Genomic DNA, 56,565 nt, shown 5'->3' with positions numbered 1-56,565 from the left:
GGCGGCGGAGGCGGTGCCGCGCCGGTCGCGGGCGGCTACGCGCGCGTGCGCGCTGCGCTCAACAACGTCGGCGGCGGTCACGTGCGGCTCGAGGAGTTCGCCGGCGCATGCGGCGGCGGTGCCGCGGCTGCCTGCGCGTCGCCCGGGGTCATCCGCTTCACGCCGGGCCTCGCCTCGTGGTCGGACGGTCGCCTGCACTGGGCGATGGCGCACGAGCTCGCCCACACCTACCAGTTCAACGTCTGGGGCCCGCTCGTCGCATCGTCGGGGTACGCGTCGCTGTTCGGCGGCAACATCGAGCTGCTCGCCAACTGCATGGCCGCCCAGCGCGGCTACGGCAGCGGCAACGTCTCGTGCTCGGGTGCGCAGCTGCAGTGGGCGGGATCGATCTGGGGCGGCGTCGTCCCGGGGTGAAGCGCGCGTCGGGCGGGCGTGGGAGCATTCACCGAAGGCCCGAGTCGGCACCCGTGGTGCCATCTCGAACCTTTTGAGGGGATGACGGGAATCGTCCCTACCGCTCTCCACGCATCGCTACGCGCTGCGCGGAGCCTCGGCGGCAGGGGCCCACCCGCAAGCGGCTTCGGTTCCGACGGCATGCGCACAAAGGTCCTGCTGCACCGCCTATGGCGGCACATCAGGACCTTGAGGGGATGACGGGAATCGAACCCGCGCTATCAGCTTGGGAAGCTGAAGTTCTGCCATTGAACTACATCCCCCTGCACCCGGAGGTGCCCGGCCAGCATAACAAAGCAGCGCGAGGTGCGGCATCCGGAGCCTCTAGGCTGGTCGCGTGCTGCTCTCCGACCGTGACATCAAGCTCGAGCTTGAATCCGGCCGTATCGGCCTGGATCCGTACGAGCCCGGAATGGTCCAGCCGTCGAGTGTCGACGTGCGCCTGGACCGGTACTTCCGGCTGTTCGACAACCACAAGTACCCGTTCATCGACCCGGCGGAAGACCAGCCCGAACTGACGCATCTCATCGAGACGACACCCGACGAGGCGTTCATCCTGCACCCGGGGGAATTCGTGCTCGGGTCGACGTTCGAGCAGGTGTCCCTGCCCGACGACGTCGCAGCGCGGCTCGAGGGCAAGTCCTCGCTCGGGCGGCTCGGCCTGCTGACGCACTCCACGGCGGGGTTCATCGACCCCGGATTCTCGGGGCACGTCACCCTCGAGCTGTCCAACGTCGCGACGCTGCCGATCAAGCTGTGGCCCGGCATGAAGATCGGGCAGCTGTGCTTCTTCCGCCTGTCGTCGCCGACCGAGAACCCCTACGGCACGGGGCCGTACAGCAACCGCTACCAGGGGCAGCGCGGCCCCACGGCATCCCGATCGTTCTTCAACTTCCACCGCTCGGACGTCGCCACGACCGACGCCGGATCCCGCGGCGCCTGATCGGTCACACTCTGGGCAGGCGCGGCCCGCATCGATAGCGTGGGTCGCGTGACGAGCCAGCCCGCGCCCCTATCCGGTCCGACCGAAGAGACGGCGCGCCGGTTCCGCCCGGCGCCGTGGGTCATCTGGCCCGCCGCCGTCATCGTGGTCGTCTTCAGCGCGTTCGCGATCATCTTTCCGGATGCCGCCGAGTCGGCCTTCGGCGCGATCCAGACCACCGTCGTGAACACGTTCAGCTGGTACTACGTGCTGATCACGGCGTTCTTCGTCGCCTTCGCGCTCTTCCTCGGCTTCAGCCGGTTCGGCGACATCAAACTCGGACGTGACGATGACGAACCCGAGTTCTCTATGCTCGCGTGGTTCTCGCTGCTGTTCGCGGCCGGCATGGGCATCGGCCTCGTCTTCTACGGCGTGAGCGAGCCGCTCAGCCACTTCGTCGATCCGAAGCCGGGGGTCGAGGGAACCCCCGCGCAGCTCGCACAGTCGGCGCTGACGCAGACCTACCTGCACTGGGGTGTGCAGGCGTGGGCCATCTACGTCGTCGTCGGACTCGCCCTCGCGTACGCGATCCACCGCCGCGGACGCCCCCTGTCGATCCGCTACGCGCTCGAGCCGATCCTCGGCGCCAAGGTCAAGGGCGGGTGGGGCCACCTCATCGACACGGTCGCCCTCGTCGGCACGCTGTTCGGCGTCGCGACATCGCTCGGCCTCGGTGTGCTGCAGATCGGCGCGGGCCTCAATGCCGCGGGCCTCATCGACGAGCCCGACCTCATCGTGCAGATCGCGATCATCACGGTCATCACGGCGGCGGTGCTGTTCTCGGTGCTGTCGGGCGTCGCGCGCGGCATGAAATGGCTGTCGTCCTTCAACCTCGTGCTGGCCGGGCTCGTGCTGCTGTTCGTGCTCTTCGCCGGCGAGACGACGTACCTTCTGCGCGAATGGGTGCAGTCGATCGGGGCGTACATCCAGAACTTCGTCGGGCTCAGCTTCTCGGTGAGCGCCTTCCAAGGGGCCGCGGGTCAGGAGTGGCAGGCGACGTGGACGGCGTTCTACTGGGGGTGGTGGATCTCGTGGGCGCCGTTCGTCGGCGTCTTCATCGCGCGGGTCAGCCGCGGCCGCACGGTGCGTCAGTTCGTCCTGGGCGTCCTGCTCGTGCCGACCCTCGTCGGCATCCTGTGGTTCGCGGTCCTCGGCGGATCGGCGATCAAGGTCGAGATGGACAACCCGGGCTCGCTCACGACCGACGGTGCGGTCGACGTCGAGGCGGCGCTGTTCGAACTGTTCACGTTCCTGCCGGGTACTCCGCTGCTCACGATCGGCGCCATCATCCTGATCGCGATCTTCTTCGTGACCTCGGCGGATTCCGGTGCACTCGTCATGGGCATGATCGCGACCGGCGGCAATCCCGAGCCCTCGCGCCCCGTGCGCACGTTCTTCACGCTCGCCACGGCCGTGCTCGCGCTCGCGCTGCTCATCGCGGGCGGGCTCCTCGCCCTGCAGACGGCGGCGATCCTCATCGCGCTGCCGTTCAGCGTCGTCATGCTGCTGATCTGCTGGGCGACGATCGTCGCCTTCCAACGGGAGAGACGGTTCTACGAGCGCACGCGGCGGCGCCTGTTCGTCGAGCAGATCGGCGCGCACTACGGCCTCGAGGTCGAAGAGCCCAACGAAAGCGGCGTGCGACTGCCGGCGTGGCTGCGGCCGCGCGGGCGAGGCGGGGCGGACTGACGGCCCGCGCTGCCGTCTCCCGGCGACGCACGGCCAGGAAACGACAGCGGATGCCGCGGCTACGTCGCCGGCGCCTCGCGGCCGCGCACGAACCCGGCGTCGAAGCCGCGCTCGTAGGCGTGGTGACTTCGCAGGAACCCGGCGAGGCCGAGCAGATCGCCGCCGCCCTCGCGCAGCTGCGCGGCGCGCGTCCGGGGCGCCCGCCCGGACCCGGGTTCGGGCAAGGTCCGTTCGGCTCGAGGCGCAGCATCCGGAACATGCCGGGCACCGCGGCGGCCATCACGCCGGCCGCGGGCACGGACCGATGGGGCGGTTCGCGGCCCGCTTCCGGCTGCTCGAAGCGCTCGCGGCGACGGGCGAGCCCCTGTCGGTGAGCGAGCTCGCCGAGCGCATCGGCGTCGACCAGCCGCGCGCAAGCCGGCTCGTGCAGGCCGCCGTGGCCGAGGGCCATGTGCGTCGCGAGGCGAATCCCGACGATGCGCGGCGCACCGACATCGTGCTGACGGATGCGGGGCGCTCCCTCATCGCACAGGCGAGCAGTGCGCGCGTGGACGCCGCCGAGACCGCCCTCGCCGACTTCACGCCCGACGAGCGTGCACAGCTCGCGGCGCTGCTGTCCAAGCTCGCGGCGGCCTGGCCGCGCTGACGCGGCGGCGTTCGCTACTCGATGACGGCCTGCTTCGCCCTGACCGGCAGCATGAGCAGCAGGCCCGCCAGCAGCACGAGCACGATGCCGAGGATGCCCAGACGCGTGTCGCCGGAGATGCCGACGAAGAGCGCGAACAGGCCGGGGGCGAGGAAGGATACGGCGCGCCCCGTCGTCGCATAGAGGCCGAAGATCTCGCCCTCGCGGCCGACGGGGGTGATGCGGGCGAGGAACGAGCGGCTCGCGGACTGGATCGGCCCGACGAAGGCGCACAGCACGAGCCCGGCGATCCAGAAGCCGATCTGCGCCGTGCCGATGAAGAGCACGACGCTGCCGGCGACGACGAGTCCGACGAGCGAGACCATGATGACGACCTTCGGGCCGAAGCGGTCGTCGAAGCGGCCGGCCAGGATCGTGAAGATGCCGGCGACGACGTTGGCGGCGACGGCGAAGTAGAGCACCTGCGACGACGAGAAGCCGAAGACCTGGGCCGCGATGATCGCGCCGAAGGTGAAGACGCCGGCCAGGCCGTCGCGGAAGACGGCGCTCGCGAGCAGGAACATCAGCACCTGGCGGTTGCCGTGCCAGAGCTTGGTGATCGTCCCCCACAGCACGGCGTAGGAGCGGAAGAAGCCGACGCGCACCTGGCGCTCGCGAACGGGGACCTCGGGCACCCGCAGCAGCACGGGGATCGCGAAGACCCCGAACCACACCGCCGACGCGACGATCGCCAGGCGGATGTTCATGCCGTTCTCGGTCGTGATGCCGAGGGGGCCGGGGCTGTCGACGAGGCCGATGAAGAGCACGAGCAGAAGCACGAGCAGCGCGATGCCGCCGACATAGCCCATGCCCCAGCCGAAGCCCGAGACGCGGCCCATGTTCTGCTTCGTCGACACCTGCACGAGCATGGCGTTGTAGTTGACGCCGGCGAACTCGAAGAAGACGTTGCCGATCGCGAGGAGCGTCGCCCCGAGCACGAGGAACGCCGGCGACCCCTCGACGAAGAACATCGCGGCCATCGCGGCGACGACGAGCATCGTGTTGACTCCGAGCCACAGTTTGCGCCGGCCCGTGCCGTCGGAGCGCTGGCCCATGACCGGGGCGAGCGCCGCGATCAGGATGCCGGCGATCATGAGCGCGATCCCCACGAGCGAGGCGTTGTCGGCGAGGGCGCGCACGAGCGCGGGATCCTTGGCGTCGCCGCCCGCCGCGTCGAGGACGGACTGCTCGACGAAGAGGGTCGAGGCGAGGTAGGTCGAGAAGACGAAGGTCGTGACGACGGCGTTGAAGGCGGCCGAGCCCCAGTCCCACAGCGCCCAGGCCAGCACGCCGCGCTTGCGCGTGGCGTCGGCCGCGCCGATCGTCGCCGCGGCGACCTCGGATTCGGGAGCGGGCTGATCCGGAAGCGACATGCCCGTCACGCTACCGCCCTCTACCCGCGAGACTGCATCCGCACGGCGAGACCGAGGGTAATACCCGCAGTCTCGACCTGTCGTTGCAGTCTCGCGGTCTAGCGGGGTTGAGTCGAGGGGTGTCAAGTTTGAGTTGACAGTCACGGTGGGGCGGCAGTAGGGTTGAGTCAGTTAGGCTCAACCTCGCTCGGATGGGCCGACCACCAACTTCACCGACCAATGACCTCGGGTGGCTGCTGCCACCCAGACAGAAGGAGAAACGCACATGGCACGAGCTGTGGGAATCGACCTCGGCACGACGAACTCCGTCGTCAGCGTCCTCGAGGGCGGCGAGCCGAAGGTCATCGCGAACGCCGAGGGCTTCCGCACGACGCCCTCCGTCGTCGCCTACACCAAGGACGGCGAGGTGCTCGTCGGCGAGACCGCGAAGCGCCAGGCCGTCACCAACGTCGACCGCACGGTCGCCTCGGTCAAGCGCCACATGGGCACCGACTGGGGCTTCGATGTCGACGGCAAGAAGTGGACGCCGCAGGAGATCTCTGCGCGCATCCTCCAGAAGCTCAAGCGCGACGCCGAGGAGTACCTCGGCGACACGGTGACGGATGCCGTCATCACGGTGCCGGCGTACTTCAACGACGCCGAGCGTCAGGCGACGAAGGAAGCCGGCGAGATCGCGGGCCTCAACGTGCTGCGCATCATCAACGAGCCGACCGCCGCCGCGCTGGCCTACGGGCTCGACCGCGGCAAGGAGGACGAGCTCATCCTCGTCTTCGACCTCGGTGGCGGAACGTTCGACGTCTCGCTGCTCGAAGTGGGCAAGGACGACGACTTCTCGACGATCCAGGTCCGCTCGACCTCGGGCGACAACCGCCTCGGCGGCGACGACTGGGACCAGCGCCTCGTCGACTACCTCATCAAGCAGTTCAAGGACACGACGGGCGTCGACGTCTCGGGCGACAAGATCGCGCTGCAGCGTCTGAAGGAAGCGGCGGAGCAGGCGAAGAAGGAGCTGTCGAGCTCGACGTCCACGAGCATCAACCTGCCGTACCTGTCGCTCACCGACAGCGGCCCGGTGTCGCTGAGCGAGACGATCACGCGCGCCAAGTTCGAGGACCTCACGAAGGACCTGCTCGACCGCACCAAGAAGCCCTTCGAGGACGTCATCCGCGAAGCCGGCATCAAGGTCTCCGAGATCGATCACATCGTCCTCGTGGGCGGATCGACGCGTATGCCCGCCGTCGCGGAGCTGGTCAAGAAGGAGACGGGTAAGGACGCCAACAAGGGCGTCAACCCCGATGAGGTCGTCGCCGTGGGCGCCGCGCTCCAGGCCGGTGTCCTCAAGGGTGAGCGCAAGGACGTCCTGCTCATCGACGTGACACCCCTGAGCCTCGGCATCGAGACCAAGGGCGGCATCATGACCAAGCTCATCGAGCGCAACACGGCCATCCCGACCAAGCGCAGCGAGACCTTCACGACCGCCGACGACAACCAGCCATCGGTCGCGATCCAGGTCTTCCAGGGCGAGCGCGAGTTCACCCGCGACAACAAGCCGCTGGGCACGTTCGAGCTGACCGGCATCGCGCCGGCTCCGCGCGGCGTGCCGCAGGTCGAGGTCACCTTCGACATCGACGCGAACGGCATCGTGCACGTGTCGGCCAAGGACAAGGGCACCGGCAAGGAGCAGTCGATGACGATCACGGGCGGCTCGTCGCTGCCCAAGGACGACATCGAGCGCATGGTGCGCGAGGCCGAGGAGCACGCCGCCGAGGACAAGAAGCGCCGCGAGGGCGCCGAGACCCGCAACCAGGCCGAGACCCTCGCCTACCAGATCGAGAAGCTCATCTCGGAGAACGAGGACAAGATCCCCGCCGACGTGAAGGAATCGGTCCAGGCCGACGTCAACGAGCTGAAGTCCGCCATCGCGGGCGACGACGACGACAAGGTCAAGGAAGCGTTCGACAAGCTCAGCCAGAGCCAGACGAAGCTCGGTGAGGCGATCTACTCGCAGGACCAGGCCGCTGCGGCCGACGGCGCCGCCGAAGAGGCGGCTGAGGAGACGAGCGGTGCCGAAGAGGATGTCATCGACGCCGAAGTGGTCGACGACGAAGAAGACAAGAAGTAGGGGACATGACGGATAAGGACTTCGACAACGACGAGGTCCGTCCGGACGGCGGGGGGTCGGAGGCACACGTCTCCGACCCCGCGTCGCACCAGGACGACCTGACGGTCGATGACATCCTCGGCGCGGACCAGACCGACGATGCGCTCACGGGCGACGACGCGGTGGACCTCCCGCCCGAGGCGGCGGGCTACCTCGCCGACCTGAAGCGGCTGACGGCGGAGTACGCCAACTACCGCCGTCGTACCGAGGATCAGCGTCAGCTCGAGATCGAGCGGGCCAGGGGTGAGGCGGCCAAGAGCCTGCTGCCCGTGCTCGACGATCTCGACCGGGCCGAGAAGCACGGCGATCTCGAAGAGGGCTCGGCCTTCACCGTGATCACCGAGAAGGTGCGCGGCGCGGTGGCCAAGCTCGGCGTGACCGCCTACGGTGCGGCCGGCGACGTCTTCGACCCGCAGCAGCACGAGGCGATCTTCCAGGTTCCGACGCCGGGTCAGACCGCGCCGACGATCGTCGATGTCGCCGAGGTGGGCTACCGCCTGGGCGATGTCGAGCTGCGTCCTGCGAAGGTCGTGGTCGCCGTCCCGGCGGACCCCTCGACGAGCTCAGGGACCTGAGTTCAGATGGCCAGTCAGGACTGGTTCGACAAGGACTTCTATCAGGTCCTCGGGGTTTCCAAAGACGTCTCCGACGCCGACCTGAAGAAGACGTACCGCAAGCTCGCGCGCAAGTATCACCCCGATTCCAATCAGGGGGATGCCGCGGCCGAAGCGAAGTTCAAAGAGGTCAGCGAAGCGTATGCGGTGCTGTCCGACACGGCCCAGCGCGAAGAGTACGACCAGATCCGCGCCATGGGCTCGGGCGCCCGCTTCACGGCGGGCGGCCAGGGCGCCGGCGGGTTCGAAGACGTGTTCTCGCAGTTCGGACAGGGTCGCGGCGGTGGCAGGTACGCCTCCGCGGCCGACTTCGATGACATCTTCTCGATGTTCGGGCAGCAGGGCGCTGGTTTCGGCTCGGGACGTTTCGGGCAGTCGACGGGCGGGTACCGCGGCTACGGCGGCCCTTCGAAGGGGGCCGATGTCACGGCCCGCACGACGATCGACTTCCTCACCGCGACGAAGGGCGAGACCATCTCGCTGCAGGGCGAAGACGGCAAGCCGTTCAAGGTGAGGATCCCCGCGGGGGTCTCCGACGGGCAGAAGATCCGGCTCCGCGGACGCGGACGCCCCTCGCCCGACGGCGGCGAGAGCGGCGACATCGTCGTGCAGGTCGCCGTGCGAGCGCACCCCGTCTTCGAGCGCGACGGACTCAATCTGCGCGTCAAGGTGCCGGTGACGTTCACCGAGGCGGCTCTCGGCGCGACGATCGAGGTGCCGACGCTCGGCGGCGATCCCGTCAAGCTGCGCGTCGCCCCGGGAACGCCCTCGGGTCGCGTGCTGCGGGTGAAAGGTCGCGGCGTCGAGACCTCGAAGGGCAAGGGCGACCTGCTCGCCGAAGTCCAGGTCGCCGTGCCGGCGCACCTCGACGATGCCGCCCGCGAGGCGCTCGAGCGGTTCCAGTCGCTCGAACCGAAGGAGAACCCGCGCGCGGACATGATGGCGAAGGCGCGCGGTTGACATGAGTCACGATGAGATCGACGCCGAGGCACCGATCTTCGCGATCGCGGTGGCCGCCGAGCTGTCGGGCATGCACCCGCAGACGCTCCGGCAGTACGACCGGCTCGGCCTCGTCGTCGCCGCGCGCACGCAGGGTGGTTCGCGGCGGTACTCGCTGCGACACGTCGAGCAGCTGCGCGAAGTGGCTCGCATGTCGGCAGAGGGCATCGGACTCCCCGCGATCATGCGGATCCTCGATCTCGAGAGTCGCGTGCGCGAGCTCCACACGCGCGTGCGCGACCTCGAGGATCGCGTGCGCGCGGCAGCCGAGTCCCGGCCCGGTGCACGCGTCTTCGCGGCCGGGACGACCGGCGCCGTCGTGTCGCTGCGCCGAGGCACACGCGCCCGGCGCGCGACCGACATCGTCGTCTGGCGGCCGCGGCACCCCGGCCCCGCTTCCGCAGACGACGCCGAAGACTGACCCGCATGAGCGACTATCTCCCCGGGGAGACCGCCGCGACGCACCGCTGGTCGGACGCGATGTACTGGCCGCTCACGGTGTCGGCCCTCGTCTTCCTCGTGACGTTCACGATCCACGTCATCGGGGACGTCCGCGGCACGGCGGCGCTGGTCACGACGACGATCATCGGCGTGACGTGGTTCGTCTTCATCGTCGACTTCCTCGCGCGGCTCATGCTGTCGCGCCCGCGCGGGGCGTGGTTGCGTGCGCACCTCGCATCGCTGGCCATGGCGATCATGCCGCCGCTGCGTCCCGTCCGCCTGCTCGACACCTTCACGCGGCTCGCGGCCTTCCGCCACTCCGCCGGTGCGACGCTGCGCGCTCGCCTGCTCATCTACGGCGGCGGGTCGGCGCTGCTGCTCGTCTGGTACATCTCGCTCGTCGTGCTGCAGGTCGAGCGGCATGCGCCGGGCGCATCGATCACGACCTTCGGCGACGCGGTCTGGTGGGCGTTCTGCACCATCACCACGGTGGGATACGGCGACTATGCGCCCGTGACCGTTCCCGGCCGGATCGCGGCGGTCGTGCTCATGGGCGGCGGCGTCGTGCTCGTCGGGCTGATCGTCGCGACGATCTCGTCGGCGGTCGTCGAACGGGCGACGCGCGCGAAGACCACGCACGACAGCCACCTGCCGCATCCGCATCTGCATCACCGTGATGCTCATCGCAGCGACGGTGGCAGCACCGCGTGACGGATGCCGCATGACCGATCACGGCGCCGTGGTCGGAGCCGGAAAACGCACGGATTCGCTCAGGGCGTACGGATGGGACTTCATCCGTGTCGGTGGCAGGTCGTAGCCTGTAGTGCGCTATCGGGGGCTCGCCTGCGGCATCCGCTCGCCCCGTCGCATCGTTCCGCTCTCTCACATCCGGAGAACACGTGCTCGGCAGACTCCTCATCCGCTACCTGAAGCGATACCGCTGGCTGCTGCTCGGCGTGCTCGTCTTCCAGTTCGCCGGGGCGATGGCCTCGCTCTTCCTGCCGCGCCTCAACGCGAACATCATCGACGAGGGCGTCGCGAGAGGCGACACCGCCTACATCTGGTCGACCGGGACGCTCATGCTCGCGATCTCGCTCGGGCAGATCGTCGCCTCGATCATCGCGACGTACTTCGCCGCGCGTGCGGCGATGGCGACGGGCCGAGACATCCGCCGCGACGTCTACGAGAAGGTGAGCGGCTTCTCGGAACGCGAGGTGTCGCGGTTCGGGCCCGGCTCGCTCATCACCCGCAACACGAACGACGTGCAGCAGGTGCAGATGCTCGCGATGATGGGCGCCACGATGCTCGTGAGCGCGCCCCTGCTGGCGATCGGCGGCGTCATCATGGCGTTGCAGCAGGATGTCGGGCTGAGCTGGCTCATCGGCGTGTCGGTGCCCGTCCTGCTCGTCCTCGTCGCGCTGATCATCAGCCGCATGGTGCCGCTGTTCCGCGCGTTCCAGTTCAAGCTCGACGCCGTCAACCGCATCATGCGGGAGCAGCTCACCGGAGTGCGGGTCGTGCGCGCGTTCGTGCGCGAAGACATCGAGGCGAAGCGGTTCCGCGGGGCGAACACCGACATCATGGTGGTCGGCCGCAAGGTCGGCTCGCTGTTCGTGCTGATGTTCCCGCTCGCGATGCTCGTGCTCAACGTCACGGTCGTCGGGGTCATCTGGTTCGGCGGAATCCAGGTCGATGCCGGCGAGGTCGAGATCGGCACGCTCTTCGCGTTCATGCAGTACGTCGGACAGATTCTCATGGGTGTGCTCATGGCCACCTTCATGACGATCATGATCCCCCGCGCCGCCGTCTCGGCAGAGCGCATCGGCGAAGTCCTCGCGAGCGAATCGACGCTGACGCGCGCCGAGAACCCCGTGAGCGTCTTCGACGCGCCCGGAACGGTGCAGTTCGACGGGGTCGAGTTCAGCTACCCCGGCGCCGAGGCGCCCGTCCTGCAGGGCATCAGCTTCGGTGCGGCGCGCGGTGAGACGGTCGCCATCGTCGGTTCGACGGGCGCGGGCAAGACGACGCTGGTCTCGCTCATCCCGCGGCTCTTCGATGTCACCGGCGGTGCCGTCCGCGTCGGCGGCGTGGACGTGCGCGAGGCCGACCTCGATCGGCTGTGGAAGACGATCGGTCTCGTGCCGCAGCGGCCCTTCCTGTTCACGGGCACGGTCGCCTCGAATCTGCGTTTCGGCCGCGAGGAGGCCACCGACGCCGAGCTGTGGCACGCGCTCGAGATCGCGCAGGGCAAGGACTTCGTCGAAGAGATGGACGGGCAGCTCGACGCCCGCATCGCGCAGGGCGGCACGAACGTCTCGGGCGGTCAGCGACAGCGCCTGGCCATCGCCCGGGCCATCGTGCATCAGCCCGACATCCTCGTCTTCGACGATTCCTTCTCGGCCCTCGACCTCACGACCGACGCACGATTGCGCCAGGCGCTCTGGCACGAGCTGCCGGAGGTGACGAAGATCGTCGTCGCGCAGCGCGTCTCGACGATCACCGAAGCCGATCGCATCGTCGTGCTCGAAGACGGGCAGATGGTGGGGCTCGGCACGCACGACGAGCTGCTCGCCACGAACAAGACCTACCGCGAGATCGTCGAATCGCAGCTGGGGGTGGAAGCATGAGCGCGCCCGACGTGCTGACCGAAGAAGAGCGCCTCGAGCTCGAACTCGCCGAGCAGGCGCGCCAGACCTCCGGCGACTGGGATGCCGTCGCCCCCGGCAAGGCCGCGAACTTCGGCAAGAGCTTCGCGCGCCTCATCGGGCTGCTGCGTCCGCATGCCGTCGCCTTCACGCTGGTGTCGTTCCTCGGCGCCGTCGGCGTCGTCCTCGCCGTCATCGCACCCAAGGTCCTCGGCGAGGCGACGAACCTCATCTTCGAGGGCTTCGTGTCGCTTTCGCTCGCGGGGCAGTTCCCCGTCGGCACCCCGCAGGCCGACGTCGTCGCCGCGCTCGATGCCGCTGGTCAGGGCGACATCGCGAACATGGTGCGCGCGATGGACGACTTCGCCGTCGGCGCGGGGGTCGACTTCGACAGCCTGCGGATGGTCATCGTCGGCGTGCTGGCGATCTACGTGGCCTCGTCGCTGCTGAACTGGGTGCAGGGCTATGTCATCAACGTGATCATGGTGCGCACGATGTGGCGCCTGCGCGAGTCGGTCGAGGCGAAGATCAACCGTCTTCCGCTGTCGTACTTCGACAAGGTGCAGCGCGGCGAGCTGATCTCCCGCGTCACGAACGACATCGACAACATCACCCAGACGATGCAGCAGTCGCTGTCGACCGTCGTGACCTCGGTCCTGACGGTCATCGGCGTGCTCTTCATGATGTTCACCATCTCGTGGCAGCTGGCTCTCGTCGCTCTGGTCTCGCTCCCGCTCATGGCGGTCATCTTCGGCATCATCGGACCCAAGTCGCAGAAGGCGTTCGGAATCCAGTGGCGCAAGGTCGGGCGCCTGAACGCGCGCGTCGAGGAGTCGTTCTCCGGTCACGCGCTCGTCAAGGTCTTCGGTCGTGAGAAGGACTCGCGCGAGAAGTTCCAGGAAGAGAACGAGGAGCTCTTCGAGGCGGCCTTCAAGGCGCAGTTCCTGTCGGGCATGATCATGCCCGGCATGATGTTCATCGGGAACCTCACGTATGTCGGCATCGCCGTCCTCGGCGGTCTCATGGTCGCCAGCGGGCAGTTGCGCCTCGGCGACGTGCAGGCCTTCATCCAGTACTCGCAGCAGTTCACCCAGCCGCTGTCGGAGCTGGGTGGCATGGCCGCCGTCATCCAGTCGGGCACCGCCTCGGCCGAGCGTGTCTTCGAGCTGCTGGACGCCGAAGAAGAAGAGCCCGACGCCCCCGACGCCCCGGAGCCGGTCGACGGCGAGGGCGTCATCGAGTTCGAGAACGTGAAGTTCTCGTATACCCCCGACCGGCCCCTGATCACCGACCTGTCGTTCCGCGTCGAACCGGGCCAGACGGTCGCGATCGTGGGTCCGACCGGTGCCGGAAAGACGACGCTGGTCAACCTCATCATGCGGTTCTACGAGCTCGACGGCGGGCGCATTCTGCTCGACGGGCAGGACATCAGCGACCTCACCCGCGACGACGTGCGCTCCCGCACCGGCATGGTGCTGCAGGACCCGTGGCTGTTCGCCGGCACGATCCGCGAGAACATCCGCTACGGACGCGAGTCGGCATCCGATGACGAGATCGTCGAAGCCGCCATCGCCACGCGCGTCGACCGCTTCGTGCACTCGCTCCCGGACGGCTACGACACGGTGCTCGACGAAGACGCGTCCAACGTCTCGGCGGGCGAGAAGCAGCTCATCACGATCGCCCGGGCGTTCGTGGCACAGCCGTCGGTGCTCATCCTCGACGAGGCGACCTCGTCGGTGGACACCCGCACCGAGCTGCTCCTTCAGCACGCGATGGCGGCGCTGCGCGAAGGGCGCACGTCGTTCGTGATCGCCCACCGTCTCTCGACGATCCGCGATGCCGACCTCATCCTGGTGATGGAGCACGGCGACATCGTCGAGAAGGGAACGCACGACGAACTGATCGCGGCCGAGGGTGCGTACTGGCGGCTCTACCAATCGCAGTTCGAGCAGGCCGCGCAGGATCCGGACGCCGAAGAGGCGCTTCTCGACGCGACGCGCACGGGCGCCGTGCCCGTGATCGACGGGCAGGGGTGATCAGACCGGATCGATGCGCAGCACGCCGGGGCGCTCGCCGACCGTGAGGTCGTCGATGACGCGCAGGCTCCGCGCCAGGTCGTCGACCGAGCCGATGACGGTGCCGAAACGCTCACGGTCGGCGAACACCGCGGTCACGGTCACGAAGTGCGTGCCCGTGTCCCACGTATAGGTCGCGAACGGCGGGGTGCGCGGATCCGCGGGCAGCGGCATCGCGAGCTTCTCTCCCGCGCCGAGATACGTTCCGCGGAACGTCTCGGTGTCGTCGTACTCCATCGGCATCATGGCCCGCGCCGCGCGCAGCTGCGCCGTCGCCGCCTGCACCTGCGCCATCACGACGACCAGTTGCGGGTCCGCCTTCCACACCCACACCAGCACGCGGCCTGCCGCCTTGCGCATGAGGAACGGGGCGGCCTGACTCATGGCCCACGCCGCGACCCCGCCGCCGGGTCGCTCGGTGGCCCCCATCGCGCGGTTGGCCTGGGCCAGCAGCATCCGGATCGCGGCTTTGCGGTGTCGTCGCCCCCGCCAGCCGAGGGACTCGGTGACGGGGACCCACAGGGTCACGTCGGCGTCGGCCTGCAGTCGGGGCATGAATCCAGCGTAGGCGTGTTCCCGGGGACGAAGCAGGCCCTCGGGTTACAGTGGGACCGGCGCGCGACCTCCCCACGGCGTGCCGCTCCGCACTATAGACAGGCCGCTCTCTTCGTGACCGAACCCGCGACGCCCGACGACCACGCCGCCGCCGCACGGCCCCTGACCGTTCTCATCGGTGCCGACACCTTCCTGCCGCACGTCAACGGTGCCGCTCGCTTCGCCGAGCGTCTGGCGGCGGGCCTGGTCGATCGCGGCCATGACGTGCACGTCATGGCGCCCAGCGCCGGCCACCGCAACCACGGCACGTTCCGGGAGGTCATCGAGGGTCGGGAGATGACGGTGCACCGCCTGCCCGCGTGGCGCTGGCCTCCGCACGACTGGCTGACGTTCGTGCTGCCGTGGATGTCGAAGCACTACGCGCGCCGCGTGCTCGACGAGGTGCGCCCCGATGTCGTGCACATCCAGTCGCACATCGTGATCGGCCGCGGACTCGCGCGCGAAGCCCGCAAGCGCGGCATCCCCGTCGTCGCGACCAACCATGTCATGGCCGAGAACATCGTCGATTTCACGACGCTGCCTCCCGTGCTCGACAAGGTCGTCGTGAAGCTCGCGTGGAACGACGCCAGACGCACGTTCGACATGACGCGCGCCGTCACGACGCCGACCCGTCGTGCGGCGGACTTCCTCGAGAAGACGATCGACATCCGGGGGGTCGTTCCCATCAGCTGCGGTCTGGATGCCCGCAACTACACGGCTGATCTCACGCCCCGCGACGCGCATCGCATCGTGTTCGTCGGCCGGCTCACGACCGAGAAGCAGATCGACGTCGTGCTGCGGGCGATCACGAAGCTCGATCCCGCGCTGGAGGTCACCTTCGACATCGTCGGCAACGGCGATCAGCGTCGGAACCTCGACCAGCTCACGCGCGAGCTCGGGCTCACCGACCGGGTCACGTTCCACGGCTACACGACCGATGAGGAGCTGCGCGGCCTGCTCACCCGTGCGAGCGTCTTCGCGATCGCGTCGATCGCCGAGCTGCAGTCGATCGCGACGATGGAGGCCATGGCATCCGGCTTGCCGATCGTCGCCGCGGACGCCGTCGCGCTGCCGCACCTCGTGCACGACGGCGAGAACGGCTACCTCTTCGAGCCGGGAGACGTCGACGACCTCGCCGCCAAGCTCACGACCGTGCTGACGCAGTCTCCCGAAGAGCGCCTGCGCATGCAGCAGGCGTCGCTCGACGGCGTGAAGATCCACGACATGCAGCGCACTCTCGACACGTTCGAGGCGCTGTACCGCGACGAGCCCCTGCCGGAGTGACGCGCTCGTGCACGTCGTGATGTTCGGCGATCAGCACGTCGAGACCCTCGGCGGAGCACAGGTGTCGATGCGCCTGCAGCGGCGGTTCCTCGAGAAGGCCGGACACACCGTGACGGTGGTCGCTCCCGCGATGCACGGGCCGCGTGCGCGAGCGACGCCCTTCGACACCGGCTACGTCGATCTGCCGTCGATCCCCATCACGGTGGACCGGGAGTACTCCATGGCGTGGCCCGGACGGCGGACCGATCGCCGAGTGGATGCCGCGTTCGCGGGTCGTCCTCCCGTCGATGTCGTGCACGTGCAGGCCGATTTCTGGGGTGCGTTCATCGGGTATCGCTTCGCGCAGCGCCACCGTCTTCCGGTCGTGCACACGATGCACAACCGGGTCGACGTCGGCATCGAGGCGACGGCGCCCCTCCCCGGGCTGGTGCTGGGTGCGCTCAACGCGTGGAGCAGGCGGACCCTCGGTGTGCCGACGCCCGGACGTGACGGGTGGGCGTACTTGCGGCGGCTGGCGGCGGGTGCCCAGGCGGTCACGGCCCCGTCGCACCACTTCGCCGAGCGGCTCGAGCGGCACGGCGTCTTCGCCGACGTCGACGTCGTGTGGAACGGCATCGACGACGACCTTCTCGACGGCGTGCTCGCCGCGACGGCGCCCGAGCGCGAGCCCGGGCCGCCGCGGTTCGTGTGGCTCGGACGCATGAGCCCCGAGAAGCGGCTCCTGCCGTTCCTCGAGGCCCTCGGACGGGCGGACGTGCACGCCGAGGTCGAGATCATCGGCGGCGGCGGTCAGCTGGGCGCTGCCCGCCGCCTCGTCGACAGGCTGGCGCCGGCAGCATCCGTCGTCTTCTCGGGCCCGATGCCGTACGCCCGGACGCTGCGCCGGATCCAGGCCGCCGACGCGGTCGTGCAGACCTCGATCGGCTTCGAGACGCAGGGCATGACGATCTTCGAGGCCGCGTCGCTCGGCACGCCGGCGGTCGTGAGCGACCCCGACCTCGCGCGCGAGCTCGGAACCGGGTTCTGGGCCGTCGGGGGCGACGTCGACGCACCGCCCGCGGTCGCGGACGCCTCGGTCGGCGCGCTGGCGGCGGCTCTGCGGCAGGCCGCGGGCGACATCGCGGCGGGATCGGCGGTGCAGCCCGACCCCGGTATCCGCGAGCGCTTCCGCCAGTCGTCGCGCACCGCGGCGATGGTCGAGGTCTACGGCCGCGTGCGCGCCTGACCGGTTCAGGGGAGACGGCGGGGATCGGTCGGCACCTGGCGATAGCCGTCGTGCGCGACGACCGTGACCGTGCCGATGATCGCCAACGTCGTGACGGTGATGATGGCAGCGAGAAGGATCATGGCAGGAAACCTACGCTTGCGCTCGAACTGCTGCGAGTGGCAGGATGGTCACCTGTCGCACGAATACTGCCACCTGGAGCGCCATGAAGACCGTTGCCGTCATCGTCCAGCCGGGCTTCGCGCCCTTCGAGTTCGGTCTCGCGTGCGAGGCCTTCGGGCTCGACCGCTCCGAGGACGGCATCCCGAACTTCGACTTCCGCATCGTGACGCCCGATCCCGGCATCGTGGTGTCGAAGATCGGGTTCTCGATCAACGTCGATCTGGATCTCGCGTTCGCATACGAGGCCGACCTCGTGGTCGTCTCGCCGACCCCCCGCGCCTCCTGGCGTCACGCCGATGAGCGCGTGCTCGATGTCGTGCGCCATGCCGTCGCCCGCGATGCGTGGGTGCTGAGCGTGTGCAGCGGCTCGTTCATCCTCGGCGCGGCCGGCGTGCTCGACGGGCGCAGAGCGACGACCCACTGGATGTACGCCGACGCCATGGCTCGGATGTATCCCGCTGTCGACGTCGATCCCGACGTGCTCTACGTGCAGGACGGCCGCATCATCACGAGCGCCGGCACCGCCGCGGGGATCGACGCATGCCTGCACCTGCTGCGGCAGGAGATCGGCGCGGAACTGGCGAACAAGATCGCGCGGCGCATGGTCGTGCCGCCGCAGCGCGACGGCGGGCAGGCGCAGTTCATCGATCGGCCGCTGCCCGCGACGACGTCGCTGTCGCTCGCGCCCGTGAGCGATTGGATGCTCGACAATCTGCGACTCGACCTGACGGTCGATCAGCTCGCCGCGAGGGCGCACATGTCGCCGCGCACGTTCGCGCGGAGGTTCAAGGCGGACTTCGGGGCGACTCCCGCCGCCTGGCTCGCGCGGCAGCGGATCATGCACGCGCAGCGGCTGCTCGAGACGACGGAGCTCGGCCTTGACCGCGTCGCCGACGAGAGCGGGTTCGGTTCGGCCGCCGTCCTGCGGCAGAACTTCGCTCGTGTGCTCGGCACGACCCCGACCGCCTATCGCGATCGATTCAGCTGCACGCGCCAGATGGCGGATGCCGCGATGCTCGACCCCGTCGCCTGACCCTCTTGCCGCCACGAAGGCTCCTGCGCTAAACTTGAGTCAACACGGCTCAACCTTGAGTCGCTCAGACTTCAGGAGCACGAATGAACGCACAGCCCCAGCCCGGGCAGGAGGAGCAGAGCGCCCTCGAACAGTTCGGGATCAACCTCACCGACCGCGCCCGTCAGGGCAAGCTCGACCCCGTCATCGGGCGGGACAGCGAGATCCGCCGCGTCAGCCAGGTGCTGACCCGGCGCACCAAGAACAACCCCGTCCTCATCGGTGAGCCCGGCGTCGGCAAGACCGCCGTCGTCGAAGGTCTCGCCCAGCGCATCGTCGCGGGCGACGTCGCCGAGTCGCTGAAGGGCAAGGAGCTCATCAGCCTCGACATGTCCGCCCTCGTCGCCGGCGCGATGTACCGCGGTCAGTTCGAAGAGCGCCTCAAGAGCGTCCTCAAAGAGATCACCGAGTCCGAAGGACAGGTCATCACCTTCATCGACGAGCTGCACGTGCTGATGGGCGCGGGCGGCGGCGAAGGATCGGTCGCGGCATCCAACATGCTCAAGCCGATGCTCGCGCGCGGTGAGCTGCGACTCATCGGCGCCACGACGCTCAATGAATACCGCGAATTCATCGAGAAGGATGCCGCGCTCGAGCGCCGCTTCCAGCAGGTCTACGTCGGCGAACCCAGCGTCGAGGACACGATCGCGATCCTGCGCGGGCTCAAGGAGCGCTATGAGGCGCACCACAAGGTCGCGATCGCCGACGGCGCGCTCGTGGCCGCGGCATCCCTGTCGAATCGCTACATCCCGTCGCGGCAGCTGCCCGACAAGGCGATCGACCTCATCGACGAAGCCGCCTCGCGGCTGCGCATGGAGATCGACTCGGCCCCCCTCGTGATCGACGAGCTGCGCCGGCATGTCGACCGGCTCAAGCTCGAGGAGATGGCGCTCAAGCGCGAGAAGGACGACGCGTCGAAGGAACGTCTCGCGACGCTGCGCGCAACGCTCGCGACCGAGCAGGAGCGCCTCGGCGAGCTGCAGAACCGGTGGGAGCAGGAGCGCGCATCGCTCAACCTCGTCGGCGATCTGAAGACCCAGCTGGATGCTGCTCGCATCGAGGCCGACCGCGCACAGCGCGAGGGCAATCTCGAGCGGGCATCGCGGCTGCTCTACGCCGACATCCCCGCGCTCGAGCGCAAGCTCATCGACGCCGAGAAGGCCGAGAGCAGCGACGACCGGATGGTCGGCGACCAGGTGACCGAAGAGGACATCGCGAAGGTCATCGCGGCGTGGACGGGCATCCCGGTCGGGCGCCTGCTGCAGGGCGAGACCGAGAAGCTGCTGCACCTCGAGCGTGAGCTGGGCAAACGGCTCATCGGGCAGAAGGACGCCGTCAAGACCGTCGCCGACGCCGTGCGCCGCTCGCGCGCCGGCATCAGCGACCCGCAGCGGCCGACCGGATCATTCCTGTTCCTCGGGCCCACCGGCGTCGGCAAGACGGAGCTCGCCAAGGCGCTGGCCGAGTTCCTCTTCGACGACGAGCACGCCATGGTGCGCATCGACATGTCGGAGTACGGCGAGAAGCACTCGGTCTCGCGGCTCGTCGGCGCCCCTCCGGGGTACGTCGGCTACGAGCAGGGCGGCCAGCTGACCGAGGCGGTGCGCCGGCGTCCGTACTCGGTCGTGCTGCTCGACGAGGTCGAGAAGGCCCACCCCGAAGTCTTCGACGTGCTGCTGCAGGTCATGGACGACGGGCGCCTGACCGACGGCCAGGGCCGGACGGTCGACTTCACGAACGTCATCCTGATCCTGACGTCGAACCTCGGCTCGCCCATCCTGATCGATCCCGCCCTGACGACCGAGCAGAAGCGCGAGCAGGTTCTGGCGCTGGTGCGTCAGGCGTTCCGCCCGGAGTTCGTCAACCGGCTCGATGACACCGTCGTGTTCCACGCCCTCACCGAGGACGATCTCGCGCAGATCGTCGAGCTGTCGGTCGACGCGCTGCAGCGGCGCCTCAAGGACCGCCGTCTGACGCTCGCCGTGACGCCGGATGCGCGCGCGTGGCTCGCCGAGCGCGGGTACGACCCGCTCTTCGGAGCGCGGCCGCTGCGCCGGCTCATCCAGTCCGAGATCCAGGACCGTCTCGCGATGGCGATCCTGGGCGGCGGGGCCCGCGACGGGGACACCGTCCGGGTCGACGTCGCCGCCGACGGCTCCGCGCTCGTGCTGACGAGCACCGAGCCGTCGCGGGCGCCCGAGGACATCGTCGACGCCGAGCTGGTCGAGGACTGACCTCGACCTCCGGCCCCGGCCCGTGCCCGTGACCCCTGACCGCGAGACTGCATCGGCACGCCGAGACAGCGGGTAAACCCCGACGTCTCGCGGTGCCGATGCAGTCTCGCGGGAGCCGATACGGTCGGGGGATGCATATCGCACCCTCCGGCCGTTTCGTGTTCGTCGCGCAGTGGATACTCGCGCTCCTCCTGCCCCTGTTCGTCGTCATCGGGCGCGGCCTCGTCGGCTCGCCGCTGGGTTGGATGATGGTGATCGGCATCTGGTTCGGCCTCTTCGGGATCGTCGCGCTGTACGTGCCGCCCGTGCTGACCCTGTTCGACCGCGAGGTGCGTGCCGCGAAGGCGACGCGCGTGGTGTATTCGGCGGCGACATGGGTGCTGTGGGTCGCGCTCGTCGTGTTCGCCCTCACGCTCGTCGACGGCGGAGATGACGGTGAACCGGGCTCGGCTCTCACGGTGTGGACGGGCGACGCCGTGTCGGACGACGCCTCGAACCTCATCGCTCTCATCGCCGCCCTCGTCGGCTTCGTGGCACTGGTGGCCGCGCTCGCCTTCGCTATCGCCGGCATCATCCGCGGCCGCCGCCAGACCCGCTGACCGCTCGTCCTTGACCGGGCCTGTGACCGGGCCTGTGACCGCGAGACCGCAACGGCACGCCGAGACTGCGGGTGAACCCCACGGTCTCGGCCTCCCGTTGCAGTCTCGCGGGTAAGGGCGGGCGCGCGGGTGAGGGCGGGCTCGCGGGGTGGGTGCCGGGGGCGTGAGAGTATCGAGCGTGGGCGTCGTGCGAGGACTGTGGGGATCGTCCCACCCCGGGCCGACGCTCGTCGTGAGCGCCCTCGCGCTCGCCCTCGGGCTCGCCGTCTCGCTCGACCCGTGGCGCCTCGCGCTGCTGACGCTCGCGGTGTTCGCAGGGCAACTGTCGATCGGCATCTCCAACGACGCGCTCGACGCGGCCCGTGATCGCGCCGTCGGCCGCACCGACAAGCCCCTCGCCCGCGGCGACGTGAGCCTTCGAGCCGCGTGGGTCGCGGCATCCGGCACCCTCGTCATCGCCCTGGTGCTGTCCGCAGCTCTCGACTGGCGGATGCTGGCAGCTCACGCTCTCCTGCTCGGCTCGGGCTGGTCGTACAACGCCGGCCTCAAGGCGACCGCCGTCTCGGTCGTGCCGTTCATCGTGAGCTTCGGCGTCTTCCCCTCGCTCGCGCCGCTCTCGGCGCCTGAGCCGACCTTCGCCGCGGGATGGGCGTGGATCGCCGGAGCCGCCTTCGGTGTCGCCGTTCACCTCACGAACGTGCTGCCTGACCTCGACGACGACGCGCGCACGGGCGTGCGAGGGCTCCCGCACCGGATCGGCCCGCGCTGGTCGGCCGTCCTCGCAGCCGTGGCCGTGAGCGGGGGAGCCGTCGCCGTGCTGCTCGGCCCGGCGGCGGGCGATCCGGCCGCCGTCGCACCGCTGTCGTGGGTGTTCTTCGCGGGAGTGCTCGTCGTCGCGGCCGCGACGGTGCTCCGCGCGCTCGTGAGGCCGCCGGCGCGCATCCTTTTCCGCCTCGTCATGCTCGCGGCACTCCTGCTCGCGGCGCAGCTCGTCGCTTCGGGGTCGGCGCTGTCGGGCTGAGCGGCTCAGCCGAAGGACCGCGCGTCGCGGTCCAAGCCCATCGCGTACGTCCGCGCGAGCACGGGGCGCAGCGGGGGCGCGAGCATCGCGCGCACCCCGCCGCGCCGCACGGCGTCGGCGCGGCCGAGCGACCTGCCGACGGCGGTGTTCGCGGCGGCGAGCCGCGCGGCGGTGCGAGCGGATGCCACGCGCCGGCGCTCCCACCGGGCGAGGCCGGCGTCGGGCGCGATGCCCGCGTGCATCCACTCCGCGAGGAGCGGCGCGAGCGTCGCCGCGTCGAGGAAGCCGAGATTCATGCCCTGACCGCCGATGGGGCTCACTTCGTGCGCGGCGTCGCCGATGACGAGCACCCGTTCGTTGCGCAGCCGCGGCGCGACGAACCGCCGCACGCCGAATCCCGTCGCCGCGGTGATGTCCGTCGTGTCGAGCCCGCGCGCCGCCACCGCGGCCCGCAGGCGCGTGAGACGGGCCCCGGGCTCGGGGTCGGCGTCGGCGGCGTCCGACGCGACGAAGCGGCGCCGGCCACCGGGCAGCGGGAACGACTCCAGCACACCGCCCGCGTCGAGGTGCACGACGGCGACATCCGGCGGACCGGGGGCCGCGGCATCCGCCATCACGTACCGGTCGGGGTACGCGTGCACGCGCGCGGCGCTCTGCCGGAAGACGAGGTCGCGACCGCCGGCACCCGTCGCCACGACGACGATCCGCGGTTCGCGCTCGACGGTGCGGCCGTCGACGCTCGAGCGCACGAGCACCCGGTCACCGCGGGGGAGCACCGCGGTCACACGAGAACCGCGCACCGGAGCCGGGGTGCGCGCGGCGAGTGCGGCCTCGGTCGCCGACTGCGGAAGCGTCGCGACGAAGGGGAAGCGCGCCGGGATCCGATCGAAGCGCACGACGCCGAGGAGGCGATCACCCGAGCGAGCCTCGCCGCGCTTCACCCGTGTCGCGTCGCCGAGGAGACGCTCGGTGACACCGCCGGCCTCGAGCGCGGCCAGCGCGGGGGGATGCACCCCGATGGCCCGCGATCCGGACGACGCCGAAGCCCGCTGTTCGAGCACCTCGACGTCGACGCCGCGTCGGGTGAGTTCGCCCGCGAGCAGCAGGCCGACGGGACCGGCTCCCACGACGACGACGTCAGCCACGCCCGTCACCGACTGCGAGCAGCCGGAACGCGGCGGGCGACTCGACCTGCCACGGCGCGCCCAGTGCGCTCTGCAGCTCGGACCGGGTGTAGCTGCGCCGGATCGAGCGCAGCCCGTCGGTGCGCAGGAACGTGCCCGGCGCGAGCGGCGTGATGCCGACGGCGAAGAGACCGTAGGCGCGGCGACTGCGCGCGATGTCGGCGTGCAGGACGATCCCCGACGACAGGGCGAGCGAGTCGCCCGCGAAACGCTGCAGCTCGTCGTCGGAGAGGTGGTGCAGCACGTGGTTGGAGACGACGGCGTCGAAGCGCTCTCCCGCGCGACGCAGATCGCCGGAGGTCGCCCGCACGTGCGCGATGCCGGGTGCGGCGCGGGATGCCGCGATCGCCCGCGCGTCGGGATCGGCGCCGACCCATTCGACGCTCAGCCCGTCGGCGCGGGCGAGCCGCGCGAGGCGGCCGAGCAGGTCGCCGCCGCCCGATCCGAGGTCGAGGACCCGGGCGGGCCGATCGAGCGCGCGAAGCGCCGGCCGGAGCCGGTCGCGATACACCCGCCCCCAGCCGGAGACGAGCCGGTTCACGATCCCGAAGCGCGCGTAGGTCGCGGCGAGCCGTCGCGGGTCGCACGCCGGGTCGTCCATGAGCTCGCGGACGTCCCGGTCCCGCCGACGGAGGTCGACCACCGTCACCCGGCCACCGTCTCGAGGTCGCGCATCGCGGTCACCGCCGGGGTATCGACACGCGCCGCGTGCCGCACGAGCCGGGCAGCCTCGACCGTGAGTCCGGGGCCGAACGCCATCGCGCCGATGCGCGCGCCGTCGGCGGTGTCCCGTGACCACAGTTCATCGAGGACGAACAGGATCGTCGAGCTCGACATGTTGCCGTAGTGGCGCAGCACGTCGCGCGAGGCCCGCAGCGCGTCAGGCGGCGCGCCGAGCGCCTCTTCGACGCGATCGAGGATGCTGCGCCCGCCTGGATGCACCGCCCACGCGTCGATGCCGTCCGCGGCCAGCAGGGCGGGCAGCGACGAGTGCGCGTGCGCCCCGACGAGACGGGGAACCTGCGCCGTCAGCGTCATCTCGAACCCCGTGTCGCCGATGGTCCACTGCATCTCCTTCTCGCCGTCGGGGAGCAGCTGGGTCTGGAAGCCGTCGAGCTCGAGGCGTTCGGCGGCCTCGTATGCCGGGTCGGCCGTCACGATCGCGGCGGCGGCGCCGTCGGCGAAGACCGACGCCGCGACGATCTGCTCGGGGTCGGACGAGCTGCGCAGGTGCAGCGAGCACAGCTCGGCGGTCGCGACGAGCACGATCGCCGCGGGGTCGCTCGCCGCGATGTGGCCCGCGAGGCGCAGCGCGGGAAGCGCGGCGGCACAGCCGATGAAGCCGAGGTGGTAGCGCTGCACCCCCGGATCGAGCGACAGGTCGCGCACGAGCTCGATGTCGGGTCCCGGCGCATACAGGCCCGTGCACGAGACCGTCACGACGTGCGTGATGCGGCGGGCGCTGAGGCCCGCGCGCGTGATCGCGGAGGCGGATGCCGCGGCGAAGAGCGCGGGCGCGCTCCGGCGGTACTCGTCGTTGCGTGCACCCGTCGGCGGAGCGAGCAGTGCGCCGTCCGCGGCCACGACGGGCAGTCCGCTCGCGGGTTCGCCCGCGAGATCGGGCAGCACGGTGTGACGCGTGTCGATCGCGGAGGCGCCGAACGCGGCATGGATGAGCCGCCGCGCGCGACGGTCGAGGCCGGGTTGGCTCGCGAACAGATCGCGCACGGCATCCTTCGCGAGAAGGGTCCGCGGGACCGCGGTGCCGATGGACAGGATGCTGGGAAGCATGGTTCAGGATATGCCGGATGCCGTCCTCGGCGCGCTCCCTGGCGCATGCCGGGGAAGGCGTCTATTGTGCCGCGCGTCGATTCCTCGACCGGATGCGGCGATCCGCGTAGCGTGGCGGGTATGACGATCGCGACCGCAGACCTTTACGACGACCGCGGCGACGAGCTCGACTCGCTCCCGCTGCAGTTCCAGGACCTCGGCGGGCGCGCGGCGTTCGACGGCCCCGTGCGCACGATCCGCTGCCACCGTGACAACGCCCTGGTCAAGGAGCTCCTGGCGACACCCGGTGACGGTGCCGTCCTCGTGATCGACGGGGCCGGCTCGCTCGAATCGGCGCTCGTCGGCGACCTCATCGCGGCATCCGCGGTCGAGAACGGGTGGTCGGGGCTCATCGTGCACGGCGCGATCCGCGACCGTGAAGCGCTCGCGGGCCTCGATCTCGGCGTCAAGGCGCTCGGCTCCAATCCGCGCAAGAGCGCCAAGGTCGGCGTCGGCGAGGTCGACGTGCACGTCACGGTGGGCGGCGTCGTCTTCGCCCCCGGCAAGCACGTCTGGGCCGACGCCGACGGCGTCCTCGTCGAGAAGTAGCCCCTCGACACGGGGTGGAAACGGGCGGATGCTGTCAGCATGACCGGATTCACGACAGACGGCGCCTTCAGCGGCTTCTCCGTCGACGACATCGATGCGGCCCGCTCGTTCTACCGCGACACTCTCGGTCTGGACGTGCGCGACAACGAGATGGGATTCCTCGAGCTGCGGCTCGGCTCGGGCGGCAGCATCCTCGTCTATGCGAAGCCGAACCACACGCCGGCGAGCTTCACGATCCTGAACTTCCCCGTCGGTGACATCGAGTCGGCCGTCGACGCGCTCATCGCGAAGGGCGTGCAGACGAAGATCTACGGCGACGACAAGTTCCCCTCCGATGCCAAGGGCATCGTCCGCGGGGAGGGCGGGCCGCCGATCGCCTGGTTCCGCGACCCGGCCGGCAACGTCCTGGCCGTGCTCGAGGACTAGCCCGCCCCTGACGGCGAGACTGCAACGGCACGCCGAGACTGCGGGTGATACCCACGGTCTCGGCGGGCCGTTGCAGTCTCGCCGTCAAAGGGTCAGCCGCGCAGGGCCTCGGTGAGCTTGACGCGGGCGCCCATGCGCAGGAGCGAGTTCTGGTAGATCTTCGCGCCCACGAGGATCGCCGCGATGCAGGTCACGAGCAGGATCGCGAGCGAGAGCAGCGGCTCCCACCACTCGGCCCAGCCCAGGAACATCCGCATGGGCATGCCGATCGGCGCCGAGAACGGCACGTACGACATGACCGACAACACGATGGGGTTGTTCCAGAAGAAGATCACCAGGAAGTACGGCGCCATGATCAGGAACATCAGCGGCGTCGTGGTCGAGCCGATGTCCTCCTGACGCGACACCATCGCCGCGGCCGCGGCGAACAGCGCGGCGAGCAGGATGAACCCGAAGAGGAAGAAGATCGCGAACCAGGCGATCGGTGCTCCGAGCCCCTGCAGCAACTCGGTCTGCCCCGTGATCGTCAGTCCTACGACCGCGATCGCCGCCAGGATCAGCAGCTGCGCCATCGCGAGGATCGTGTTTCCGATGACCTTGCCCGCCAGAAGCGCGCGCACGGGGATCGCCGAGATGAGCAGTTCGACTACGCGCGTCTGCTTCTCTTCGACGACCGACTGCGCGATCGTCGCACCGAACAGCTGCGCCGAGAACAGGAAGATGACCCCGAAGCCGATCGCCGCGATGTAGCCGAGGAAGTTGGGTGCGTTCTCGGGGTCGAGCAGCTCGACAGGCGGCGGCACCGACAGTCCGAGCAGCAGCGTCGACGACACGTCGTTCTCGGCGATCACGACGAACCCGACGGGGGACGACGCATCGCCCACGAGGGCGACGTCGACATCGCCGGCGCGCACGAGGTCTTCCGCCGCGGCGCGGTCGGCGACCTCGGTCACCTCCAGCCCCGTCGTCGGGGGCAGGTGCGGCTGCGCGTCGGCCGTCACGGCGACGGGCGTGCCCCCGCCGCTGCTCGCGGCGAAGCCGGCCCACAGCACACCGGCGAGTGCGATCGCGAACAGGATCGCGAACGAGATGATGAACGACTTGCTGCGCACCTTCGAGCCGATCTCACGCTCGGCGACGAGCCACGTGCTCTGCGCGAAGCTGGGTGCGGTGACGGCCGCCGTGCGGCGGGCGGGTGTCTGCGTGGTCACTGGATGACCTCCTTGAAGATCTGGGCGAGAGACGGATGCTGCGGGGCGAAGCTCGCGACATCACCCTCGGCGACGGCGCGGCGCAGGACCCGCTGGGCGGTCTCGTCGGAGTCGGCGTCGAACACGGCGTACCCGCCGTCGAAGTCGAGCACCTCGACGCCCGGCTCGTCGCGGAGCCACCCCGCGTCGCCGGCCGAGACCAGCTCGAAGCGGCGCGTGGAGTGCTCGGCGCGCAGCGCGTCGCGGGCACCGGACGCACGGATCGCGCCGCCGGCGATGATGACGAGGTCGTCGCACAGGCGCTCGACGACGTCGAGCTGGTGCGACGAGAAGAGCACCGACGCTCCCGCCGCGGCGCGCTGCTGCAGCACGTTCGCGACGACGTCGACCGCGAGCGGGTCCAGGCCCGAGAAGGGCTCGTCGAGGATCAGCACCTTCGGGTCGTGCACGAGCGCCGCCGCGATCTGGGCGCGCTGCTGGTTGCCCAGCGAAAGCGTCTCGACGTTGTCTTCGAGGCGCTCGCCGAGCCCCAGCTCTTCGAGCAGGGCGCGCGCGCGGGCCGCGGCATCCGTCTTCGAGAAGCCGTGCAGGCGCGCGAGGTACACGATGTGCTCGAGCACCTTCATCTTCGGATAGAGCCCGCGCTCTTCGGGCATGTAGCCGAACGAGCGACGATCGGATGCCGTCAGCTCGGCGCCGTCGAGAGACACGGTGCCGTCGTCCTTCGCGAGGACTCCGAGGATGATGCGCATCGTCGTCGTCTTGCCGGCGCCGTTCCCGCCGACGAATCCCGTGAGCCGGCCTGGGCGCACGTCGAACGTGATGTCGTCGAGCACACGGCGTGTGCCGTAGCTCTTGGTGATGCCGCTGAGGCTCAGCATGATCCGCCTTTCGATCGTCGAACGACATCAACGCTACGGATCGGTCGCGGCGGCGACCTCCCCCGGCGGGTGGGTCTTGCCGCTCCCCCCGAAGGAGGAGCGGGCGAAATTCTTCATGCGCGGGAATAGAACGAGGTCGATGTCTGGTTGGCTGTCTGTGGAACGTCCACGGTGGTCCCCGCCGGGGACGCCTTTCTTTTTTCACGGAGGAATCCCGCTATGACCGATCGGACCATCGGCTACATCGTCGGCAGCATCTCGTCGACCTCGATCAACCGTCGCCTCGCCAAGGCGCTGGAGCGTCTCGCTCCCGAGGGCACGACGCTCGTCGAGATCCCGATCGCGGATCTGCCCTTCTACTCACCCGACCACGACGCGGACTACCCGCAGGTCGCGCTGGACTTCAAGAAGGCGATCGACGAGGTCGACGGTGTCATCATCGTCACGCCCGAATACAGCCGCTCGATCCCCGGCGTGCTCAAGAACGCCCTCGACTGGGCCGCGCGCCCCTGGGGTCAGGCTTCGTTCGACGGCAAGCCGGCCGCCGTCATCGGCACGTCCGGCGGCGGCATCGCGACCGCCGCGGCGCAGCAGCACCTGAAGGCCATCCTGAGCCACTACAACGCTCCGACCCTCGGCCAGCCCGAGGGTTACGTGCAGTCGCTCCCCGGCCTGTTCACCGAGGACGGCGAGGTCACCAACGACCAGACCGCCGAGTTCCTCGTGAGCTACCTCGAGGCGTTCAACGCCCTCGTCGACCGCTACGCGCGCGTCGCCGTCGCCGCCTGAGCGCGTCGGCACTGACTGGTTGATTGGCCGCGAGACCGCATCCGCGCGCCGAGACTGCGGGGTTCACCCGCTGTTTCGGCCGTCGGATGCAGTCTCGCGGCCAGTGGTCTTCGGGGCGGGTTCAGGTGAGGCCGTGGCGGTGGGCGTAGACGACGGCGGCGACCCGGTCGCGGGCGCCGAGCTTCTGCAGCACGTTCGACACGTGCGTCTTGACGGTCGCCTCGCCGATGTAGAGCCGTGCGGCGATCTCGGCGTTGCTCATCGCCTGCGCGACGAGCCGCAGCACCTCGCCTTCGCGTTCGGTCAACCCCTCCGCATGCACCTCGGGCTCCGGCGCCGCGGCGGCAGCCGGATCGGCCGCCGACGCGAAGCGCTCGATCACCCGCTTCGTCACCTCGGGGGCGAGCAGCGCATCGCCGGCGGCGGCCACCCGCACGGCTGAGACGAGCTCCTCGGGCCCCGCGTTCTTCAGAAGGAACCCGCTCGACCCGGCGCTCAGCGCCGCGAACAGGTAGTCGTCGCGGTCGAACGTCGTCACGATCACGACGGCGGCGTCGACGGCGGCATCCGCGACGATGCGCCGCGTCGCCTCGAGGCCGTCCATCGTGGGCATCTGCACGTCCATGCAGATCACATCAGGACGAAGAGCGGATGCCGCGGCCACAGCTTCGACGCCGTCTGCGGCCTCACCGACGACCCGGATGTCGCCGGCTGCTTCGAGGATCATCCGGAACCCCGCGCGCATGACGGCGTGGTCATCGACGAGCAGCACGCCGATCACGAGACGGCCCCGGTCGGCAGGTGCGCCCGCACGAGGAACCCGCCACGGCTGCGGGGACCGTACTCGAGCGTACCGCCCGACGCGGCCGCACGCTCGCGCATGCCGACGAGTCCGAGACCCGGCGCGATGAGGGCCGACCCCCGCCCCGTGTTGGCGACTTCGAGTTCGACCGTGTCCGGGCTGTAGCGCAGGCGCACGTCGGCGGTGGCATCCGGTCCGGCGTGACGGCGGACGTTCGTGAGCGCTTCCTGCGCGATGCGGTAGACGTTCACCTGCGTCACGTCGGGCAGCGCGACGGCGTCGCCGACGACCGTGAGGGTCGTGGGCAGGCCGTTCTCGTTCGCGTGCACCACGAGGTCGGCGAGCGCGTCGAGGCTCAGCGTCGAGGCGTCGGGGGTGTCGCCGGGTGACGTGCGCAGCGTCTCGAGCAGGTGGCGCAGTTCGCCGAGCGCCGAGCGGGCGGATTCCTCGACCGTGACGAGGGCCGCGCGCGTGGCATCCGGATCGCGGTCGAGAACGGCCCGCGCGGCTCCTGCCTGCACGCCCATCGCCGACACGTGGTGCGCGACGACGTCGTGCAGTTCGCGCGCGATGCGCACGCGGTCGAGCGCGACGGCTTGCGCCGCGGTGACCTCGCGCTCGGCTTCGAGTTCGCGGGTGCGCTCCTCGAGCGCGGCGCGTTCCCGCGCCGCGGCGTACGCGCGATCGCCCATGTAGTACGCGCCGCCGAAGAACGCGGCGTTGATGAGCAGCTGCATGAGCATGAAGGCGACGAACGGCGAGAACAGTCCCACGCGCGACAGGCCCTCGTCGGCGGGGGCCGTCGCGGCCTGGAACATCGTCACGAGCAGCCACACGAACATCGCGACGATGACGACGACGCGCACGATCGTCGCCCGGCGCCGGTTCTCGACCCAGGCGCCGACGGTGTACATCGCGATGAAGATGGCGACGTTGCCCACGTAGAGCTCGGGGATCTGCACCGTGACACCGACGAAGAACGCGGCCGCGACGACGAGCACCACGATCTCGGGAAAGCGCCGGCGCAGCGCCAGGGGCGCCGCCAGCGCCAGGGCGTAAAGGAGGCCCCACGCGAGGGGCGGCGAGTCTGTCCCGTAGACCCCGGCCACCGAGCCGAGGGCCGTGCTGAGGATGCCGGCGACGAGCAGCCCGGCGGCCAGCCACGCATCCGTGCGAAGGTCGCCCGGCGACAGGGGCGGGCGCACGCCGGTGGACGCTTCGGGTGTGGCCATGCGTCCACGCTACGCGGCAGCAGAGGCCGCGACCTCCCCCGCGAGAGGGATCCGGGCGATGGGCGACCCGTAGCCCGCACGCACCTCATCGTCGATCAGCTGGTCCCGCCCGGGGATGCCGCGCTGCTCGAGCGATTCGCCGCGTCGTTCCGGATCTAGAAGATCATCGGCCGATCGTCGTCGTCGGGACCGGTGAGGTCGAGATCGACCACGACGGGGACGTGATCCGACGGGGCCTGACCCTTGCGCTCATCGCGGTGAATCGCCGCACCGGCGACGGCGTCGGCGAAGGCGTGCGAGCCGAGGATGAAGTCGATCCGCATGCCCTGATTGCGGGGGAACCGCAGCTGCTTGTAGTCCCAGTAGGTGAAGCCCGTCGGCACGAGCGGACGCACGACGTCCTGCACGCCGGCGGCCTCGATCGCCGCGAACGCCTCGCGTTCGGGAGCGGAGACGTGCGTCGAGAACCCCTGCACGATCTCGGGGACGCCGTTGTCGGCGTCGGTCGGGGCGATGTTGAAGTCGCCGGTGAGGGCGAGCGCGAGGTCGGGGTTCCGTGCCAGCGCGTCGCGCGTGTATCCGGCGAGCTGGGCGAGCCAGTCGAGCTTGTAGTAGTAGTGCGGGTCGCCGAGCGCACGCCCGTTGGGCACGTACAGGCTCCACACCTCGACACCGCTGATGGTCGCGCCGAGCGCGCGCGCCTCGTGCGGTGCATCCGGACCCTCGTAGCCCTTCTCGAAGCCGGGCATGCCGGGGAACGATGTGCGCACGTCCTCGATCGGCTCGCGGCTCGCGATCGCGACCCCGTTCCACTGCGAGAACCCGTGCGCCTCGACGTGGAATCCGGCGTCTTCGAAGGCCGCGAACGGGAACTGCTCGACCTTGCACTTGATCTCCTGCATCGCGAGGACATCGATATGCTCGCGCACCGCGAAGTCGACGATCCGGTCGACGCGGGCGCGGATGGAGTTCACGTTCCAGGTGGCCAGGCGCATGGGTTCCAGCCTAAGACGAGTGGTTCCCTAGACTCTCATCCATGACCGTCGCGTCCACACCCGAACTCGAAGCCGACCGCCAGTACCTCATCGCCCTCATCGAGGACGAGGCGGTCTTCCACGGCGACTTCACGCTCTCGAGCGGCAAGCAGGCGACGTATTACGTCGACATGCGCAAGCTCACCCTCGACCACCGCGCGGCGCCGGCGATCGGTCGCATCATGCTCGATCTCATCCGCGATGTGGACGGGATCGTCGCGATCGGCGGGCTGACCCTGGGTGCAGACCCGATCGCGAACGCCGTCATGCACGAATCCGTCCGCACCCCCCGCCCGCTCGACGCGTTCGTCGTGCGCAAGGAGCCCAAGGACCACGGCCGGGGTCGTCAGGTCGAGGGCGCGGATGTCGTGGGCAAGCGCGTCGTCGTCGTCGAGGACACCTCGACGACGGGTCAGTCCGCGCTCGCGGCCGTCGAGGCGCTGCGCCGAGAGGGCGCCGAGCCCGTCGCCGTCGCCGTCATCGTTGACCGCAAGACCGGCGCCCAGGCCGCGATCGAAGCCGAAGGGCTGACGTGGCTCGCCGCCGTCGACCTCGACGACCTGGGGCTCGAGCCGCAGTAGCGCGGCATAGCACACCGAGATGACGCGTCGCGAAGACGCGCGTTAGCCGGCGCGCAACCGCGCGGGCACGACCGGTTCACCGAGCGCCTCCACGATCGAGAGGCCCGGGATCGATCGATCCTTCGGCATACCCGTGATTCCCCCGAAGGAGCACTCCGTGTCCCGCATTTCCCAGAGGACGTGGCCCGGAGGCATCGCGGCAGCGGTCGCAGCGCTCGCGCTGACCGTCGCCGTCGTGCCCTCGCCCGTCCACGCCGCGCCACTCGAGCCGGTCTACGTCGATGGCATGAACCTCGACTCCGGCGGCACCGCCGTCATCAACGATCTGCAGCGCACCGACGTCGCTCCGGGACTCGTGCACGTGGCCTACGAGCGCCTCGACGCGACCGGCTGGCAGCAGGTCGACATCCTGCGGGCCGAGCTGAGCGAGGACACCGTGCGGGTCGGCTACCTCACGCCCGAGACCGTGTCGGGCCCCGGCGCCACCGTCACCGAGCTCGTCGACGGCTCCGGCGCGATCGCGGGCGTCAACCTCGACCGGTTCGACATCAACAACTCCAACGCCGCCGCGGGGTGGGGCGTGAGCGGCGGAGAGCTGATCAAGAGCGGCAATCCGGATGCCTCGGCGTCGATCGTCATCGACGAGAACGGCCTCGGCTCGCTCGCGAACCTGCTGCTGGTCGGCGCGGCCGGGTTCGGCGAGCAGAGCGTCGCGATCCGCGGCATCAACACCTTCGCGCTCGACGGCGGCGTCGGCCTGTACACGTCGCAGTGGGGCGCCTTCTCGCGCGCCCGCGCCCTCAACGGCGCGGCGGGCGTCGAGGTGCTCATCGGCGCCGACGACACGGTGCTGTCGGTCTCGGAGGCTCCGGGGGCGGGCACGCTCGAGCCCGGCGTCCGCGCGCTCGTCACGAAGGCCGACGGGCCAGAGGCCGCGGTCCTGCGTTCCCTCGAGCCGGGTGACGCCGCCGACATCGCGTACTCGATCGACGCCGGTGCACTCGACGTGCGCGAAGCCGGCGGTGCGTGGCACCGGATCCTGCGCGACGGTGTCGTCGTCGACGCGGGCAACCCCGACCTGCACCCGCGCACCATGGTGGGCTTCAGCCAGGACGGCGCGACGGCGTACTTCGTGCAGCTGGACGGCCGCAGCGCGATCGCGCGCGGCATGACGCTGACAGAGCAGGGCCGGTTCATGAAGGACCTCGGCGCGCACGACGCGACCAACGCCGACGGCGGCGGCTCGAGCCAGATGAACGTGCGCGACTCCGGACAGCGGACGTCGCGCATCGTCAACACGCCGTCCGACGGCTTCGAGCGTCACGACGGCGACGGCCTGGGGTTCTTCCTCGCGCAGCCGAGCTCCGGCGTACTCGCCGGGTACCGGCTCGAGCCGGCGCTCGCCGGCGTGGGCGGCCTGCGGGTGTTCCCCGGTCTCTCGCGCACGCTGAGCGCCCACGGACACGACGAGGCGGGCACGGCGGTCGCCGCGTCCGTCGGGGAGTGGGCCTCGGCCGATTCCGCGATCGCGACCGTCGCGGACGGCGTCGTGCATGGCGTGAGCCCCGGCGAGACCACCGTCACGGCGCGGACGGGTGCGGCGGACGGCTCCGCCGAAGCTCAGGTGCTCGGTGACCTCGACCGGATCACGACCGACCTGACGACCATCAACCTCGAGGCGAAGGACGCGACGGCCGTCGTCACCCTCACCGGTCACGACCCGCAGGGCTTCGCCGCGCCGATCGAGGCGCGCGATGTCACGGTGGTCAACCCCGCGCCCGAGACGTTCTCGGTCGAACCGACCGCCGACGGCCGCTTCCAGGTGACCGCGATCGGCGACGTCGGAACCACGACGCTCGCGTTCGAGGTCGCCGGCGAGCGCACCGAGGTCGCCGTCGCGGTGCCGCTCGAGGTGCGCCTCATCGACGACTTCAGCACGATCGAGGGCTGGACGACCGCGCACGACCGTGCGCCGACGGGCGGCATCGCGCCGGGTGAAGGCCACGACGGCGACCCCAGCATCCGGATCGACTACGACTTCACGGAGTCGACGGGCACGCGCGGTCGCTACGCCGTCGCCCCGGGCGCCGTGACGGGCGGCTCCGGCGGCATCGACATCCCCGGCATCCCACAGAAGCTGTCGGTGTGGATCAAGGGCGACGGCAACGGCTCGCTGCTGCGGCTGCAGGTCATGCAGGCCAACGGCGTGCGCAACTGGATCGACGGCCCCGGCGGATCGCAGTCGCTGCACGCGACGTGGACCGGCTGGGAGCGTGTCGACTTCCTCGTGCCCGAGACGTTCGCCTTCCCGCTCAAGCTCGAGCGCATCCGCGTGCTCGAGACGGTCGCCGCCAAGCAGTACACGGGTTCGCTCGAGTTCTCGAAGATCTACGCCTACCTGCCCCCCGAGGGCACGCAGTCGCCTGCGCTCGGGCGCGCAGAGGATCCGATCGTCGTCGACGCCGGTGAGACGGATGACGACGCGCTCCGCGTCGCCGTCGTCTCGGACGCGCAGTTCGTCGCCCGCGATCCCGACAGCGGCGCCGTGCAGGGGGCGCGCGACGCGCTGCGCGAAATCGTCGCGGCCGAGCCCGACGTCATGCTCCTCAACGGCGACTTCGTCGACGAGGCATCCGCGGCCGACTTCGAGCTGGCGAAGCGGATCCTCGACGAGGAGCTCGCGGACGTCGACTTCCCCTGGTTCTACCTGCCGGGCAACCACGAGATCATGGGCGCGTCCATCGACAACTTCCGTGCGGCGTTCGGCGAGACGAACCGCACGGTCGACATCGACGGCACGCGGCTCATCATGCTGAACTCCGCCAGCGGCAAGCTCGCCACCGAGTTCGCCCAGGTGCAGATGCTGCGTCAGCAGCTGGATGCCGCGGCATCCGACTCCGCCGTCACGGGCGTGCTCGTCGTCTCGCACATGCCGACGAACGACCCGCTGCCGACCAAGGGCAGCCAGCTGAGCGATCGGAACGAGGCGGCCCTCGTGGATGACTGGATCCAGCAGTTCCGCGCCGAGTCCGGCAAGTCCGCGGCGTACATCGCCGGCCACGTCGGCGCATTCCACGCGTCGAGCGTCGACGGTGTCCCGTACGTCGTCAACGGGAACTCGGGCAAGAGCCCGGCCTCCACGCCCGCCGACGGCGGGTTCACCGGCTGGACGATGCTGGGCATCGACCCGGATCAGGGCACCTGGCGCGACGCGACCGACGCCTGGCTCGAGGTCGAGACGAAGCCGCGCGTGGACGAGGGCGGACTCACCGTCGATGCACCCGGCACGCTCGGCCTCGGCGGGGCTGCGGAGATCTCGGCCGAGTTCGCGCAGGACGAGGGTGCGCGCACCGTGCCCGTGGCCTGGCCGGTCTCGAGCCGGTGGGGTGGCGAGGGCGTTCACATCGGCGCGGCCGAGGATGCGCCGGCCGGAACGATCGTCGCCGTCGATCCCCGTGACGGCACGGTCTCGGCGCTCGCCGTCGGCGACGCGCAGATCGCGGTCACCGTCAACGGCGAGACCGCGACGGCGCAGATCGAGGTCGTCGCGGATCTGGACGTGTCGGTGTCGGCCGTGACACGCACGCTCGGCGGCAGGCAGTACGTGTCGGTGTCGGTCACCAACGACGAGGCCGCTCCTCTCGATGTGACCGTCGGCTCGGCCTTCGGAGGCAAGACGTTCTCGAACGTGGCACCGGGCAAGACCGTCTCGGTCTCGCTCAACTCGCGCTCGGCCTTCGTGGCCGCGGGCGAGGTCGAGGTGACGGTGACCGGCGAGGTCGACGGGGCTCCCGTCACGGTGACCAAGACGGCTGCCTACCCGGCGGCGCCGACCGAGTAGCCGGACGAACGATGGCCCCCGGGAGACGCGCAGTTCCCGCGATCTCCGGGGGTCATCGTTCGTCGTGCGCGATCGGCGCCCGGTCAGTCCTCGTCGTCGTCGCGGCCGTGCCACCACTGCCAGACGAAGGCGATGAGCGTGCCCAGCAGCACGATGCCCGTCGTCGCGAACAGCAGCGTCTGCTCGAACTCGTTCATCACGGGGCGCTCACAGGTTCTCGGGCAGTTCGGATTCGACGGGTTCGACCGGCAGCAGGTCGGCCACCGAGCCGAGCACCTCATCGGGGCGGAAGGGGAAACGCTGGATCGCGAGCGGGTCGCTGATCCCGGTCAGCACGAGCACGGTGTGCAGGCCCGCCTCGATGCCGGCGACGACGTCGGTGTCCATCCGGTCGCCGATCATGCCGGTCGTCTCGGAGTGCGCGCCGATCTGGTTCAGCGCCGAGCGGAACATCATCGGGTTCGGTTTGCCGACGACGTAGGGCTCCATGCCCGTGGCCTTCGTGATGAGTGCGGAGATCGCTCCGGTCGCCGGCAGGACTCCGTCGATCGAGGGGCCCGTGGCATCCGGATTCGTCGCGATGAATCGCGACCCTGCGCCGATCAGCCTGATCGCCTTCGTGATCGCCTCGAACGAGTAGTGGCGGGTCTCGCCGACGACGACGTAGTCGGGGGCGGTCTCGGTCATGATGAATCCGACCTCGTGCAGCGCTGTCGTCAGGCCCGCCTCGCCGATGACGAACGCCGTGCCGCCGGGCATCTGGCTGCGCAGGAAGTCCGCCGTCGCGAGCGCCGACGTCCAGATCGAGGCCTCGGGGACGACGAGGCCGGACGCACGCAGGCGGGCGGAGAGGTCGCGGGGAGTGAAGATCGAGTTGTTCGTCAGCACGAGGAACGGCGTGCCCGTGTCGCGCCAATGCTCGAGCAGCTCGGCGGCCCCCGGGATGGGCGTGTTCTCGTGGACGAGGACGCCGTCCATGTCGGTCAGCCAGCATTCGATGTCGGCGCGGGTCCGCATGCGCCGAGCCTATCCCGGGTGAATGCCCGCCGACCGCGCGTCCGGCCCCGCCGGCCGTGCACGCGGCGTAGGGTCGGACACGTGCCGTCTTGGAGCCTTCCCGATCTGACCGGCCGCACGTATCTCGTCACGGGGGCCAACGCGGGCCTCGGCTATTTCTCGTCCGAACATCTCGTGCGGGCGGGCGCCCGTGTCCTGATGACAGGCCGGAGCCCGAACCGGCTCGCCGCGGCGCGGACGGCGCTGCGCCGTCGCATCCCGGATCTCACGCCCGACCGTGTCGAGACGATGCTCCTCGACACGAGCAACTACGGTTCGGTGCGCGCCGCGGCGGCGAGCGTGCGGGGGCGCGGCCGGCTGGACGGCGTGCTGCTCAACGCCGGCATCGTGCACCCTCCGACCCGCCGCGAGACGACCGCCGACGGCCACGAACGCGTTCTGGCGACGAACGTGCTCGGTCACTTCGCGCTCGGTGGCGCGCTGCTGTCGACGCTCGCCGCTTCTGCGGGGCGCATGGTGTGGGTCGGCAGCATGTCGACGTCGCTGTGGCCCTACAACCCCGTCGACCCGCACCTCGTCGAGGGGTACACGGCGTGGCGCGCGTACGTGCAGTCCAAAGTCGCGACCACGTCGCTCGGGCTCGAAGCCGATCGCCGGCTGCGCGAGGCGGGTGTGCCCGTCTCGAGCGTCGTCGCCCACCCCGGGTACTCGACGAGCGGACGCACGCCGGGCATCGGCGGCGTCAACGAACCGACCCGGACGACGCGGTTCGTCGACAATCTGCAGACGCCGATCACTCAGTCGAAAGAGGCCGGCGCGCAGGCGCTCGTGCACGCACTGGCCGGCGAGGGCGTCGAGGGCGGCTCGTTCTGGGGTCCGCGGTACGTGCTGCACGGCACGCCGCGGCGTGCACGGCCGTCGCGCCTGGGTCGCGATCCCGAGCTCGGCGCCCGGCTGTGGTCGGTCGCCGAGGACGCGACGGGGGTGCGCTGGTCGTTCGAGCGGGCCGCCCAGAGCGCGCGCTGAACGGGATCAGTCGCTCAGCCAGACCGCATCGCCGGCGCCCGGAGGAAGCGCGACCTCGCCGTGCGCGAAGCGCAGCGTCACGGCGTCGACGACCGTGACCGGCATGCCGACCGTGACCCCGGCGGACTCGACGGCGCGCAGCAGCTCGGAGTCGCGGTCGCTCACGCGCAGCACGTGCCCGGCATGTCCCGGTGCCGCATCGGACAGCAGGACGAACGGCGTCCTCTGGACGCGACCCTCGGCGTCGGGGATCGCGTCTCCGTGCGGATCGAACCGCGGTCGGCCGAGACGCTGGTCGATGCGCTCGAGGAGGCGGTCGCTCACGGCGTGCTCGAGGATCTCGGCCTCGTCGTGGACTTCGTCCCACGCGTAGCTGAACTCCCGCACGAGCCATGTCTCGATGAGCCGGTGCCGGCGGATGGTCGCCGCGGCGCGCCGCGCGCCGTCGTCGGTGAGGGCGATGGGGCCGTAGGGCCGATGCGTGACGAGGCCCTGCGCCGCGAGCTTCTGCACCATCTCGGTCACACTCGAGGGCGCGAGTCCCAGCTCGGCCGCCAGCTGCGACGGCGTGATGCGGGCGTCCTGCCACTCGGTGTGGTTGTAGATCGTCTTGAGATAGTCGTCGACGACGGGAGAGGCCACGGGTTCAGAGTACCCGGCGGCGTGCGCCGACGGCCGCGGGTAGCCTGGGCCGGTGACCGAGCCGACCGTCCCCGCCGAGCCCGAGCCGTCCCACGGTGTCGGGCCGTGGCCGGGCGAGTGGCCCGACGACCCCCGCTACGACCGCGACCTGCTCGCGAACGGCGACCGGCGCAACGTGGTCGACGAGTACCGGTACTGGACGATGGATGCCATCGTCGCCGACCTCGACACGCGGCGCCACGCGTTCCACGTCGCGATCGAGAACTGGCAGCACGACATGAACATCGGCTCGATCGTGCGCAGTGCGAACGCGTTCCTCGCCGCCGAGGTGCACATCGTCGGCAAGCGCCGCTGGAACCGCCGCGGCGCGATGGTGACCGACCGGTACCAGCACGTCCGGCATCACGAAGACATCGCCGCGTTCGCCGCATGGACCGCCGGCGAGGGCATTCCCGTCATCGCGATCGACAACGTCGAGGGGTCGGCGCCCCTGCCTGACGCCGATCTGCCCGAGCGGTGCGTTCTGCTGTTCGGCCAGGAGGGGCCGGGACTGTCGGCGGAGGCCGTGGCCGCGGCATCCGGCGTCGTCGAGATCGCGCAGTACGGCTCGACGCGCTCGATCAACGCGAGCGCGGCGGCCGCCGTCGTCATGTACGAGTGGTGCCGCCGCTGGGCGTGATCGCGATCACGATCCGGCCGTGAGCCACGCGGGGCCGCGCACGCGCCAGCCGAGGGTCGCGAGCCGCGCGAGCATGTAGACGCCGAAGAACGCGCCGGCGAGCCAGGCGAGCCCGGCCGCGCCGGTCGGGTGCAGCACGGCGATCAGCACGAGCGCGGGCAGGAAGGGCACGAGGTTCAGCACGCCCGCGATCGCGAGGTACTTCGCATCGCCCGCTCCGATGAGCACGCCGTCGAGCACGAAGACGATGCCGCAGACCGGCTGCGCGACAGCGAGCACGAGGAGCGCCGGCATGACGAGGGCGGCGACGGCGGGGTCGCCGGTGAAGATGAGCCCCATGACGCCCGACAGCGCCGCCACGACCGCCCCGACCAGCACGCCGAACCATGCGCCCCACGCGAGGGTGCGCGCGAGCACCCGCCGCACATACGGTTCGTCGCCCATGCCCAGCCCCTTGCCGATCAGGGCCTGAGCCGCGATCGCGAGGGCATCCAGCGCGAACGCCGTGGTCGAGAAGAGCGTGAAGGCGACCTGCCATCCCGCGAGCTCGGCGGTGCCGAGACCCGTCGCGACCCCCACGGTCGCCAGCAGCGCGGCGCGCAGCGACACCGTCCGCAGGAACAGCCACCCGCCCGAGCGGGCCGAGCCGCGCACTCCGGCGCGCTGCGGACGAACGGATGCCGCGTGCCGACGCGCGACGCGACCCACGACGACGGCGAACGCGGCGACCATTCCCCACTGCGCTGCGACGGTGCCGGCGGCCGACCCGGCGATGCCCCACCCGAAGCCGTAGATGAAGAGCCAGTTCAGCAGGGCGTTCGCCGCGAAGCCGACGCCCGCGATCCACAGCGGCGTCACGGTGTCCTGCAGCCCGCGCAGCAGCCCCGTGGCGGCGAACACGATGAGCATGGCGGGCAGCCCCCACATCGACAGCCCGAGGTAGATCTGCGCCTGCTCGGCGACGTCGGCGGTCGCGCCGAAGAGCGAGACGAGCAGGGGCGTCGCGAACCACCCCGCGATGGCGAGCACGGCGCCCAGACCGAGCGCGAGCCACATCCCGTCGATACCGACCGAGACGGCCTTGCCGGGGTCGCCCGCGCCGAAGCGGCGCGCGACGGCCGGTGTCGTCGCGTAGGCGAGGAACACCATGAGCCCCACGATCGTCTGCAGGACGGCGGCGGCGATGCCCAGTCCCGCGAGGGGCACGATGCCCAGGTGTCCGACCATGGCGGCATCGACGATGAGGAACAGGGGCTCGGCGACGAGGGCGCCGAGGGCGGGGACCGCGAGGCGCAGGATGTCGCGGTTCAGCGCACTCGTGGGGGGCATGTTCCGATGCTATGAGCGAACACCGGCCGAGCCTGACGGCGCACCGCTCGCCTATCCTGGTTCGCATGACCGAAGCTCTCCCGTCCGGTATCGCGCTCGACGAACTCAGCGCGGACATCCGCCCCCAGGACGACCTGTTCCGTCACGTCAACGGCGCGTGGATCGACCGCACCGACATCCCCGAGGACAAAGCGCGCTGGGGGTCGTTCCACCTCATCGCCGAGCAGGCCGAGAAGGACGTCCACGCGATCGTCGAAGAGTCGCAGGATGCCGCCGAGGGCACCGAGGCTCGCAAGATCGGCGACCTCTACACGAGCTTCATGGACGTCGACCGCATCGCCGCGCTCGGTGCGGAGCCGCTTCGCGACCAGCTCGCCGAGGTCGACCGCATCGACTCGATCCCCGCGCTGCTCCGTGTCGTCGGCGAGCTCGAGCGTGACGGCGTCGCGGGGCTGTTCCACCTCTACATCGAGCCCGATCCGGGCGATCCGCAGCGCTACATCCCGTTCTTCCTGCAGGGCGGACTGTCGCTGCCCGACGAGAGCTACTACCGACTCGACAGCTTCGCTGAGACGCGCACCGCGTTCCGCGCCCACGTGCACCGCATCCTCGAGCTCGCGGGGGTCGCCGACCCCGAGGCATCCGCGGATCGCATCGTCGCGCTCGAGACCGAGCTCGCGACGCACCACTGGGACAACGTCAAGAGCCGCGACGCCGTCGCGACCTACAACCTCAAGACGTGGGGCGACGTGCAGGCGCTCATCGGCGTCGACCTGACGCCGTGGCGCGAGGGCGTCGCGCCGGCGCACGAAGACGCGTTCGGCGAGATCAACGTGTATCAGCCGAGCTTCCTCGAAGGTCTCGGGGGTCTGCTCACCGAAGAGCGGCTCGAGGATTGGAAGGCCTGGCTGCGGTTCGCCGTCGTGCACGGAGCGGCGTCGTTCCTGTCCGACGAGTTCGTCGATGAGAACTTCTCGTTCTACGGCACGCAGTTGACGGGTGTTCCCGTCAACCGCGAACGGTGGAAGCGCGGTGTCGGCCTCGCCGAAGCGGCGATGGGGGAGGCGATCGGGCGCGTGTATGTCGAGCGTCACTTCCCGCCCGCCGCGAAGGTGGCGATGGACGATCTCGTCGCGAATCTCGTCGAGGCCTACCGGCAGTCGATCACGGGTCTGGAGTGGATGAGCCCGGAGACCCGCGAGCGGGCACTGGCGAAGCTCGACGCCTTCACTCCCAAGATCGGCTATCCCGTGAAGTGGAAGGGCTACGACGCCCTCGAGATCGACGCGGGCGATCTCGTCGGGAACGTCCGCCGGGCACACGTGCACGAGCACGACCGTCAGCTCGGCAAGGTCGGCCAGCCGATCGACCGCGACGAGTGGTACATGACGCCGCAGACCGTCAACGCGTACTACAACCCGCTCATGAACGAGATCGTCTTCCCGGCGGCCATCCTGCAGTATCCGTTCTTCGACGCCGAGCGCGACGCGGCCGCGAACTACGGCGGCATCGGAGCCGTCATCGGGCACGAGATCGGACACGGCTTCGACGACCAGGGCAGCCGCTTCGATGGCGACGGCTCGTTGCGCGACTGGTGGACGGATCAGGACCGTGCCGCGTTCGAGCAGCGCACGGCGTCGCTCATCGCGCAGTACGACGAGCTCACGCCCGCGGGCATCTCGGGGGACTACAAGGTCAACGGCGCCCTCACGATCGGCGAGAACATCGGCGACCTCGGCGGGCTGGGCATCGCCCTCAAGGCGTATGCGCTGTCGCTCGGCACGGATTCGGCCGGTGAGCCCGTCGAGGCGCCCGAGATCGACGGTCTCACGGGCGTCCAGCGCGTGCTGCTGTCATGGGCGCAGATCTGGCAGCAGAAGGGCCGGGATGCCGAGACGATCCGGCTGCTCACGATCGACCCGCACTCACCGAACGAGTTCCGGTGCAATCAGATCGTGCGCAACGTCGACGCGTTCTACGACGCCTTCGGTGTGACCGCAGCGGATGCGCTGTGGCTCGACGAGGACGAGCGCGTCACGATCTGGTGACCTGACCGGGCGGCGGAGCCGTCAGAAGACGATCGTGTGGTTCCCGTGGCGGATGACGCGGTCCTGCGCGTGCCACAGCACGGCACGTGACAGCACCTGACGCTCGACGTCGGCGCCGCGGCGCGCGAGTTCGGCGACGCCGTCGGCGTGGGTCACCCGCACGGTGTCCTGGTCGATGATCGGCCCCTCGTCGAGGTCGTCGGTGACGTAGTGGCTCGTCGCGCCGATGAGCTTGACGCCGCGCTCCTTGGCCTTCTTGTACGGCTCAGCGCCGATGAAGGCGGGCAGGAAGGAGTGGTGGATGTTGATGACGGGCACGCCGACCTGCGCGAGGAAGTCGCTCGAGAGGATCTGCATGTAGCGCGCGAGCACGATGAAGTCGACGTTGCCGACGAGGAGCTTGAGGATCTCGGCTTCGGACGCGCTCTTGTCCGGACCGGGGGTCGAGGGCACGTGGAAGAACGGCACGCCGAACGAGCGCACGTCATCGGCCGCGGTGGTGTGGTTCGAGATGACCATCGGGATCGAGACGGGCAGGTCGCCGCGGCGGTGCCGCCACAGCAGGTCGAGCAGGCAGTGGTCCTGCTTCGAGGCGAGGATCGCCATGCGCTTGGGCACGGACTGGTCGGTGAGCGACCACTCCAGGTCGAACCCGCCGAGCGTTGTCGCGAGGTCGGCCTTGATTTCGGGCAGGGCGGCGTCGAGTCCTGGCCGGTGGAACACGACGCGCTGGAAGTACGCGCCCCCCGTCGGGTCATCGGAGTACTGGTCGAAGGCGACGATGTTGCCGCGGTTGCGCGTGATGAGCGCCGAGACGGCGGCGACGATCCCCGGCTGGTCGCTGCCGTGCACGATGAGGCAGGCGTGTTCGGGAAGGAGCTGCGGTGAGGACGGCGCGGACATCCCTCGATTCTGCCGTGAGTTGACGGATGCCGCGGCCACGGGCACGTGCCGGCGGTGTTCAGGCGCTCGCCGAAGCGAGGGGATCCGCGGCCACCTCGATCTGCTGGAGCCGGCCGGTGCCGTCTCGAGCGCGCATCCGCGACGCCGGCATGTGCAGCCGGTCGCGTTAGGTCGAACATCTATTCTGAGTACCGTCTTCCTTGTGTCGTATCTTTGTACTATGCTTGAGGGTATGGCGGAGGACCGGTATCCCGAAGAAGTGACACCGGTGCGCCTGCCCGCCGAAGAGATCTTGGGTCATCTTCTGGATGCTGCGCTGGCCGACCATATGGACGCGAATCGTCGTCTGGCTCTTCGTGCGGGTCGTATCGTCGAGGCGATCGATACCGCGGTGCGGCACCCGTACGTGTATACGTCGGTCGAGGGTCGGGCGGGGTCGAATCTGGCCGAGCGTGCGGTGATCGTCGATATCGCGTTGCGGTTGCAGTTGTCCGAGCGGGCGGTGCAGGATGTGGCACGGCTGGTCCGTGACGCGCGTGCCCGGTTGCCGATGCTGTGGCAGCGTGCCGAAGAGGGCTTCCTCTCGCTCTCGCTCGTGGAGTCCGCCGTCACCGGCGCCGCCCGACTGCTCCCCCCGTTCGGGGCCTGCGATGACGAACGGGCCGTCTCCGCTGCGGCGCTGCGCGAACTGGACTCCCGGGCCGAGGAGTGGGCGGTCACGGTCACACCGGCCGGGTTCCGGTCCCGCCTGGCCCGCCTGCTGGACACCCTCGATGCCCGCACCGCTGACGCCCGGCACACCGCGGCGCTGCGGGATCGCAAGGTCCTGGTCGAACACGTCGGCGACGGCATGGCATGGGTGTCAGCCCTGGTGCCGTCGATCGATGCGGTCGCGATCAAACGCCGCCTGACAGCGACCGCGAAGCACCTGGCCACACACCCCCACGAAACCCGATCCCGCGACCAGATCCGCGCCGACCTGCTCTCCGCCTGGGCCCGCGGCATCGGCACCCCCACCGCCGTGAAAACGAAAGTGTTCGTCACCATCCCCGCCACCCTCCTCGCCAGCAGCAGCAAGCCCGGCCGCGGCAGCGCCGGCGGCGTCGACCAGGCCGGTGCCAGCACGGGAGCCGGCGCGGATGTCCGCGCGGGCCTCGGTGAGAGCGCCACCATCGTCGGACACGGGCCCCTGTCACCCCTCGCGGCGAAACAGATCTTCCTCGACACCAACGCCTTCCACCGGATCATCACCGACCCGATCTCCGGCGTCATCCTCGACATGGACCGCCGCACCTACCGACCCACCACCGCCCAACGCGACTGGCTCACCCTCCAACACGGCACCTGCGCCCGCGACGGCTGCACCCGCCTCGCCCTCGACGCCGACATCGACCACACCACCCCCTGGGCACACGGCGGACCCACCAACATCCGCCAACTCCGCCCCCTCTGCCCACCCGATCACACCCACCGACATCGCACCAAGCTCGCCTACCGCACCCGCGACAACGGCACCGTCGAAGTCACCACACCCACCGGATTCACCTCCACCGAACCCCCACCCTTCTAACGACGACGCTGACTGGCCGACGCGGCATGACCCGCTGCCGCTCGGCAGTCACCTCCGAGCAACCGAAGGTGTCCCGCAGTGCGGGCATCACGTGCAAAGACGCGGGCGATACATGATGACGGGTCACGCGATCTCGCTCACCTGCCTGGCGGGTCTGGTCGTCCGAAGCGCCTGATCGCCGCCAATGTCGGAGGTGTGGTGTGTCCTGTACCACTGGCCATCGGCCGGTGGCACACACCTGGGGGTGCGTGCCTCGAACGACCAGAAGGTTCCGTCATGTCCGACAACTCGATCGACGGCGCGCACGAGCGCCGCGCCACTCACCTCGAGCCCACCGAGCCCGCCGCGGTGGTCCCTCCCCTCACACCGCCCGCCGGCTGGTATCCCGACCCGCAGGATCCTGCCGCGCAGCGCTACTGGGACGGCGCGCAATGGAGCACCCACACGGCGGGAACCGCCCCGTTCGGTGCGGCGACCCCCGGGACTCCCGCGGCCGACGCCGGCGCGGAGACGCTGCCGGGTGGGGCAGTGGCGGTCAAGCGCGGTCTGCCGAAGCTCAAGTGGTGGCAGTGGACACTGATCGCGATCGCCGCGATCGTCCTCGTCAGCATGGTCGTCAACGGGGTGAGCGGGCAGCGCGCATCGAGCGACGCCGCGGCCCCGAAGCCGACCGCTGCCGTCGAGCAGACGAAGGAGCCCGTCGCCGCGGAAAAACCCGTTGAGATGGTGGAGGTGCCGCAATTGGTGGGATCAACGGTCGCCGAGGCTCGCGCGAAGCTCGACGCGGTCGGGCTGACGCTCGCTCCCGGTGACGCCGCCGACGACTGGGTCGTCGTGACGCAGCAGCCGACGGCGGGGTCGCATCCGCTCGATGGGCTCGAGCTGAGCGTCACCAGCGAGGCGCCCAAGCGCGTCTACACGCTTGCGCAGCAGAACGCGATCGCGAAAGCGCAGAGCTACCTGAAGCTCATGGGATTCTCGCGGACGGGGCTGATCGAGCAGCTGGAGTTCGAGGGCTACTCGGCCGAAGACGCCACGTTCGGCGCCGACAACGCGGGCGCCGACTGGCTGGCAGAGGCGGCCGAGAAGGCCAAGAGCTACCTCGACATGATGGCGTTCTCGCGGGAGGGCCTGTATGACCAACTCGCGTATGAAGGGTTCACCGACGCCGAGATCCAACACGGTCTCACCGCGGTCGGCTACTGACAGCGCTCGGGCGGTCGTCGTCGCGATGGCGACCGCCCGACCAGAAGTCGTCCCACACCCCGTCCACCTGGCGTCTCAGCTGCCCGTGACCGTATCGCTCCCCTCGTGCGCGCAACATCCCCGCGCTCGTCGAGGCCGGGGATGCCGCTACCGCACACCCTTCATGAGCGCGAGCACGGGCTTGAGCGCCGCCCACAGGGCGATGCCGAGCACGATCGCGATGGCACCGAGGATCGAGAAGTAGGGCACCTCGTCGTGCGGGTCGTAGAAGCCCGCGAGCCAGCCGGCGATCGAGGTGCCGAGCGCGATCGAGAGGAAGTACAGGGCGACCATCTGGGTGTGGAAGCGCTGCGGCGCGAGTTTCGTCGACGCCGACAGGCCGGGAGGCGAGATGAACAGCTCGGCGATCGTGAAGACGAGCAGGATGCCGACGATCGCGAGCAGCGGCGTCGAGTTCGCGGGCCCGTTCGCGAACGGCAGGAACAGCAGGAACGCGGCACCCATGATGATGGCGCCGAGGGCGAACTTGACGGGAGTCGTCGGCTGGCGTCGCCCGAGCTTGGTCCAGACGGCGGCGAACACGCCGGACAGGATGATGACGAAGATCGCCGGAATCGAGTTGATCCACGGGATCGGCATCTCCCAGCCGAAGATGTCGCGGTTGAGCCGCTCGTCGGAGTAGATCGTCAGCACCGTGAACTGCTGCTGGTACAGAGACCAGAACCCCACGTTGACGATGAACAGCGGGATGAATCCGATGACGCGGGAGCGCTCGATCTTCGTCACGACACGCGAGCCCGCGATGACCCAGAAGTAGGCGATGGCTGCGGCGATCGTCACCAGGATGACGATGATCGCGAGGTTGTCGGCACGTATGACCCCGACGAGCACGAGCACGACGAGAATCGCGACGGCGCCGAGGGCGATGCCGACCACGAGACCGCGGCGGTTGCGGGGGAGCGGATTGGGCACCGCGCGCGCCTCTTCGGGAAGCTGCTTGCGCCCGAACGAGTACTGGATGAGTCCCGCCGCCATGCCGACGGCGGCGAGCCCGAAGCCCCAGTGGAACCCCAGCGTGGACTGCAGCAGACCCGTCAGCAGCGGACCGGCGAACGCCCCGAGGTTGATGCCGAGATAGAACAGCGAGAAACCGGCATCCCGCCGCACATCGTCGGGGGCGTACAGCGTGCCCACGACCGAGGTCGCATTCGCCTTCAGGCCGCCGGACCCCAGCGCGACGAGGACCATACCGACCCCGAGCCCCCACACGTTCGGCAGGATCGCCAGGGCGATGTGTCCCGCCATGATCACCATCGCGCTGTAGAACAGCACGCGCTCCGATCCGAGCAGGCGGTCGGCGACCCAGGCGCCGAGGATCGTGGATAGATAGACGGTGCCGCCGTATGCGCCGACGATGCCCGCCGCGACGCCCCGGTCGATTCCGAGGCCCCCCTCGGTGACCGAGAAGTACATGTAGATGAGCAGGATCCCCTGCATGCCGTAGAAGCTGAACCGCTCCCACATCTCGACGCCGAAGACGTGCGCGAGCGCCCACGGCTGGCCGAAGAAGCGGGTGTCGGAATCACCCGTGCCGGTCGTGGCGGCGTCGTCGGTGCCGCTCGCGGCGGCGGCCTTCGCTCCCGCACGCGTCGTGCCCGCGGCATCCCCCGCGGCCGTTGCTCCTTCAGGTGGCCCGACGGGAATCTGCTCCGGCTCGGTGCCGTCGTTCGCGCTCATTTCGCCAGGCTATCGCCCGGAAGCCGCGCGTACAGCGAAGCGAATCAGCGAAGTGACGGATGCCGCTCGTGCGAGTCCGGACGCGCCGGGATGAACACGGCGATGCCCAGAGCGACGACGGCGGCGGCGCCGCCGAGCAGGAACGAGACCTGGAACCCCTCGGGCGTCGGCGTGGGCACACCCTCGAACGGCTGCGAATACGTCGCGAGCACGGCTCCGACGACGGCCGCCGCGACGCTCGTGCCGAACGAACGGAACAGCGCGTTGAGGCCGTTCGAGGCGCCCGTCTCGCTCTGCGGGACGGAGCGCATGATGAGCATCGGCATGGCGGCGTAGCCGAAGCCGATGCCGACGCCGATGAGCAGGTTGGCGATGAGCAGATGCCACACCTCGGACGAGAAGAGCAGCGTGAACCCGTATGCCGCGATGAGCGCCGCCGCACCGATGACCAGCAGCGGCTTCGGCCCGATCGTGCCGGCCAGCCGCCCCGAGACGGGCGAGAGCACCATCATGACCAGGCCCGACGGCATGATGATGAGGCTCGCCGCCAGCAACGACAGGCCGAAACCTCCCGCCGCCTGCGGCAGCTCGAGCATCTGCGGGTAGCTCACGTTCGACGAGAACAGCGCGAACCCGAGCGCGACCGATGCGAGGTTCGTCAGCAGCACGGCCGGGCGGCCCGCGATGCGCAGGTCGAGCAGAGGGTCGTCGATCCGCAGCTCGTACCAGCCCCACACGAGGAGCACGACGACGCCGCCGATTCCGCACGCGAGAGTCGCGGGCGACACCCAGCCCCACTCGTTGCCGCGCGAGACCGCCAGCAGGATGCCGACGAGACCGACCGCGAGGCCTGCCGCGCCGACGTAGTCGAAGCGTCCCGCCGTGCGCAGCACGCTGACCGGCACGATCCACAGCACGAGCACGAAGACGATGACGCCGAGCGCCGCGGCGACCCAGAACAGCAGGTGCCAATCGGCGTACTCGGTGACCAGGGCGCTGATCGGCAGCCCGACCGCGCCGCCGACGCCGAGCGTCGCGCTGATGAGCGCGACCGCCGCACCGACGCGGTCGGCGCGCAGCACGTCGCGCAGAATCGAGATGCCGAGGGGGATGACGCCCGTCATCGCGCCCTGCAGTGCGCGGCCGACGACGATTCCGACGATGTCGGTCGACAGTGCCGCGATGACCGAGCCGGCGACCATCAGCGCGACGAGTGCGAGCAGGATCCGCCGCTTGCCGTACATGTCGCCGAGCCGGCCGGCGATGGGGGTGATGACGGCGGCGGCGAGCAGCGTCGAGGTGACGACCCACGCGGTGTCCTCGCGACTCGCGTCGAGCAGTTCGGGCAGCTTGGACTGGATCGGCACGACGAGCGTGAACATGAACGACGAGGCGAGACCGGCGACGGCCAGCACGGCGATGATCGCGCCCTGCGACGGCATCCGGGTGAGTCTTCTGCGCGCGTTCTCATCCCGATTCATCACTCGTCAGGCTATCGGCCCCCGTGCGACCCGGGGCGCACCGGTGCCACACTGGACCGATGACACCGCGCGTCGACATCCGTCCGCTCGACACCGTCGCCGACGTCGTCGCCGCGAGCCACGTGCTCTCGGACGTCTGGGAAGGCGACCCCTCCGGCATGCCCGTCGGCCTGCTGCGTGCACTCGCCCACTCGGGCAACTACGCCGTGGGCCTCTGGCAGGACGAGCGCATGGTCGGTGCATCCGCGGCCTTCTTCGCCGCCCCGGCCGAACGTTCCATGCACAGCCACATCACCGGGGTGCTGCCCGAGCTGCAGGGCAGGGGACTCGAGCGCCTGCTCAAGCAGCATCAGCGCCAGTGGGCACTCGCCCGCGGGGTCGGGCACATCACGTGGACCTTCGACCCGCTCGTCGCCCGGAACGCCCGCTTCAACCTCAGCGTGCTCGGTGCGCGCGCCACCGAGTACCTCGTGCAGCACTACGGCGCGATGGACGACGGCGTCAACCGCGGCGACCAGTCCGACCGGATCATGGTGTCGTGGGCGCTCGCCGCTCCGCCCGCGCCGACCCCGCCCGACGACCGGGTCGCCGCGACGGTCGAGGTGCCGGCCGACATCGCCGCCGTCCGCCGCACCTCACCGACGGATGCCGCCTCCTGGCGCCTGCGCGTGCGCGAGGAGCTCGTGGCACACCTCGCCGACGGCCTCGTCATCGCGGGCTTCGACGAACGCGGCTACCTGCTGGTGTCCGCGTCATCCTCAGGATCGTCGTAGGGATTGCCCGGCCGCACGGGCGCGTCGTCGCGGACATCGATCCTCGTGACGCCCTCGCGGTGGGTCACATCGATCCGCGGAGCCGCGTCTTCCTCGACCGCATCGGGAGCCGAGAGCAGCTGATCGCGCCGCTTCTCTTCGTCGGTCATTCCAATCCCGTCGGCTGCCATGTCCGCTCCTTCCGCCGCTGCATCGAGGCTACGGGCGCTCGGCGTCCACGCGGACGGGGTTGCCCGCGAGCGGCGCGTGAGGTAGCCCCGCGACTAACCTGGCGGACGTGATCAACGCCGACTGGACGCCGCACCGCCGCGAAGACCGCGAGCTGCTCGGATGGATCCGCCCCGAAGGTCAGAGCTGGGTCGCCGTCGATCTGCTGGGGCGCGACGTGTCGGCCGCCGTCGAGTGGCTCGATGCCGAAGAGCGGCTCGAAGCCGGCGGCCTGGCCTGGCTCGCCGACGTCTGGATGCTCGACAAGCCCGACGCCGAGGCTGTGCGCGTGCGCATCGCCGAGGTCATGCCACCCACGACGGCCGGCGAGGCGGGCTGCGTCGTCGTGCACACCGACGACTTCGGGGCGATCGACGTGCCCTTCACCCGCATCGAGCTGCCCTGGCCCGCCCCGCCCGAGCTGCGCCCGAAACGCCCCGGCGAGGCATCGGAGTTCGCACCGACCCGCTGACCCGAGGTATCAGGCGTCGATGTCGGCGCTCTCTCTTTCTGAAACCCGCGTCATGGAACGCGGCCCCCGCGGTCTCTTGATCGAGCGAGGGAAGAAGGCGATGAGGGAGTCCACCGTGCGAGACGCATTCGAACAGCTCGTGCAGGCATTCACGAGCAACCGGTCGACCGACCGGACGAAGACGCCGCGGCTGCCGCGCGCCCTGCGCCCGCACGCGGCCCGGTCGACCTACCGCCCCGTGACCGACATCGAGGTCATCCGCCACATGACGACCTGAATCCCGGCCGTCCCGGGTCTACCCTGATCGCATGCGCACCGCGCGCGGGATGCTGGCCGTCACGGCCTGCGCCGTGCTGCTCGCCGGGTGCGCGCCGAACGAGCCGGAGCCGCCGTCCGTCGAGGGGCTCGAGATCACGGTCGTGCAGTCGCGCTCCGACGTCGCCGACCGCCACGCACAGGTGCGGGTGCGCAACGACACCGGCGCGACGGTCGAGATCGGCGCCGTCGAGGTCGTCGACGCCCGCTTCGCGGCGCCCGCCGAGCGCACCGATCCGGAGCGCATCACATCGGTCCGGCCCGGAGCGACGGTCGACATCCGCGTCGCGCTGCCCGCCGTGGACTGCGCGTCGTCCGACGGGGAACCGCGCGTGCGGCTCGAGCTCGCGGCATCCGGGCCCCTGGTCGAGACGCCCGCCGCCGATCCGCTCGACGTCATCACGCCCCTGCACGAGCGCGAGTGCCGTGCCGAGCGCCTCGCGGACTCGGCCGACGTCTCGTTCGCGTCGTTCCAGCCTTCGGCGCACCCGGCTCCCGCCGTGCTCGGCCTCGAGATCGTGCCGACCGGCCGCGCCCGTGCGGTCATCGTCGGCATCCAGCCGACGAACCTGCTGCGGTTCGACGGCACGCGCGCATCCAGCGACACCCTGCCCCTCGACGTCCTCGTCGGCACCGGCCCGGTCCTCGTTCCGCTGCCGCTCGTGCCGTCGCGCTGCGACCCGCACGCGGTGCAGGAGGACAAGCGCGGCACGGTCTTCACGCTCGAGGTGCAGCTCGACGGCGAGCCGGGCGAGGTCGAGCTCGCGGCGCCGGCCGACCTGCGCGCGCGCCTTCTGACGTGGGTCAGCCGGTGGTGCGGCGGATGAGCGTCAGTTGCATGACCGACGGCTCGACCGCGACGACGGCGTGCGGCACGCGCGCCGCGATGTGCACGAGACCGCCCGGCCGCAGATCGACCGTCTCGTCCCGCGTCGTGATCCGCAGGTGCCCGCTCTGCACCTGCAGCAGGATGGGCCCGGGGGCGGTGTGCTCGGTCATCTCCGTGCCCGCGTCGAACGCGAAGACGACGACGCGCACACCGTCGGCGGCCAGCGCGGCGTGCGAGACGCGGGTTCCGGGTTCGACCGTGACGAGGGCGCCGAGGTCGTCGATCGCAGTCATGTCCATGCCGCCATTGTGACCGCTCGTTAGGCTGACCGCATGTCCGAGAGCATCGCCGCTCCCTCGTCGTCCGGCGCGGGCCGCCGGGCCCAGTCCGACATCTACCGCGCGGGGATCAGCGGAACCCGCCCGCTCGTGCCCGTCGACGCCGCTGAACTCGAGCGTCGCGCGCGCAAGGCGCTGAGTCCCGAGGCCTTCGCCTACATCGCCGGCGCGGCGGGGGCCGAGCGCACGATGTCCGCCAACCGCGCGGCGTTCGAGCGGTGGCAGGTCTGGCCCCGGCCGTTGCGCGACGTGTCCGAGCGCGACCTGTCGATCGACTTCCTCGGCCGCCGCCGCGCGACACCGCTCCTGCTCGCACCCTTGGGCGTCATGGAGCTGGCCCACGACGAGGCCGACCTCGCGGTCGCGCGGGCGGCGGCATCCATCGACGTGCCGTACACGGTCTCGAACCAGGCTTCGTTCCCGATGGAGCAGATCCGGGATGCCGCACCCCGGAGCGCCCGGCTGTTCCAGCTGTACTGGTCGGCCTCGGACGAACTCAACGCGTCGCTGCTGCGGCGCGCCGAGGCATCCGGATGCGAAGCGATCGTCGTGACGCTGGACACCCACCTGCTCGGCTGGCGCACGCGTGACCTCGACCTCGCCTACCTGCCGTTCACGCGGGCCATGGGCATCGCGCAGTACACGAGCGACCCCGTCTTCCAGCAGCTCGTGCGCGATCGTGCCCGGCGGAGCGCCGCGACGGACGCGCCGGCGGTCAGGCTCACACCGACGGCGGTCGCCGCGGGCCTCACGATCGCCCGGAAGGGGCGGGCGCTCACGGGGACGGGGGTGCGCGAGAACCTGCGCTCGCCGCTTCCGCGTGCCGCCGTCGAGACCTTCCTCGAGGTGTTCTCGACGCCGGCGCTGACCTGGGACGACCTCGCGAAGGCCCGGGAGTGGACGACGCTGCCGATCATCCTGAAGGGCATCGTGCATCCCGACGACGCCGAGCGCGCGATCGACGCGGGCATCGACGGCGTCTGGGTCTCGAACCACGGCGGTCGGCAGATCGACCAGTCCGTGCCGACCCTCGCCGTGCTGCCGGACATCGCCGAGCGCGTCGCCGGCCGCGTGCCGATCGTGTTCGACTCGGGCGTGCGGCAGGGGGCCGACGTCGTGATCGCGCTCGCCCTCGGGGCGACCGCCGTCGCTCTCGGTCGCCCCTACGCGTACGGACTGGGGCTGGCCGGCGAAGCGGGCGTGCGCGAGGTCGTGCGCAACGTCATCGCCGAACTGGACATCACCCTGGGCCTGGCAGGCCACACCTCGATCGGCGCGCTGGGCCCCGGATCGCTGCGACCCGCCGGACGCTAGGCTCGGACCCGTGACGCTTCCTCCGCAGCCCCCGCCCCCGCCCGCATACGGTGCCGGACCGCAGCCGATGAACCCTTCCGACGAGAAGATGTGGGCCGTGCTCGTGCACCTCGGCGGCGCGCTCGTGAGCATCCTCGTGCCGCTCATCGGCTACCTCGTGCTGAAGGACCGCGGACCCTTCGTGCGCTCGCAGACCGCGACGGCGCTCAACTTCCAGCTCACGCTGCTCATCGCCTACATCGCCGGCGCCGTCCTCACCCTCGTCATCATCGGGATCTTCATCCTCATCGCCGCGGCCATCGTGAACATCGTGTTCGCGATCATCGCGGCCGTGAAGGCGGGCCGCGGGGAGTGGTACCAGTACCCGATCGCGATCCGCTTCGTCAGCTGAGAGGCCTGCCGCTGCGCGGCTAGACTCGACGGATGCCGCGCGGTGCGGCATCCGCGCCCTCTTCGCGCCCTCTCCCCACCCGACCATTGGAGCCACCGTGGCCGAGCAGTCCCGTCTCGACAAAGTCATCGCCCTCGCCCGTCACCGCGGGTTCGTGTTCCAAGCGGGTGAGATCTACGGCGGGTCCCGGTCGGCATGGGATTACGGCCCCCTCGGCACCGAACTGAAGGAGAACGTGCGCCGCCAGTGGTGGCAGACGTTCGTCCGCGGCCGCGGCGACATGGTGGGCCTGGATTCCTCGATCATCCTCCCCAAGCGCGTGTGGGAGGCGTCGGGTCACGTCGCGACGTTCACCGACCCGCTCGTCGAGTGCCTGCAGTGCCACAAGCGCTTCCGCGCCGACAACCTCGTCGAGGACTTCGAGGAGCGCAAGGGTCGCCCCGCCGAGAACGGCCTCGCCGACGTGCCGTGCCCGCACTGCGGCACGAAGGGCCAGTGGACGGAGCCGAAGGCGTTCTCGGGCCTGGTGAAGTCGTACCTCGGCGTCGTCGACGATGAGACGGGCCTGCACTACCTGCGCCCCGAGACCGCCCAGGGCATCTTCGTCAACTTCGGCAATGTCCTGACGGCGAGCCGCAAGAAGCCCCCGTTCGGCGTCGGCCAGGTCGGAAAGGCCTTCCGCAACGAGATCACCCCCGGCAACTTCATCTTCCGCACGCGTGAGTTCGAGCAGATGGAGATCGAGTTCTTCACACCGCCCGCCGAGGCCGGCGAGTGGTTCGACCACTGGGTCGAGGCGTGCTGGAACTGGTTCATCGACCTCGGCATCGACGGCGACAACATGCGCCGCTTCGACGTTCCCGATGAGGACCGCGCGCACTACTCGGCCGGCACGATCGACGTCGAATACCGCTTCGGGTTCACCGGCAAGGAGTGGGGCGAGCTCATGGGCATCGCCAACCGCACCGACTACGACCTGAAGAGCCACACCGAGGCGTCGGGGCAGAGCCTGACCTACTTCGACCAGGCGTCGGGCGAGCGGTACACGCCGTACGTCATCGAGCCGTCGTTCGGCCTCACTCGCGCCATGATGGCGTTCCTCGTCGACGCGTACCACGAGGAGGAGGTGCCGAACGCTAAGGGCGGCACCGACAGCCGCACCGTGCTCAAGCTCGACCCGCGTCTCGCCCCCGTCAAGGTCGCCGTGCTGCCGCTCTCGCGCAACGAGAAGCTGTCGCCGCTGGCCCGCGGCCTCGCCGACGAACTGCGCGCGCACGGCTGGAACATCGACTTCGACGACGCCGGAGCGATCGGCCGCCGCTACCGCCGTCAGGACGAGATCGGCACGCCGTTCTGCGTCACGGTCGACTTCGACTCGCTCGACGACAACGCCGTGACGGTGCGCGACCGCGACACGATGTCGCAGGAGCGACTGCCGGTCGACGGGCTCGCAGCGTTCCTCGCGGAGCGCCTGAAGGGCGCCTGACCCGAGACCACGAACGCCGGGTGCCTCGCGTGAGGCACCCGGCGTTTTCGCGTTGGTCAGGCCGTCATGGCCACCGCGGGCGACCCAGCCCCGCCCCCCGTGTAGAACCGCCCCCCCGCCGCCCTGTGCGCGGA

Annotated in this window: 53 protein-coding genes and 1 tRNA gene (1 of these 54 only partly in view); 34 read left to right on the top strand and 20 right to left on the bottom strand. The window is 70.1% G+C overall.

Translation table 11 applies throughout. The annotated features are described in order from the left end of the window. Positions 1–414, top strand: the final stretch of a protein-coding gene (locus tag ACFC3F_RS04115) for a hypothetical protein (RefSeq protein ID WP_376126979.1). 555 nt of this gene lie to the left of the window's left edge; only the last 414 of its 969 coding nucleotides appear in the window; its start codon lies beyond the left edge, outside the window; the stop codon is at positions 412–414. Positions 415–645: 231 nt separating this feature from the next. Here ACFC3F_RS04115 and ACFC3F_RS04110 read toward each other — a convergent pair. Next, positions 646–716: transfer RNA gene (locus ACFC3F_RS04110), tRNA-Gly, on the bottom strand. Positions 717–790: 74 nt separating this feature from the next. Here ACFC3F_RS04110 and dcd point away from each other — a divergent pair. Together dcd and ACFC3F_RS04100 are read left to right on the top strand one after the other, a co-directional pair. Continuing rightward, complete coding sequence (dcd, locus tag ACFC3F_RS04105; protein ID WP_376126977.1) at positions 791–1,396, top strand: dCTP deaminase; 606 nt, start codon at positions 791–793, stop codon at positions 1,394–1,396. 123 nt (positions 1,397–1,519) lie between these two features. Beyond that, positions 1,520–3,124, top strand: a complete 1,605-nt coding sequence (locus ACFC3F_RS04100) for a BCCT family transporter (RefSeq protein ID WP_376127060.1) — start codon at positions 1,520–1,522, stop codon at positions 3,122–3,124. A gap of 59 nt (positions 3,125–3,183) precedes the next feature. On the opposite strand, the gene ACFC3F_RS04095 is transcribed toward ACFC3F_RS04100, so the two are convergent. Next, positions 3,184–3,348, bottom strand: coding sequence for a hypothetical protein (locus ACFC3F_RS04095; RefSeq protein WP_376126975.1), 165 nt, complete (start codon positions 3,346–3,348; stop codon positions 3,184–3,186). An 80-nt stretch (positions 3,349–3,428) separates the two neighbouring features. Here ACFC3F_RS04095 and ACFC3F_RS04090 point away from each other — a divergent pair, with 80 nt between their 5' ends. Beyond that, positions 3,429–3,770: a MarR family winged helix-turn-helix transcriptional regulator gene (locus ACFC3F_RS04090; RefSeq protein WP_376126973.1), complete on the top strand. Its 342-nt coding sequence runs from the start codon at positions 3,429–3,431 to the stop codon at positions 3,768–3,770. Positions 3,771–3,784: 14 nt separating this feature from the next. Here ACFC3F_RS04090 and ACFC3F_RS04085 read toward each other — a convergent pair whose 3' ends face one another. Continuing rightward, on the bottom strand, positions 3,785–5,182 hold the full coding sequence (locus ACFC3F_RS04085) for an MFS transporter (RefSeq protein WP_376126971.1): 1,398 nt from the start codon (positions 5,180–5,182) through the stop codon (positions 3,785–3,787). A 265-nt stretch (positions 5,183–5,447) separates the two neighbouring features. On the opposite strand from ACFC3F_RS04085, the gene dnaK reads away from it, so the two are divergent. The 7 genes from dnaK (at position 5,448) to ACFC3F_RS04050 (ending at position 14,078) form a co-directional block, all read left to right on the top strand. Next, complete coding sequence (gene dnaK / locus ACFC3F_RS04080) at positions 5,448–7,304, top strand: molecular chaperone DnaK (RefSeq protein WP_376126969.1); 1,857 nt, start codon at positions 5,448–5,450, stop codon at positions 7,302–7,304. A gap of 5 nt (positions 7,305–7,309) precedes the next feature. Beyond that, complete coding sequence (locus ACFC3F_RS04075; protein ID WP_376126967.1) at positions 7,310–7,918, top strand: nucleotide exchange factor GrpE; 609 nt, start codon at positions 7,310–7,312, stop codon at positions 7,916–7,918. Between the two features lie 6 nt (positions 7,919–7,924). Continuing rightward, complete coding sequence (locus ACFC3F_RS04070; RefSeq protein WP_376126965.1) at positions 7,925–8,917, top strand: DnaJ C-terminal domain-containing protein; 993 nt, start codon at positions 7,925–7,927, stop codon at positions 8,915–8,917. A gap of 1 nt (position 8,918) precedes the next feature. Next, complete coding sequence (locus tag ACFC3F_RS04065; protein WP_376126963.1) at positions 8,919–9,377, top strand: heat shock protein transcriptional repressor HspR; 459 nt, start codon at positions 8,919–8,921, stop codon at positions 9,375–9,377. 5 nt (positions 9,378–9,382) lie between these two features. Beyond that, positions 9,383–10,108 (top strand): potassium channel family protein, encoded by a 726-nt coding sequence (locus ACFC3F_RS04060; protein WP_376126962.1) that lies wholly within the window; start codon positions 9,383–9,385, stop codon positions 10,106–10,108. 188 nt (positions 10,109–10,296) lie between these two features. Then, positions 10,297–12,024: an ABC transporter ATP-binding protein gene (locus ACFC3F_RS04055; protein WP_376126960.1), complete on the top strand. Its 1,728-nt coding sequence runs from the start codon at positions 10,297–10,299 to the stop codon at positions 12,022–12,024. Next, positions 12,021–14,078 carry an ABC transporter ATP-binding protein gene (locus tag ACFC3F_RS04050; RefSeq protein WP_376126958.1) on the top strand — a complete coding sequence of 686 codons (2,058 nt, stop codon included), beginning with the start codon at positions 12,021–12,023 and terminating at the stop codon, positions 14,076–14,078. Before ACFC3F_RS04055 ends, ACFC3F_RS04050 begins: the two co-directional genes overlap by 4 nt. Here ACFC3F_RS04050 and ACFC3F_RS04045 read toward each other — a convergent pair whose 3' ends face one another. Next, positions 14,079–14,672, bottom strand: a complete 594-nt coding sequence (locus ACFC3F_RS04045; protein ID WP_376126956.1) for a hypothetical protein — start codon at positions 14,670–14,672, stop codon at positions 14,079–14,081. It abuts the gene before it with no gap. A 114-nt stretch (positions 14,673–14,786) separates the two neighbouring features. Between ACFC3F_RS04045 and ACFC3F_RS04040 the strand changes: the two genes are divergently transcribed. The 6 genes from ACFC3F_RS04040 to ACFC3F_RS04015 all read left to right on the top strand — a co-directional run bounded on the left by ACFC3F_RS04040 (position 14,787) and on the right by ACFC3F_RS04015 (position 22,308). Then, positions 14,787–15,995: a glycosyltransferase gene (locus tag ACFC3F_RS04040; RefSeq protein ID WP_376126954.1), complete on the top strand. Its 1,209-nt coding sequence runs from the start codon at positions 14,787–14,789 to the stop codon at positions 15,993–15,995. Positions 15,996–16,002: 7 nt separating this feature from the next. Beyond that, complete coding sequence (locus tag ACFC3F_RS04035) at positions 16,003–17,220, top strand: glycosyltransferase (protein ID WP_376126952.1); 1,218 nt, start codon at positions 16,003–16,005, stop codon at positions 17,218–17,220. A gap of 205 nt (positions 17,221–17,425) precedes the next feature. Continuing rightward, a complete protein-coding gene (locus tag ACFC3F_RS04030; RefSeq protein WP_376126950.1) occupies positions 17,426–18,415 on the top strand; it encodes a GlxA family transcriptional regulator in 990 nt (329 codons plus the stop codon). Between the two features lie 83 nt (positions 18,416–18,498). After that, positions 18,499–20,688, top strand: a complete 2,190-nt coding sequence (locus tag ACFC3F_RS04025) for an ATP-dependent Clp protease ATP-binding subunit (RefSeq protein WP_376126948.1) — start codon at positions 18,499–18,501, stop codon at positions 20,686–20,688. Positions 20,689–20,819: 131 nt separating this feature from the next. Then, positions 20,820–21,287 (top strand): hypothetical protein, encoded by a 468-nt coding sequence (locus tag ACFC3F_RS04020; protein WP_376126946.1) that lies wholly within the window; start codon positions 20,820–20,822, stop codon positions 21,285–21,287. 178 nt (positions 21,288–21,465) lie between these two features. Beyond that, on the top strand, positions 21,466–22,308 hold the full coding sequence (locus ACFC3F_RS04015; protein ID WP_376126945.1) for a UbiA family prenyltransferase: 843 nt from the start codon (positions 21,466–21,468) through the stop codon (positions 22,306–22,308). Positions 22,309–22,313: 5 nt separating this feature from the next. Here the strand turns inward: ACFC3F_RS04015 and ACFC3F_RS04010 are convergent, their stop codons facing one another. From ACFC3F_RS04010 to ACFC3F_RS04000, 3 genes are read right to left on the bottom strand one after another with little or no spacing between them, the layout of a single operon-like run. Continuing rightward, positions 22,314–23,453 (bottom strand): FAD-dependent oxidoreductase, encoded by a 1,140-nt coding sequence (locus ACFC3F_RS04010; protein ID WP_376126943.1) that lies wholly within the window; start codon positions 23,451–23,453, stop codon positions 22,314–22,316. Then, positions 23,446–24,093, bottom strand: coding sequence for a methyltransferase domain-containing protein (locus ACFC3F_RS04005; RefSeq protein WP_376127058.1), 648 nt, complete (start codon positions 24,091–24,093; stop codon positions 23,446–23,448). The genes ACFC3F_RS04010 and ACFC3F_RS04005 overlap by 8 nt, the downstream gene beginning before the upstream one ends. A gap of 44 nt (positions 24,094–24,137) precedes the next feature. After that, on the bottom strand, positions 24,138–25,283 hold the full coding sequence (locus ACFC3F_RS04000) for a type III polyketide synthase (RefSeq protein WP_376126942.1): 1,146 nt from the start codon (positions 25,281–25,283) through the stop codon (positions 24,138–24,140). Positions 25,284–25,403: 120 nt separating this feature from the next. Here ACFC3F_RS04000 and rraA point away from each other — a divergent pair, with 120 nt between their 5' ends. Together rraA and ACFC3F_RS03990 are read left to right on the top strand one after the other, a co-directional pair. Continuing rightward, complete coding sequence (rraA, locus tag ACFC3F_RS03995; RefSeq protein WP_376126940.1) at positions 25,404–25,871, top strand: ribonuclease E activity regulator RraA; 468 nt, start codon at positions 25,404–25,406, stop codon at positions 25,869–25,871. 39 nt (positions 25,872–25,910) lie between these two features. Then, positions 25,911–26,297 (top strand): VOC family protein, encoded by a 387-nt coding sequence (locus tag ACFC3F_RS03990; protein ID WP_376126938.1) that lies wholly within the window; start codon positions 25,911–25,913, stop codon positions 26,295–26,297. 92 nt (positions 26,298–26,389) lie between these two features. On the opposite strand, the gene ACFC3F_RS03985 is transcribed toward ACFC3F_RS03990, so the two are convergent. Together ACFC3F_RS03985 and ACFC3F_RS03980 are read right to left on the bottom strand one after the other, a co-directional pair. After that, on the bottom strand, positions 26,390–27,508 hold the full coding sequence (locus ACFC3F_RS03985) for an ABC transporter permease (RefSeq protein ID WP_376126937.1): 1,119 nt from the start codon (positions 27,506–27,508) through the stop codon (positions 26,390–26,392). Continuing rightward, positions 27,505–28,389 (bottom strand): ABC transporter ATP-binding protein, encoded by an 885-nt coding sequence (locus tag ACFC3F_RS03980; protein WP_376126935.1) that lies wholly within the window; start codon positions 28,387–28,389, stop codon positions 27,505–27,507. Before ACFC3F_RS03980 ends, ACFC3F_RS03985 begins: the two co-directional genes overlap by 4 nt. A 219-nt stretch (positions 28,390–28,608) precedes the next feature. On the opposite strand from ACFC3F_RS03980, the gene ACFC3F_RS03975 reads away from it, so the two are divergent. Beyond that, entirely contained in the window at positions 28,609–29,178 is a 570-nt protein-coding gene (locus ACFC3F_RS03975) for an NADPH-dependent FMN reductase (RefSeq protein WP_376126933.1), read from the top strand. A 121-nt stretch (positions 29,179–29,299) separates the two neighbouring features. Here the strand turns inward: ACFC3F_RS03975 and ACFC3F_RS03970 are convergent, their stop codons facing one another. The 3 genes from ACFC3F_RS03970 to ACFC3F_RS03960 form a co-directional block, all read right to left on the bottom strand. After that, the gene (locus ACFC3F_RS03970) at positions 29,300–29,959 is read right to left on the bottom strand and encodes a response regulator (protein WP_376126931.1); all 660 of its coding nucleotides are present in this window, start codon (positions 29,957–29,959) and stop codon (positions 29,300–29,302) included. Further along, a complete protein-coding gene (locus ACFC3F_RS03965; RefSeq protein WP_376126930.1) occupies positions 29,956–31,212 on the bottom strand; it encodes a sensor histidine kinase in 1,257 nt (418 codons plus the stop codon). Before ACFC3F_RS03965 ends, ACFC3F_RS03970 begins: the two co-directional genes overlap by 4 nt. A 155-nt stretch (positions 31,213–31,367) precedes the next feature. Further along, positions 31,368–32,207: an exodeoxyribonuclease III gene (locus ACFC3F_RS03960; RefSeq protein ID WP_376126928.1), complete on the bottom strand. Its 840-nt coding sequence runs from the start codon at positions 32,205–32,207 to the stop codon at positions 31,368–31,370. Positions 32,208–32,248: 41 nt separating this feature from the next. Here ACFC3F_RS03960 and pyrE point away from each other — a divergent pair, with 41 nt between their 5' ends. Then, positions 32,249–32,827: an orotate phosphoribosyltransferase gene (gene pyrE, locus ACFC3F_RS03955; RefSeq protein WP_376126926.1), complete on the top strand. Its 579-nt coding sequence runs from the start codon at positions 32,249–32,251 to the stop codon at positions 32,825–32,827. Positions 32,828–32,984: 157 nt separating this feature from the next. Then, positions 32,985–36,668, top strand: coding sequence for a phosphodiester glycosidase family protein (locus ACFC3F_RS03950; protein ID WP_376126924.1), 3,684 nt, complete (start codon positions 32,985–32,987; stop codon positions 36,666–36,668). A gap of 207 nt (positions 36,669–36,875) precedes the next feature. Here ACFC3F_RS03950 and ACFC3F_RS03945 read toward each other — a convergent pair whose 3' ends face one another. Next, the gene (locus ACFC3F_RS03945; protein ID WP_376126922.1) at positions 36,876–37,685 is read right to left on the bottom strand and encodes an HAD-IIA family hydrolase; all 810 of its coding nucleotides are present in this window, start codon (positions 37,683–37,685) and stop codon (positions 36,876–36,878) included. An 81-nt stretch (positions 37,686–37,766) separates the two neighbouring features. On the opposite strand from ACFC3F_RS03945, the gene ACFC3F_RS03940 reads away from it, so the two are divergent. Beyond that, positions 37,767–38,711, top strand: coding sequence for an SDR family NAD(P)-dependent oxidoreductase (locus ACFC3F_RS03940; protein WP_376126920.1), 945 nt, complete (start codon positions 37,767–37,769; stop codon positions 38,709–38,711). Between the two features lie 6 nt (positions 38,712–38,717). Here ACFC3F_RS03940 and ACFC3F_RS03935 read toward each other — a convergent pair whose 3' ends face one another. Next, positions 38,718–39,353: a metal-dependent transcriptional regulator gene (locus tag ACFC3F_RS03935; protein ID WP_376126918.1), complete on the bottom strand. Its 636-nt coding sequence runs from the start codon at positions 39,351–39,353 to the stop codon at positions 38,718–38,720. Positions 39,354–39,405: 52 nt separating this feature from the next. Here ACFC3F_RS03935 and ACFC3F_RS03930 point away from each other — a divergent pair, with 52 nt between their 5' ends. Next, positions 39,406–40,032: a TrmH family RNA methyltransferase gene (locus ACFC3F_RS03930; protein WP_376126916.1), complete on the top strand. Its 627-nt coding sequence runs from the start codon at positions 39,406–39,408 to the stop codon at positions 40,030–40,032. 6 nt (positions 40,033–40,038) lie between these two features. Here ACFC3F_RS03930 and ACFC3F_RS03925 read toward each other — a convergent pair whose 3' ends face one another. Continuing rightward, a complete protein-coding gene (locus tag ACFC3F_RS03925) occupies positions 40,039–41,361 on the bottom strand; it encodes an MATE family efflux transporter (RefSeq protein WP_376126914.1) in 1,323 nt (440 codons plus the stop codon). A gap of 65 nt (positions 41,362–41,426) precedes the next feature. Here ACFC3F_RS03925 and ACFC3F_RS03920 point away from each other — a divergent pair, with 65 nt between their 5' ends. After that, positions 41,427–43,409: a M13 family metallopeptidase gene (locus ACFC3F_RS03920; protein WP_376126912.1), complete on the top strand. Its 1,983-nt coding sequence runs from the start codon at positions 41,427–41,429 to the stop codon at positions 43,407–43,409. 21 nt (positions 43,410–43,430) lie between these two features. Here the strand turns inward: ACFC3F_RS03920 and purU are convergent, their stop codons facing one another. Then, entirely contained in the window at positions 43,431–44,312 is an 882-nt protein-coding gene (gene purU, locus ACFC3F_RS03915; RefSeq protein ID WP_376126910.1) for a formyltetrahydrofolate deformylase, read from the bottom strand. Positions 44,313–44,544: 232 nt separating this feature from the next. Between purU and ACFC3F_RS03910 the strand changes: the two genes are divergently transcribed. Continuing rightward, the gene (locus ACFC3F_RS03910) at positions 44,545–45,882 is read left to right on the top strand and encodes a DUF222 domain-containing protein (protein ID WP_376126909.1); all 1,338 of its coding nucleotides are present in this window, start codon (positions 44,545–44,547) and stop codon (positions 45,880–45,882) included. A 276-nt stretch (positions 45,883–46,158) separates the two neighbouring features. Continuing rightward, the gene (locus ACFC3F_RS03905) at positions 46,159–47,088 is read left to right on the top strand and encodes an Ltp family lipoprotein (RefSeq protein ID WP_376126907.1); all 930 of its coding nucleotides are present in this window, start codon (positions 46,159–46,161) and stop codon (positions 47,086–47,088) included. Between the two features lie 147 nt (positions 47,089–47,235). Here ACFC3F_RS03905 and ACFC3F_RS03900 read toward each other — a convergent pair whose 3' ends face one another. Further along, on the bottom strand, positions 47,236–48,825 hold the full coding sequence (locus ACFC3F_RS03900; RefSeq protein WP_376126905.1) for a peptide MFS transporter: 1,590 nt from the start codon (positions 48,823–48,825) through the stop codon (positions 47,236–47,238). 44 nt (positions 48,826–48,869) lie between these two features. Further along, the gene (locus ACFC3F_RS03895) at positions 48,870–50,267 is read right to left on the bottom strand and encodes an MFS transporter (RefSeq protein WP_376127057.1); all 1,398 of its coding nucleotides are present in this window, start codon (positions 50,265–50,267) and stop codon (positions 48,870–48,872) included. Between the two features lie 98 nt (positions 50,268–50,365). Here ACFC3F_RS03895 and ACFC3F_RS03890 point away from each other — a divergent pair, with 98 nt between their 5' ends. Next, a complete protein-coding gene (locus ACFC3F_RS03890) occupies positions 50,366–51,079 on the top strand; it encodes a GNAT family N-acetyltransferase (RefSeq protein WP_376126903.1) in 714 nt (237 codons plus the stop codon). Here ACFC3F_RS03890 and ACFC3F_RS03885 read toward each other — a convergent pair. Further along, the gene (locus tag ACFC3F_RS03885; RefSeq protein WP_376126901.1) at positions 51,040–51,249 is read right to left on the bottom strand and encodes a hypothetical protein; all 210 of its coding nucleotides are present in this window, start codon (positions 51,247–51,249) and stop codon (positions 51,040–51,042) included. The genes ACFC3F_RS03890 and ACFC3F_RS03885 overlap by 40 nt on opposite strands. 107 nt (positions 51,250–51,356) lie before the next feature. On the opposite strand from ACFC3F_RS03885, the gene ACFC3F_RS03880 reads away from it, so the two are divergent. The 3 genes from ACFC3F_RS03880 to ACFC3F_RS03870 all read left to right on the top strand — a co-directional run bounded on the left by ACFC3F_RS03880 (position 51,357) and on the right by ACFC3F_RS03870 (position 52,900). Continuing rightward, positions 51,357–51,758: a hypothetical protein gene (locus ACFC3F_RS03880; RefSeq protein ID WP_376126899.1), complete on the top strand. Its 402-nt coding sequence runs from the start codon at positions 51,357–51,359 to the stop codon at positions 51,756–51,758. A gap of 115 nt (positions 51,759–51,873) precedes the next feature. Further along, positions 51,874–52,035: a hypothetical protein gene (locus ACFC3F_RS03875; protein WP_376126897.1), complete on the top strand. Its 162-nt coding sequence runs from the start codon at positions 51,874–51,876 to the stop codon at positions 52,033–52,035. A 31-nt stretch (positions 52,036–52,066) separates the two neighbouring features. Further along, positions 52,067–52,900: a hypothetical protein gene (locus tag ACFC3F_RS03870; protein ID WP_376126895.1), complete on the top strand. Its 834-nt coding sequence runs from the start codon at positions 52,067–52,069 to the stop codon at positions 52,898–52,900. On the opposite strand, the gene ACFC3F_RS03865 is transcribed toward ACFC3F_RS03870, so the two are convergent. Continuing rightward, positions 52,878–53,201, bottom strand: coding sequence for a cupin domain-containing protein (locus ACFC3F_RS03865; RefSeq protein ID WP_376126893.1), 324 nt, complete (start codon positions 53,199–53,201; stop codon positions 52,878–52,880). The two genes, ACFC3F_RS03870 and ACFC3F_RS03865, sit on opposite strands and share 23 nt — an antisense overlap. Positions 53,202–53,234: 33 nt before the next feature. Here ACFC3F_RS03865 and ACFC3F_RS03860 point away from each other — a divergent pair, with 33 nt between their 5' ends. From ACFC3F_RS03860 to ACFC3F_RS03850, 3 genes are all read left to right on the top strand, one after another. Continuing rightward, entirely contained in the window at positions 53,235–54,554 is a 1,320-nt protein-coding gene (locus ACFC3F_RS03860) for an alpha-hydroxy-acid oxidizing protein (protein ID WP_376126891.1), read from the top strand. A 10-nt stretch (positions 54,555–54,564) separates the two neighbouring features. Further along, positions 54,565–54,945 (top strand): DUF4870 domain-containing protein, encoded by a 381-nt coding sequence (locus ACFC3F_RS03855; protein WP_376126889.1) that lies wholly within the window; start codon positions 54,565–54,567, stop codon positions 54,943–54,945. A gap of 97 nt (positions 54,946–55,042) precedes the next feature. Then, a complete protein-coding gene (locus tag ACFC3F_RS03850) occupies positions 55,043–56,431 on the top strand; it encodes a glycine--tRNA ligase (protein WP_376126887.1) in 1,389 nt (462 codons plus the stop codon). Positions 56,432–56,565 lie beyond the last annotated feature (134 nt).

The sequence above is a fragment of the Microbacterium sp. NPDC055910 genome (assembly GCF_042271185.1).
GTDB lineage: Bacteria > Actinomycetota > Actinomycetes > Actinomycetales > Microbacteriaceae > Microbacterium.
Note: the sequence above shows the minus strand (reverse complement) of the source record. Positions and strands in the feature narration are given on the sequence as shown.

Bases quoted from the DNA above. Each gene is read 5' to 3' on its own strand.
- ACFC3F_RS04090 (WP_376126973.1), top strand. From the start codon at position 3,429: ATGGGGCGGTTCGCGGCCCGCTTCCGGCTGCTCGAAGCGCTCGCGGCG.
- ACFC3F_RS04085 (WP_376126971.1), bottom strand. From the start codon at position 5,182: ATGTCGCTTCCGGATCAGCCCGCTCCCGAATCCGAGGTCGCCGCGGCG.
- dnaK (WP_376126969.1), top strand. From the start codon at position 5,448: ATGGCACGAGCTGTGGGAATCGACCTCGGCACGACGAACTCCGTCGTC.
- ACFC3F_RS04075 (WP_376126967.1), top strand. From the start codon at position 7,310: ATGACGGATAAGGACTTCGACAACGACGAGGTCCGTCCGGACGGCGGG.
- ACFC3F_RS04070 (WP_376126965.1), top strand. From the start codon at position 7,925: ATGGCCAGTCAGGACTGGTTCGACAAGGACTTCTATCAGGTCCTCGGG.
- ACFC3F_RS04065 (WP_376126963.1), top strand. From the start codon at position 8,919: ATGAGTCACGATGAGATCGACGCCGAGGCACCGATCTTCGCGATCGCG.
- ACFC3F_RS04060 (WP_376126962.1), top strand. From the start codon at position 9,383: ATGAGCGACTATCTCCCCGGGGAGACCGCCGCGACGCACCGCTGGTCG.
- ACFC3F_RS04050 (WP_376126958.1), top strand. From the start codon at position 12,021: ATGAGCGCGCCCGACGTGCTGACCGAAGAAGAGCGCCTCGAGCTCGAA.
- ACFC3F_RS04045 (WP_376126956.1), bottom strand. From the start codon at position 14,672: ATGCCCCGACTGCAGGCCGACGCCGACGTGACCCTGTGGGTCCCCGTC.
- ACFC3F_RS04030 (WP_376126950.1), top strand. From the start codon at position 17,426: ATGAAGACCGTTGCCGTCATCGTCCAGCCGGGCTTCGCGCCCTTCGAG.
- ACFC3F_RS04025 (WP_376126948.1), top strand. From the start codon at position 18,499: ATGAACGCACAGCCCCAGCCCGGGCAGGAGGAGCAGAGCGCCCTCGAA.
- ACFC3F_RS04020 (WP_376126946.1), top strand. From the start codon at position 20,820: ATGCATATCGCACCCTCCGGCCGTTTCGTGTTCGTCGCGCAGTGGATA.
- ACFC3F_RS04005 (WP_376127058.1), bottom strand. From the start codon at position 24,093: ATGGACGACCCGGCGTGCGACCCGCGACGGCTCGCCGCGACCTACGCG.
- ACFC3F_RS04000 (WP_376126942.1), bottom strand. From the start codon at position 25,283: ATGCTTCCCAGCATCCTGTCCATCGGCACCGCGGTCCCGCGGACCCTT.
- rraA (WP_376126940.1), top strand. From the start codon at position 25,404: ATGACGATCGCGACCGCAGACCTTTACGACGACCGCGGCGACGAGCTC.
- ACFC3F_RS03990 (WP_376126938.1), top strand. From the start codon at position 25,911: ATGACCGGATTCACGACAGACGGCGCCTTCAGCGGCTTCTCCGTCGAC.
- ACFC3F_RS03980 (WP_376126935.1), bottom strand. From the start codon at position 28,389: ATGCTGAGCCTCAGCGGCATCACCAAGAGCTACGGCACACGCCGTGTG.
- ACFC3F_RS03975 (WP_376126933.1), top strand. From the start codon at position 28,609: ATGACCGATCGGACCATCGGCTACATCGTCGGCAGCATCTCGTCGACC.
- ACFC3F_RS03965 (WP_376126930.1), bottom strand. From the start codon at position 31,212: ATGGCCACACCCGAAGCGTCCACCGGCGTGCGCCCGCCCCTGTCGCCG.
- ACFC3F_RS03960 (WP_376126928.1), bottom strand. From the start codon at position 32,207: ATGCGCCTGGCCACCTGGAACGTGAACTCCATCCGCGCCCGCGTCGAC.
- pyrE (WP_376126926.1), top strand. From the start codon at position 32,249: ATGACCGTCGCGTCCACACCCGAACTCGAAGCCGACCGCCAGTACCTC.
- ACFC3F_RS03945 (WP_376126922.1), bottom strand. From the start codon at position 37,685: ATGCGGACCCGCGCCGACATCGAATGCTGGCTGACCGACATGGACGGC.
- ACFC3F_RS03925 (WP_376126914.1), bottom strand. From the start codon at position 41,361: ATGCCCCCCACGAGTGCGCTGAACCGCGACATCCTGCGCCTCGCGGTC.
- ACFC3F_RS03920 (WP_376126912.1), top strand. From the start codon at position 41,427: ATGACCGAAGCTCTCCCGTCCGGTATCGCGCTCGACGAACTCAGCGCG.
- purU (WP_376126910.1), bottom strand. From the start codon at position 44,312: ATGTCCGCGCCGTCCTCACCGCAGCTCCTTCCCGAACACGCCTGCCTC.
- ACFC3F_RS03910 (WP_376126909.1), top strand. From the start codon at position 44,545: ATGGCGGAGGACCGGTATCCCGAAGAAGTGACACCGGTGCGCCTGCCC.
- ACFC3F_RS03905 (WP_376126907.1), top strand. From the start codon at position 46,159: ATGTCCGACAACTCGATCGACGGCGCGCACGAGCGCCGCGCCACTCAC.
- ACFC3F_RS03900 (WP_376126905.1), bottom strand. From the start codon at position 48,825: ATGAGCGCGAACGACGGCACCGAGCCGGAGCAGATTCCCGTCGGGCCA.
- ACFC3F_RS03895 (WP_376127057.1), bottom strand. From the start codon at position 50,267: ATGCCGTCGCAGGGCGCGATCATCGCCGTGCTGGCCGTCGCCGGTCTC.
- ACFC3F_RS03890 (WP_376126903.1), top strand. From the start codon at position 50,366: ATGACACCGCGCGTCGACATCCGTCCGCTCGACACCGTCGCCGACGTC.
- ACFC3F_RS03885 (WP_376126901.1), bottom strand. From the start codon at position 51,249: ATGGCAGCCGACGGGATTGGAATGACCGACGAAGAGAAGCGGCGCGAT.
- ACFC3F_RS03870 (WP_376126895.1), top strand. From the start codon at position 52,067: ATGCGCACCGCGCGCGGGATGCTGGCCGTCACGGCCTGCGCCGTGCTG.
- ACFC3F_RS03865 (WP_376126893.1), bottom strand. From the start codon at position 53,201: ATGGACATGACTGCGATCGACGACCTCGGCGCCCTCGTCACGGTCGAA.
- ACFC3F_RS03860 (WP_376126891.1), top strand. From the start codon at position 53,235: ATGTCCGAGAGCATCGCCGCTCCCTCGTCGTCCGGCGCGGGCCGCCGG.